Genomic DNA, 57,098 nt, shown 5'->3' with positions numbered 1-57,098 from the left:
GCGCCCGCGCCGAAGCCGGATCGCAACGAAGCGGGGTGCGGCGCCGATGAAGCTCGATGACCGGCTCACTCCGAACTTGAACAGGGCATTTCACCGGCACCGCACCCGACGAAGCATATCGGCCTGCTGTCGCGACGCCTATCGGACGAGGATGATTTTTGCGCGCGATATTACCGGACGCCGGCCTGATATACCTGACAGGCGATCAATTTTGAGATTAGCGGTATCGTGCAAGACGCGCGTGCGCTCGCTATTCGGCGGCATTATTCATTCAATCGGCCCGTTACCGGGCCCTCACGAGGACAGTGCGATGACGAAACCCGATAGTCTGAAAGGCGAGATCAAGGGACAGGCACAGGACGCAGACCGTCACAACCTGGCGCGGCCCGCCGTGAACGGCGCGTTGTGGGCGCGCGGCCTGACGACGCAGCGCGTGGCCGACCTGTTCAGGACCCTGCCCGGCCTCCCGGGGCACTGGATGCAGTTGCAGAACGAAGTCAACGCAGGGAACCGCTATTTCTATGGTGTCCAGAACGGTCACCAGACGACCGACGAAGGAAAGGAACTGATTCGCTGGATCGCCGATGCGGTGGTCAGCGCCGCGCAGAAGGCGGGATTCGATTTCCCGTTGCAGCAGCTCAGGTTTACCGCCGACACGGGGTGGCTGAAGCTTCAGCGCGTGTCGGGGCGGGTGATGGTGTTGTCGAGGCCGTGAGCGTCGCCGATGGTAGTCGAAGTGCCGGCGTGTCGGCGGTCGAGTCGGTCGCGGCTGCGGGAACGCGCGCTGCCATCGACGATCGATCGTGGCGTCGAGCAGGCTGCCGACGACATCACTGACCGAAACGCTGCGCCACCGCATCCTTCAAGCGCGCGGCGGTGAGCTCGCCCATGTGCGATTCGACGAGCTCGCCTTTCGCATCGAAGAACAGCGTCGTGGGCAGCCCGCGCGATCCGTACGCATGCATCGCATGCAACGACGGATCGAGCAGCACGTTGTCGAAGCGCAGCCCCTGCTGTTCGAGGAACGCGCGCACGGCCTGCGCGTTTTCCCCCTGGTTGAGCATCAGCACCGTAATGCCCGGATGATCGCGTTGCGCCTGTTCGAGGAGCGGCATCTCGCGCCGGCACGGCGCGCACCACGTCGCCCACAGGTTCACCACGACCGGCTTGCCTGCAAAGCGTTGCGGCATGACGGGCGTCGCATCGAGCGCTTCGAGCCGCAGCGCGGCGAACGGCGGCGCGGTGCGCTGCAGTGTCGCCAGCGTGCCTTGCGCGATGCCCCACGCGGCGAGGCCCGCGACGATGCCGGCCGCCACGGGTTTGCGCAGCGCGGGCAGGCGACGCAGCCGCCAGACGGCGAACGCCAGTGCGGCGGCGATGCCGATGCGCCAGTCGAAGCCGCCGTCACCGAGCGCGACGATGGCGCGCGGCGTCGTCGCGTAGTCGCGCCACCATTGCGCGACATAGCCGATACGCGCGGCGACCAGCCCGAGCAGCAGCACGTCGAGGATCAGGCTCGACGCGCTCTTGTGATGTCCGTCGGGCGGGCGGCGCTGAATGAAGCGGGCTACGAGCCACGCCAGCAGCGCGGCGGCGGCTACCGCGACGACGCGGATCGAGAAGGGACCGATGCTCAACATGGGGAGAAGAGGGTGCGGGGATCGTGGATCGACCGGCGAACGCGATGCCGTCGACGGTCATGTGACGTTTCGACCCTACGGGACGCACACGGGTTCCCTTGGCGACCGCGCGCCATGCACCGCCCGACGCGTGCGAATCGCATGCCGGGCGCCGGCATTCAGGACGACGTCGTTTTCGTCGAAGTCTTGCGACGCATCAGGCCGCCGACGTTCGCGCAGGCCAGGTAATTACTGCCTGCTTCCGCTCGAGCCGGAAGGCGCACCGCCAAGCCGGTACGCGGTAAAGAATTCGTACCACGGCGAACCCTGTCCGGCCGGCACGCCGAGTGCCGACGTCCGCTGCTTCAAGGCCGCGAACACATCGTTGATGCGCGCAGCCTGTTCGGCATCACTGAACGGACGCGGCTTCGCCCTGCCGGCCGCGAATGCGCCGTAGGCGATGGCGAGCAGGCGCGCGCCGTCGTCGATCGAGGTGACGGACCCGTTGATCGCCTCGACGAAGCGCGGCCGGTCCGCTTCTCGCGATGCGGCGATGCACTGAAACACGATCGCCGACACTTCGTGCAGGTCGCTCGCGCGCAGCAATGCCGGCAGGCGCGCAGCGATCCGGTCGGCCGGTTCCTCATGCAGCGCGGCGGCGAAGTCGAGCACGGCGGCCATCGGATTGCCGTCCTGCTGCACGCGATCGAGCGCCGATGCGGGCGCCGCCGCCGCTTGCGCGACGTCGCCGGGCGCGGCGCGCAGCACGTCCGCGACCTGCTGTTGCCACGCCGGAAAGATCATCCGCACGTTGCCGAACTGCTCGCCGCCTTGCGCGGCCGGATTCCACCGATAGACGATCGTGCCGCCGCGAATGAACGGCGAATACAGATGCTCGGGCGTTTGCGGCAGCGGCCGCCCGTTGATCGGCAGCCATGCGAGCGTGAGCCAGTCGTAGCGGCCGGTGGCGGGCACCGACGGGCTGGAACTCGCGACGACCTGCCAGGTGCCGCGGTTCGCGTAACGCCGACGCGCGTCGGGCACTGCGACGGTTTGCCGCTTCGCGGTATCGAAGTAGGTATTGCCGGTCACGTTTTCGCCGCTGTCCGGGGCCGGCGTGAGGGTGGCGATGACCCACGACGACCCGTCGGCCGAACGATAGTCCGACGGCTGCAGCGTGGCGACGTCGTGCACCATCCGCGTTTCGGCGGCGACGGGGCTCGGCGGCAGATCGGCGGGGCCGGCGACGATACTCGGCATGGACGTTCCTCGGAATCGGGGGTGTATCGGCACGCGCGCCGAACGCGAACGATGTCCGGCGGCGCATGTCGTCCGTCGTAACAACTGTAGAACGCCGCCGCCGGAAACGGAAACCGGCCGCGGCGGCCTCGTGCCGCGCGACGCGCTCACGCGCACCGCCGCTTCGGCTTACCATGCGCATCCTGAACCAGCACGACGAACACCGATCGGGAGCCAACATGACCGACAGCAAAGCCATCACGGAACACTGGACGCACGTCGCCGACCAATGGATCGACTGGGCCGGCAGGCCGGGCCACGATGCGTTCTGGAAGTATCGTGACGGGCTGGCGGCCTACCTCGGCCGCGGCACCGGCCGCGCACTGGAGATCGGCTGCGGCGAGGGACGCGTGAGCCGCGAACTGAAGGCGCTCGGCTACGACGTGACCGCGAGCGACGCGGTGCCCGCGATGCTCGACGCCGCGCGTCGCGCGGCATCGGCGCACCGCTACGCGCTCGCCGATGCCGCCTCGCTGCCGTTCGATCCGGCCAGCTTCGACATCGTGATGGCATACAACGTGCTGATGGACCTCGACGACATGGCGGCCGCGTTGCGCGAGGCACGTCGCGTGCTGAAGCCGGGCGGGCTGCTGTTCGTGTCGCTCGTGCATCCGTTCCGCGATCGCGGCCGTTTCGCGGGGCCGCAGCCCGACGCGCCGTTCGTGCTCGAAGGCACGTATTTCGGCAGCGAGCATTTCGAGGGCGTGGAAACGCGCGACGGGCTGTCGATGCACTTCGCGGGCTGGTCGCTGCCGCTCCAGGCCTACATGGATGCGCTGGAGGCGGCCGGCTTCGCGATCGTGTCGCTGCGCGAGCCGCTGCCCGATCGCGCCGACACGGACACGCTGAAGCAGTGGTCGCGCGTGCCGCTGTTCCTGTGGATCAAGGCGCGGCCGCTGGATTGAAACCGTCGCGGCCGCGCGGCGTGCGGCGTGCGGCCTGCGGCCTGCGGCACGCCGCATGATCAGCGCGGCAAGACCTTCCGGTAGATCACGAATCCGGTTTTTTCCGCGACGGTGTCGTAGAGCCGCATCGCCGTGCGATTCGTCTCGTGCGTCTGCCAGTACACGCGTTCGGCGCGCTGCGCCTGCGCGGCGTCGTACACGGCTTCGATCAATGCGCGGCCCACGCCCTTGCCGCGTTCGCGCTCGAGCGTGAAGAGATCCTGCAGATAGCAGGTCGGCCCGGCCAGCGTCGTGCTCCGGTGATACAGGAAATGCACGAGCCCGACGAGCTGGCCGTCGCGTTCCGCGACACGCGCATGCACGGGCTCGTAGCCGTCGAAGAAGCGCGACCACGTGAGCTGCGTGATCTCGCGCGGCAGCGCGGTATCGCCGAAGCGGCCGTAGAAGCGGTTGTAGCCGTCCCACAGCGGCAGCCAGTCGTCGAAATCGTCTTCGCGCACGGGGCGCACGGTCAGGCCGGTGTCGGTAGCGTTCATGGTCGCGAACCTCTCGAGGATGGATGGAATGAAGCGTTGCCGGCACGGCCGGAAACGCGCGCAGACATCTACGATAGAAAGTTCGTGGCACCATGTGTAGACCCATGACATCCACACAATCTGGAGCCACGATGGATTACGCGTTGCTGCTGTCGACCTTCGAGCGCGAAGCGGGGCCGCACGCGGCCACGCGGATGTCGCAGCAGCAGCGGCTGTACGCGTGCCTGCGCGACGCGATCCTGAGCGGCCGGATCGCCGAGGGAACGCGGCTTGCCGCATCGCGCACGCTGGCCGACGAGCTCGGCATCGCACGCAATTCGGTGCTGTACGCGTACGAGCGGCTCGCATCGGAAGGGTTCGTGACCGGCACGCGGCAGGGCACGGTGGTCGCCCGGATGGGGTTGCGCGGGTCGCAGGTCGCCGCCGCGGCGTCCGCCGGCGCTACGGCGGCGCTGTCGCGGCGCGTCGCGCAGGCCGAGCGCGCGACGAGCGGCCTCGACGAATCGCTGCCGTTCATGCCGGGCGTGCCGGCCGTCGACGCCTTCCCGCTCGCGCAGTGGCGGCGCTGCGTCGAGCGCGCATGGCGCTCGGCGGGGCCGGCGCAGCTCGGCTATCAGTCCGCGGAAGGCGACGCGGTGCTGCGCGACGCGATCGCCGGCTATCTGCGCGCGTCGCGCGGTGTGCGCTGCGACGCCGCGCAGGTGATCGTCACCGACGGCACGCAGGGCGCGCTCGACCTGTGCGCCCGCGCGCTGGCCGACGTGGGCGATGTCGCATGGATCGAGAACCCCGGCTACCACGGCGCGCGCAACGCGTTTCTCGCGGCCGACCTGCGCGTTGAGCCGATCGGCGTCGATGCGCAGGGGCTCGCGCCGCATCCGGACGACTGGCGCGATCGTCCGCCGAAGCTCGTCTACATCACGCCGTCGCACCAATATCCGCTCGGCGCGGTGATGAGCCTCGAACGGCGGCTCGCGCTCGTCGCGCAGGCGCGCGCGGCCGGCGCATGGATCGTCGAGGACGACTACGACAGCGAGTTCCGCCACCACGGCACGCCGCACGCGGCCGTGCAGGGGCTCGCCGACGACGCGCCGGTGATCTACCTCGGTACCTTCAGCAAGGTGATGTTTCCGGCGTTGCGGCTCGGCTTCATGGTCGTGCCGCCCGCGCTTGCGCAGCCGCTGCGCGACGCGGCGGGCGCGCTGATGCTGCAGGGCCGCGCCGTCGAGCAGCGCGCGCTCGCGGATTTCATCGACGCCGGGCATTTCACGCGCCATCTGCGGCGCATGCGCCGTGTGTATGCCGAGCGGCGCGACGCACTGCACGACGCACTGGCGCGGCGGCTGAATACGCGGCTGACGGTGTCGGGCGGCGCGGGCGGCATGCATCTGTCCGCGCGGCTCGACGTGCCGGTGGCCGACACGGAACTGAGCCGCGTCGCGCAGGCGCACGGGCTGATCCTGCGGCCGCTGTCGTCGTTCTGCCTGCCGGGCACCGCGGCGGGTTACAACGGGCTCGTGCTCGGCTACGGCGGCGTGCCGGCCGAGCGGATGGACGGGCTCGCGCGGCAGATCGGCGAGATGATCGACCGCGTGCTGGCCGCGCGGTGACGGCCGTCGCGCCGTGTCGTCGCTACGTCGCTACGCCGTTACGCCGCTACGCCTCTACGCCTCTATGCCTCTATGCCTCTACGCCGTTACGCCGTTACGACACTGTGTCTCCACGCCGCCACGTCGCCACGTCGCCACGTCGTTGCATCATTGCATCGGAGCGCGACGGTCCGCTGCTCCACTTACCCGCGCATCGGCGGATTGAGCCGCGCGAACGCGTCCTGCCGGCGATACGGGAAGTGCGGATACGGCGCTTCGATCGCACTCGCCGCATCGAGCTTCGCGACTTGCGCATCGGTCAGCGACCAGCCGAGCGCACCGAGGTTCTGGCGCAACTGTTCCTCGTTGCGCGCGCCGATGATCACCGACGACACGGTCGGGCGCTGCAGCAGCCAGTTCAGCGCGATCTGCGGCACGGTCCTGCCGGTTTCCTCGGCGATCGCGTCGAGCGCGTCGACCACGTCGTACAGCCGTTCGTCGTCGACCGGCGGCCCGAAGCCGGCTGTATCGTGCAGGCGGCTGCGTTCGGGCAGCGGCGCGTGGCGGCGGATCTTGCCGGTGAGCCGGCCCCAGCCGAGCGGGCTCCACACCAGCGCGCCGAGGCCCTGGTCCGCGCCGAGCGGCATCAGGTCCCACTCGTAGTCGCGGCCGACGAGCGAGTAGTAGACCTGGTTCGCGACGTAGCGCGACCAGCCGTGCCGGTCGGCTAGCGCGAGCGATTTCATGATCTGCCAGCCCGCGAAATTCGACACGCCGATGTAGCGCAGCTTGCCCGCGCGCACGAGGTCGTCCAGCGTCGACATCACTTCCTCGACCGGCGTGGCCGCGTCGAACGCATGGAGCTGCAGCAGATCGATGTAGTCGGTATCGAGGCGGCGCAGCGCGTCGTCGACCGCGCGGATCAGCCGTGCGCGCGACGTGCCGGCGTCGTTCGGGCCATTGCCGGTCGGCAGGCCCGTCTTGGTCGAGATCAGCACCTGGTCGCGCCGGCCGTGGATCGCGGCGCCGAGCACGCGCTCGGATGCGCCGTCCGAGTACACGTCGGCGGTGTCGAACAGGTTGACGCCGGCTTCGAGGCAGATGTCGACCAGGCGGCGCGCTTCGTCGACGTCCGTGTTGCCCCAGGCGCCGAACAACGGGCCGGTGCCGCCGAACGTGCCTGCGCCGAAGCTCAGCGCGGGAACCTTGAGGCCGGAGCGGCCGAGCGTGCGGTATTCCATGGCGGGTGTCCTTTCGTCGTCGAGGCCGGCGCGAGCGGGCGTCGGCAAGGTGAGCGTTCACTCTAGCGCTTGCGGTTCATCCGGATAATTGGGCAGACTTCGAAAATATCCTTCGGAGGAAGCGAAGAATGCTGCTCGACAACCTCGCGCTGTTCCTGCGCATCGTGGAGAAGGGCGGGCTGGCCGCGGCCGGCCGCGAGGTCGGCCTGTCGCCTGCCACGGTTTCCGAGCGGCTGACGGCGCTCGAGCGCCACTACGGCGCGGCGCTGCTCACGCGCACGACCCGCGCGATCAGCCTGACCGACGAGGGCCGCACGCTGGTCGCGGGCGCGCGGCGCCTGCTCGCCGAGGCCGACGAACTCGAAAGCCGCGTGCGGCTCGGCGCGCAGACGCTGTCGGGGCCCGTGCGGCTGAGCGCGCCGGCCGATCTCGGGCAGGCGCGCGTCGTGCCGGTGGTCGACGCGTTCCTCGCCGAGCACCCGGGCGTCACGGTCGACCTGCATCTCGGCGACGGCTACGTCGATCTCGTCGGGCAGGGGCTCGACTTCGCGATCCGTCGCGGCCAGCTCGCGGACAGCGCGCTGCGCAGCCGCTCGCTCGGCCGCTCGCGCCGCGTGGTGTGCGCCGCGCCTGCGTATCTCGCCGCGCACGGCACGCCGCGGCATCCGGCCGAGCTTGCCGCGCACGACTGCATCGTGATGCGCTTCGGCCAGGAGCTGTATGCCGAGTGGCCGTTCCGTATCGACGACGAACCGAAGCGCGTGACGGTGCGTGGCCGGCGCGTCGCCAACGACGGCGCGCTCGTGCGCGCGTGGTGCGTCGCGGGGCACGGGATTGCGCTGAAGTCGCTGCTCGACGTCGAGCAGGATCTGGCGTCCGGCGCGCTGGTCGAGATCCTTCGCGAATTCTCGCCGGGCGAGGTCGACCTGCAGATCGTCTACCCGGGCGGTGCGGTGCAGCCGCGGCGCGTGCGGGCGCTGATCGAACGGCTGGCGCAGGCGTTGGCGGCGGGGTGAGCGCAACCGGATCGCGCCGCGGCCGATGCGTTCGCGCGTCAGCGTCCGACGCGATGACGCCAAATGCGGCGCAGTAGCGGAACGGGGCCGCTTCCCCCGCGACAGTGAACGCAAGATCGCCCGCGAAGCGGGTTGTCCACGTTTCGTCATTTAGCTAATATTCAAAACGTCAAACGAGACCGGAACCATGGACGACGTCACCCGCATCAGCGCACTGGCCAATGAAAGCCGTCTGGCCGTGATGCGCTGGCTCAAGCAGCCGCGCAAGCATTTCCCGCCGCAGCCTCACGGCGACTTCGACGAGCTCGGCGTGTGCTGCACGTACATCACCGAGAAGCTCGGCATCGCGCCGGCGACGACCACGCGCCACATGCGGATCCTCGCGGATGCCGGGCTCGTGCGGGCGACGCGCGTCGGCAAGTTCACGTACTACAAGCGGATCGACGATGCGCTGCATCGGTTGGGCCGCGACCTCCTGCAACTCTGATCTTCACAGAGGCAATCGACATGGATGAACTCGCCCTGCTGGCCGATGCCGACCGGCGCGCGCAAGCGTATCTCGCCGCGACCGACGAACGGCGCGCCTATCCCGACGCGGCGGCGCTCGCGGGTCTTGCGGCCTTCGACGAGCCGCTGCCCGATGCGGGCCGCCCGGCCGACGACGTGCTGCGCCTGCTCGACGACAAGGGCACGCCCGCGACCGTCGCGTCGAACGGCCCGAACTACTTCGGCTTCGTGATCGGCGCGACGCTGCCGGCCGCAGCAGCCGCCGAGCGGCTGATGCTCGCGTGGGACCAGTGCGCGTCGTCGTTCGCGAATTCGCCGGTGGCCGCGACGATCGAGCGGCAGGCCGCGCGCTGGGTCGTCGACGTGCTCGGGCTGCCGGAAGGCAGCGCGGTCGGCTTCGGCACGAGCGCGACGGCCTGCACGCTGGTCGCGCTGGTGGCCGCGCGGCGTGCGCTGCTCGCGCGCAAGGGCTGGGACGTCGACGCGGACGGCCTGATCGGCGCACCCGAGGTGAAGGTCGTGCTCTCGGAGCTCGCGCATATCACGGTGAAGAAGGCGCTGCGCGTGCTCGGCTTCGGGATGAAGCGCCTGATCGTCGCGCCGGTCGACGCGCATGGCCGCATCGACCCCGCGCAATTGCCGCCGCTCGACGACATGACGATCCTCTGCGTGCAGGCCGGCGAAGTGAACACCGGCGAATTCGATCCGTTCGCGGCGCTGATTCCGCGCGCGAAGGCCGCCGGCGCGTGGGTGCACGTGGACGGCGCGTTCGGGCTGTGGGCGCGCGCGTCGTCGAAGCGCGCGCTGACCGACGGCATCGACGGCGCGGACAGCTGGACCACCGACGGCCACAAGTGGCTCAACACGCCGTACGACGGCGCGATGGTGATCTGCCGCGACGCGGCCGCGCTCGCGACCGCGATGAACAGCGATGCCGTCTACCTGAGCGGCGCGCAGGATGCGCAGAAGAACCTGAACCTCGAATTCTCGCGGCGTGCGCGCGGCATTCCGGTGTGGGCCGCGCTGCGTGCGCTCGGCCGCGCCGGCGTGGCGACGATGGTCGAGCGGCATTGCGCACAGGCCCAGCGCGTCGCGGACGGCCTGCGCGCGGCCGGCTACGACGTGCTGAACCGTGTCGTGCTGAACCAGGTGCTCGTGCGCGCCGGCACCGACGACGAGACGATCGCGATCCTTCAGGCCGCGCAGGATTCGGGCGACGTATGGTTCGGGCAGACCGTATGGCAGGGGCGGCCGGCGTTCCGGATCAGCGTGTCGTCGTGGCGCACGGAGGACGAGCACGTCGACCGTCTCGTCGCGTTGCTGACGACGCTGCGCGGCGTGCATGTGGGTTGAGCGGCGGCGGCGAATGCGTCGCGCGCGTGCCGCCGCCGCCGGCTATCCGTATCTGGAGATGTGCAGCTCGTCTGCGTGAAAATGTCGGACAATAACGCGGCATGCGCGCCGTGCCGGCCCGGGCGGCGCGCTCAACCGCAGTATTCACGCCGACGAGATCCCCATGTCCACGACACCTCCCCGGGAGCTGCTGAAAGCCGCCGACATCGCGAAGATGGAACCGACGCGCGCGGTGCATTCGCTCAATCCCAATGCCGTTCGCCTCAAACGACAGCTCAGCGACCTGACCGGCCTCACGCAGATCGGCGCGCACCTGCTCACCCTGATGCCCGGGCACGAATCGGCCGAGTATCACCGCCACCTGTACGAGGAAGAATGCGTGTACGTGCTGTCCGGCACCGGCTCGGTCACGATCGGCGAACGCACGTGCGAAATCGGCCCGGGCGATTTCCTCGGTTTTCCGCGCGGCGGCGACGCACACACGTTGCAGAACACCGGCGAGGTGCCGCTGGAACTGTTCATCCTCGGCCAGCGCCTCGAACACGACGTCTGCGAATACCCGAGAATCGGCAAGCGGCTTTACATCGCCGGCGAGCTCGAGGATTTCGTCGACCTGCCGAAACGGCCGTAGACGGCACGCATCCGCATCGGCCGTCGTCATGCTTATGATGCGGAAACGCCACTGACAGGATTCCACGCCATGGACGCGCCGCATCCGCCGATGAATGCCCCGATTTCCGAAACGGAACCTGAAACCGAAACCGTCGCCGAGCCGCGCGCGTCGCGCGTGCATCGGCCTGTCGCGCTCGTCACCGGATCGACGTCGGGAATCGGCGCGGCCATCGCGCGACGCCTGGCGGCGGACGGCTACGCGGTGATCCTCCATTCGCGCAGTTCCGCCGACACCGGCCGCGCGATGGCGCGCGAACTCGGCGCGACCTACGTGCAGGCCGATCTCGCCGACGATGCGGAGCGCGTGCGGTTGATTCGCGACGCGCTGGCGGTGCACGGCCGCCTCGACGTGCTGGTCAACAATGCGGGCGTCAGCCGCGTGATTCCGCACGACGATCTCGCCGCCGCGACGCCCGACGTGTGGCGCGAGATGCACGAGATCAACGTGATCGCGCCGTTTCGGCTCGTCGCCGAAGCGCAGCCCGCGCTGCTCGAGGCGGCGTCGAGCGGGCGTGCCGGGTGCGTCGTCAACGTCAGCTCGCACGCCGGCGTGCGGCCGAAGGGGGCGTCGATTCCCTATGCGGCGGCGAAGGCCGCGCTGAATCACACGACTCGCTTGCTGGCGCGTACGCTCGCGCCGGCGATTCGCGTCAATGCGGTGGCGCCGGGGCTCGTCGATACGCCGCTGACCGCGGACTGGACCGACGCGCAGCAGCTCTGGCGCGAGCGCGCGCCGATGCGCCGTGCGGCGACGCCGGACGACGTCGCGCAGACGGTTGCGATGCTCGTCGCGTCCGATTATGTGACGGGCGAGATCGTGATGCTCGACGGGGGAATGAACCTGACGTGACCGGTAAAGGCTCTCCAGGTCAGCCGAGGTTCGACCGCAGCCGCGCGAGCGCCTGATCGTGCGTGCGTTCGAACTTCAGCGGCGTGACCGCGATATAGCCTTCGCCGAGCGCGGCCGTTTCCGAATCCGCATCGTCGTCGCGCGGTGCGCGCGCCAGTTTCAGCCAGTGGTATTCGATGTCGCGCGGATCGCGCCCCGACACGATGTCGACGCCTTGCAGCGTGCCGGCGCCCTGGTTCGTCACCTTCAGGCCGCGCACGTCGTCGGCCGGCCGCGCCGGGAAATTCACGTTGAGGCAGGCGTCGCTGTCCCAGCCGGCCGCGACGAGCCGGCGAATCACGTCCGGTGCGTGCGTGAGCGCCGTATGCCACGGCACCGCGTTGCGGTCGACGAACGCCTGGCTCAGCGCGATCGCCGGTACGCCGACCAGCATGCTCGTCATCGCGGCGCCGACCGTGCCGGAGAACACCGTTTCGGTGCCGAGGTTCGCGCCGCGATTGACGCCGGACAGCACGAAGTCGGGCCGCGCGTCCTTCATCAGGTGGCTGACCGCGATCGCGACGCAATCGCCCGGCGTGCCGCGCACCGCAAAACGGCGCTCGCCCTTGCGATGCACGCGCAGCGGTTCGTGCAGGCTCAGCGAATGCGACGTGCCGCTCTGGTCCTCCGCCGGCGCGACGATCCAGACTTCGCGCGCCAGTTGCGTGGCGACCTGTTCGAGCACTTCAAGGCCGGGGGCGTCGAATCCGTCGTCGTTGGTGAGCAGGACGCGGTCGAACAGCGGGCGGGTTTCTTGCATCGGGACGATCCTCGCAGGTAGGCAATGAGAGGGGAAAGGCATCGCGGGTACACCCGCAAGGCTAGCATCCCGTTGCGGCGCATGTTGTGTCGTGTCATGCCGCACCTCAGCGCACCGCACCCCGCACGCGGATACGAAAACGGGCGCATCGCGCGCCCGTCTTCCGGTTCGATGTGCCGCCCGCGTGATCCGATTACCCGAGCAGATGCCGTAGCAGGCCGGCCGACACGACGCCGACGATCACGGTCGGCAGGATCGACAGGCGGGTCGCCGCGATCAGCGTGACGGCGAGCGCGAGCAGGTCGGCCGGGCGCGTCGACACGAAGGCCGGCGCGATTACCGAGATCAGCACGCAACCCGGCACGTTTTCCATCACCGATGCCATTCGCGGGCTCAGCGTGCGGTTGCGCAGCAGCACGTAGCCGAGCACGCGCGACAGGTAGGTGGTCGACGCCATCAGCACGATGGTCGCGACCGTCGCGAAATCAGGCAGCATCGCGCGGCTCCCACAGCAGCGCGGCGATCAGCCCCGCGCACGCCCCGGCCGCGACGTACCACGCGCCGGGCACGGCCAGGTGCGTGCCGGCTGCGACGACAAGGCTCACGAACCACGGGCGGCCCGCTCGCATGCCCTTCCACATTCCGCGCAGCAGCACCAGAAACACGGCCGTAAATGCCATGTCGAAGCCGTACTGCTCGACGTTGCCGATCGTCGGGCCGACCGCAGCGCCGAGCGTCGTCATCGAGATCCACGTCAGGTACAGCCCGGAGCAGATGCCCGCGTAATAGGGGACACTGATGTGCGAGGCCGAGCGCGAGCGCGCGTCGGCGAGCGACATCGCCCAGCTTTCGTCGCACATGAAGAACAGCGCCGCGAACGCGCGGCGGCGCGGCAGGCGCCGGATGTATGGCGCGAACGCGGCACCCATCAGGATGTGGCGCGAATTCACGAGGAACGACATCGCGACGATCAGCGCGATATGCGGTGGCGACGTCCACAGATGGATCGCCGCGAATTCGGAGCCGCCGCCGAAGTTCAGGCCCGTCATCATCGGGACCTCGAGCAGGCTCAGCCCTTTTTGCGCGGCCTGTGCGCCGAGCACCAGCGCGAACGGCACGAAACCCAGCATGACGGGCAGCGCCGCGCGCAATCCGCGGCCCATCTCGGCGACATAGGCGGGCTTGTCGCGAAGCCCGGACGACGTTGAAACGCTACTGCTCATTACTCCTCCTTCGGGGGAGTAGGATTGTCTGCTTTTTTGACTCGAATCGGGTTGCGTTGCGGACCAATATTCCTGAGAATTTGGCATTGAACGAGTGATTTGCGATTTTTTTGGAATTTGATGCCAATGAAGCTGGATGCTATCGACCGGCGGATCCTGAGCGCGCTGCAGCGTGACGGCCGCATGCAGAACGTGGAACTCGCGCACGAGGTCGGGCTGTCGCCGTCGCCGTGCCTGCGGCGCGTGCGGCTGCTCGAGGAAGCGGGCGTGATCGAGAAGTACGTGGCCGTGCTGAACCCGGCGAAGGTCGGCAAGGGGCTGACGATCTTCACTCGCGTGTGGCTGAAGGGGCAGGACGCGGAATCCGTGAACCGCTTCGCCGAGGCTGTCCAGCAGATGCCGGAAGTGGTCGAATGCCACCTGATGGCCGGCGACTGCGATTTCCTGCTGCGCGTGGTGGCCGCCGACATCGACGACTACCGGCGCTTCCAGATGGAATACCTGACGCGCATCCCGGGCGTGCTGAGCGTCAAGACCGACATTCCGATGCAGAAGGTCAAGCTCACGTCGGCGCTGCCGACGTAACGCGGGCGGTTGCATGACGACGATTCGGCAAATCGTCACCGGTCGGTGACATTCGGCCGATACACTGGCGGGACGAGCCGCATCGCCGCGCACCGGCTGCATCACGGTGCGGCTTCGATGCGCAAGCAACTAACGGTCAACCGCGAGGCAATCGACGAACACGCGCGCCGTGCGCGATGCGATCCGCCGGGCGGTGCGTCTTTCTTGTCGAGCCATTCATGCAGCCATTCAACAATCCGTGGAATTCGCTGGAAATCGTCAAGCTCGTGCTCGGCGTGCTGACGCCGTTGTCGGTCGCGTGCCTGGGCTGGCTCGTCGCGCGCCGGCTGAAGCGGCTCGAGCTCGTGCAGTGGACCAACCAGCGGCTGATCGAGAAGCGGCTCACGCTGTACGACACGGTCGCGCCGCAGCTCAATGCGCTGCTGTGCTTCTACACGTGGATCGGGTACTGGAAGGACATTTCGCCGGACGACGTGATCCGCGCGAAGCGCGAACTCGACCGCACGTTTCACATCTACCGCTACCTGTTCGACGACGACGTGTACGACGCGTATCACACGTTCATCCACGCATTGTTCGAGATGCATACGGGGCCGGGCCGCGACGCTCGGATCCGTTCGCTGATCCACGCGCCGGACGGCGACCGCAGCGTGCACGGCACGTATGAATGGAAGGCGGCGTGGTCCGAGCGGTTCTCGACCGCGAACGTGGCGGACAAGGCCGATGTGGTGCGGCACTACACACGGCTGATGGAGCGGCTGCGCGTGGCGCTGGGCGCGAATCGCTGACGATTGCGCGCGCGCCGCGCGCCAGTACCGGAATTCGCTCCCGCGGGGCGCGGAGCGATTCCCCGATGCGCGATGTGGCCGCGGCTGACATGCTCGCGGTCATCCCGCTCGAGTGAGGTTCGCATGTCGATCGACACGGGTTCTCAGCTGCTCATGGTGCGCCGGCAGGGCATACGCTGGCGCCATCTTTTCGCTGTCGGTACGGTCGAGCCGGACACGATGCCGTTGCCGGTCGAACCCGAGATCGGCGACATCGTCTTCATCCGCGTGACGGTGCGGCCGTTTCTCGAAGTCGCGAGCGCGGCGGCGAGCCGCTCGTCGCGGAAAGCACGTTTCCGCTGTCGCGCGTGACGACGATGTCGCGGTTTCTCGCACGCTCGGATCGCGGCGCGTGCGTGATCGCGCGATTGAAGCCGCCGCCCGACGCCGCGCGGCGGCGCGGCCTCGTCGACGTGGCAATGCGCCGGATCGGCGTGCTCTATGACACGGGGTTTCAATCTCGCGTCACGCCGGCAGTTCTGCTCGCGTTTCGTGCGGGAAGTCGTGCGTGACGCGACCCGGATCACGCATCGTGCAGTTGCACCCGCAATTAACAATTCGGTCACGAATTTTCGTACGTGATCTAAATACATGCGAAATGTCTGTCTGTAGCATTCGGCGCTTGAGTTAAAGCTGGCGAGTGCCTCGCCGGCGAGGTCCGAATGTGTTCCATGCGAGTAGATCCTATGCAAGTCGTCGACCGTCGTCGCGTCGAAATCGGTAACGTTGAGGCGACGCGGTCACCCGGCGCCTGTTTGTATGTCGTGTCGCGTGGAGCAAGCGTGGCGCCGAGGGCCCGTCACGCATTGTGCGTTGCCCTGATCTGCGGCGGTGCTGCGGGCCTGTTCGGGTCGGCACACGCGCAAGTCCCGGACGCGGGTCGCGCGATGCGCGACATCGAGGCGCCGCGTCCGGATCTGCCGGCGGAAACCACGCCCGAGCTGACGGTACCGCCGTCTCAAGAGGCCGCCGAGAGCGCGCCGGAGTCCGGGCCGCGCGTGTTCGTTCGCGCGTTCGCGCTCGACGGCAATACCGTGTTCGCCAGCGACAAACTGCTGCCGCTCGTCGCCGATCTGGCTGGCGGCACGTTGAGTTTCGCGGAACTGCAACGCGCTGCGGGGCGCATCACCGCGTACTATCGCCGCCATGGCTACGTGCTTGCACGTGCATACCTGCCTCGCCAGGACATCGACGACGGCGTCGTGCGTATCGAGATCGCCGAAGGGCGCTACGGCGAAATCAAGATCCAGAACCATTCGCGCGTGTTCGGCGTCGCGCTGCGCCAGCCGCTCTCGGCGCTGCGTCCGGGCGATGTCGTACGCGGGCCCGATCTCGAGCGCCGCCTGTTGCTGCTCGACGACCTGGCCGGCGTCAGTGCGCGCGGCACGTTGCGTCCGGGCGAAATGCCCGGCACCACCGATCTCGTCGTCGACGCCGACAAAGGGCCGCTCGCGTCCGGATCGCTCGAATTCGACAACTTCGGCGACGTAGCGCTCGGGCGCTACCGTCTCGGCGCCAGTGTCGACGTCAATTCACCGCTGCGGCTCGGGGATCGCCTGAGCGTGCGTGGGCTCCTCAGCAACGGGTTGCAGCGCTACTACCGTGCCGCTTACCAGGTACCGGTCGGGCCCGCGTCGACGCGGGTCGGCGTCGCGTATTCGTCGCTGCGCTACCGGCTCGGCGGCGCTTTTTCCGATCTCGAATCTCAAGGCCGCGCGAGCGTACAAACCGCGTACGTGACGCAGCCGCTCGTGCGCGCGCGCAACCTGAGCGTCACCGCGCAGATCCAGTACGAAAACAAGAACCTGCGCGACGACTACGGCATATTCGACGTCCGGCGCGACAAGAACGTCGGCCTGTGGACCTTCGGCGTCAGCGGCAATAGTCAGGACGGCTTGCTGGGCGGCGGCCGCAACGGGTTCTCGGTGATGTTCGGCATCGGACGGCTGCGCAACAACGATCCGTTCGGGGCGGATACGTGGAAGAAGTCGATCGGAAGTTTTGCCAAGCTGAATGTGAGCGCGCTGCGTGTGCAGGCGCTGGGGCGCCGGTTCGAGTTGTACACGCAATTCAGCGCGCAGCTTGCATCGCGCAACCTCGATGAATCGGAGAAGTTCAGTCTTGGCGGCCCGTACGGCGTGCGCGCGTATGCGCTCGGTGCCGGCAGCGGCGACCAGGGCTGGCAGGCCAGCGCGGAGTTGCGTTATCTCGTCGCGCCGGGGTGGCAGGTCAGCACATTCGTCGATGCCGGGCGCGTGCAGGACAACAAGCACCCGTGGACGCACGAACGAAACATGCAGAACATGCAGGCCGGTGGCATTGGCGCGAGCTGGTACGGCGCGAAGCGCCAGGTGACGCTGACGGCCGCGTGGCCGCTCGGCGCGGCGTTCGGTTCGCCGACCCCCGCGCCGAGCGTATGGGTTCAGGCCGCTCAGTATTTCTGAGCAGGCGTGATCGGTCCGTCTGGCAAGGCGGGGCTTCCACAACAAATTAAAGAGGATACCAAAATGAACAGGGCCTATTCATTGGTATGGAACGAAGCGCAGGGTGGCTGGTGCGCGGTCGGGGAAACGGCGCGCCGTCGCGGCAAGTCGAGCGGCGGCAAGCGTCTGCTCGCGGCGGGCGTGTCGCTGCTGGGGCTGGTGGCGTCGGGTGCGTACGCGTTGCCGACGGGCGCCGACATCAAGTCCGGCCAGGCGGACATCGCGACGTCGGCGGACAACAAGACGATGTCGATCAACCAGCACACGGACAAGCTGATCACGAACTGGCAGGACTTCAGCGTGGACAGCGGCGAGCGTGTGTCGTTCAAGCAGCCGACGAACCAGTCGATCGCGCTGAACCGGGTGATCGGTGCGAACGGCAGCCAGATTCACGGCCAGCTGGACGCGAACGGTCGCGTGTTCCTGGTGAACCCGAACGGGGTGCTGTTCGGCGCGGGCGCGCAGGTGAACGTGGGCGGGCTGGTGGCGTCGACGCAGAACCTGTCGGACGCGGATTTCCTGGCGGGCCGCTACCGGTTCGCGGGCACGTCTGGCCAGTCGGTGCAGAACGCGGGGACGATCACGGCGGCGGATGGCGGCAGCGTTGCGCTGCTGGGCGCGCGAGTGTCGAACACGGGCGTGATCCGCGCGCAGATGGGTCGCGTGGCGCTGGGCGCGGGCAATGCGTTCAACGTGAACTTCGACGGTAACGGGCTGCTGAACCTGCAGGTGGAAAGCGGTGCGGTGGACGCGCAGGCCGAGAACGGCGGGCTGCTGAAGGCGGACGGCGGTGAAGTGTTGATGACGGCGCGCGCGGCAGGCGATCTGCTGGGCTCGGTGGTGAAGAACAGCGGGACGATCGAGGCGAAGGGGTTGAGCAATCACGCCGGGAAGATCACGCTGGACGGCGGTCAGGTGCAAGTGGCGGGCAAGCTGGATGCAAGCGCGCAGGACGCATCGACGGCGGGCGGCACGGTGACGACGCGCGGCGAGCGGGTGACGGTGTCGCGCGACGTGCAGGTGGATACGCGCGCGGCGTCGGGCAAGGCGGGCCTGTGGACGATCGAGGCGGCCAACGCGGGAGTCGGCTCGGCCACCAAGCGCGGTCTCGTCATTGGAGGCGGGATCAATGGCAATAGCGGCAACGGCAACGCCGACGCCGCGATCGACGGCGAAACGCTGTCGCGCAACCTGGGCACGACGAACGTGGCGCTGACCAACACGTCGGGGGACCTGACGGTGGGCGACGCGGTGACGTGGGCGAGCGACAACACGCTGGCGCTGACGTCGCGCCAGGGCAACGTCAACCTGAACCGCGCACTGAACGCGAGCGGCGCGAACGCGGGCGTGACGTTGAACGCGGCGCGTGAGATTCGACTCGCGGACAAGCTGACATTGACGGGCGAAAACGCGCACCTCGAGCTGAACTCGGGCAGCGGCCACACGCTGACGAACGACGACGCGGTGGTCACGCTGTCGGGGCGCAATGCGTCGTTCTCGGCGAACGGCGAAGCGTATCGGGTGATTCACGATCTCGCGGGGCTGCGCGATGTCGAAAGCAACATGGACGGCCGCTACGTGCTGGGCAATCTGATCGACGGCAAGGGTGCGCAGTTCCGCAGCCTCGGCGGCGACAAGTACGGGTTCAGCGGTGTGTTCGACGGTCTGGGCAATACCGTTCGCGACCTGTCGGTCTCGAACCCGGGCGCGGCGCTCGTCGGGTTGTTCGCGGGCAATTCGGGCCGTATCGCCAACCTCACGCTCGACAAATTCAAGGTGCGGGCATCCGCACCGGTCGACGGCAGGCCTGCCATCGTCGGCGCATTGACCGGCTACAACATGGGGGGCGTCATCACGAACGTGAAGGCGAAGGACGTCCTGGTCAGCGGCAGCGGCCGCGCGATTGTCGGCGGTCTGGTCGGCAGCAACCTGAGCGGAAAGATCGATCGTGCATTCGTTTCCGGCCGTGTCCAGGGTGACAAGGATGCGCTGGCCGTCGGCGGTCTGGCTGGCGAAAACCTCACCGTCATCTGGCCGTATATCGGGGAGGCGAGCATCAGCAACAGCCAGGTCGACGTACAGGTCAGCAGCGAGTCGGCAGGCGTGACGGGCGGCCTGGTCGGTATCAACCGGGGCAACATCTCGGCGGTGAAGGTAGCAGGCACCGTTACCGCCCTGGCCCGCGGCGCACGCGTCGGCGGCGTCGCCGGCTACAACGACAGCGGGGCAATCAGGGCTGCTTCGTCGTCTGCGAGCGTGCGTGCCGGCCATGATGCGACGGCGGGCGGCCTCGTCGGCTACAACCGCGCGTCGATCGAGGCATCCGACGCGACCGGCGACGTCACCGTGGGTGACAACGCCAAGGCGGGTGGCCTGGTCGGGGAAAACGACGGCAAGATCGATTCGTCGACGGCGGGCGGCAAGGTCGTTGCCGGTGCGTCGAGCGTGGTTGGCGGTCTCGTCGGCGTCAACCGTGCGACGATACTGGCTTCGAGGGCCAGCGGCAGCGTTCAGGCCGGCAATGGCGCGGTGGCGGGCGGTCTCGTCGGGGATAACGCGGGCTCGATCAAGTCGTCCACCGCGAACAGCGACGTCTCGACCGGCGACGACAGCCAACTGGGCGGCCTCGTCGGCCGCAACCGCAGCACGGGCACGGTGGTCGCATCGAATGCGCACGGTACGGTGAAAGGTCGCAACAACGTGAAGGCCGGTGGTCTCGTCGGCTGGAACGACGGCAAGATCGACGGTTCGTCGGCCGATGGCAAGGTCAAGGTCGGCAAGCTGAGCTTGGCGGGTGGCCTGGTCGGCGCCAACATCGGCAGCGTGAATGCTTCGTCGGCGGCCGGCAGCGTATCGACCGGCGAGAACGGCGTCGCAGGCGGGCTCGTCGGCTGGAATACCGGCCGGGTGATGAGTTCCAGCGCGCGCGGGGACGTCGACATTGCCGGGTCGGGCATCGCAGGCGGCCTGATCGGGCGCAACGAAGGCGAGGTGCAGGCGTCGAGCGCGTCGGGTGACGTCGTCGCGGGCGACGACAGCTACGTCGGCGGCCTGGTCGGCCATAACTACATGGGCGCGTCGATCAATGCATCCAGCGCATCCGGTTCGGCGAAGGGCGGCGATCGCAGTGTGGTCGGCGGTCTCGTCGGGAAAAACGACGGCAAGATCGCGTCGGGGTCGTCCACGGGGCGGGTGTCCGGCGGGCAGAATGCGTGGCTGGGCGGCCTGACAGGCGCAAACTTCGGCTCCGTCGATAATTCGAACTCGGGAAGCAGTGTTGACTACAAGGCCGGCTACACCCAGTTCTACGGCGGGCTGGCCGGTGTCAACGGCGGCCAGATGCGCGGCAATGGCGTGAACGGAGGCGCAGCCAAGGTGCCGCTCGCGGGTATCAATTTCGGCACCATCCGGAACTGATCGGTCTCGCGTAGGGAGGCGGCGGTCGTTGCAGCGACATCCGCTTCCCGGGCACGTCGTGTTGTCGCGACGTCGATCCGAGGCCCGTTCGGCATGTGTGCCGGATGGGCCGGCCGAACGGCGATGGTGTCTCGTGCACCATCGCCGGCTCGGCCTTCGTCGAAGCGAAGCTTTTCATGAGGCTTCACGCCGATCCGCGAAACCTCCCCTCTTCTGCCGACTCGGCCGGACAATCGTCGGAACGGTTCGTATTCGCTCTGTCAACGCGCAGCAGGACGGCGGCACGAACGGGACCCTCTCCCCAAGCCAACGTCCTGAAAATGCATCGTCCGAACCGTCGATCCGCCGAACGCATCGATCGATGCCATTCAAAAACGACTCGGATTTGTCGCATCAAATTTCGGTCAAGTCCGAAAATGTGATGTCGGGCGACCCAACATGTACGAAATGGTTCACGCGATGAGGACGCCCCTGCGAGCCTTTGGCATGATCGGAAATCCCTTCTTTTCAGGTGTTTTCCGAGACGATCACGGGTGCCGGCGCGACCTCGTTCCGGCCGCGTTCGCGATCGTCGCCGTGCGTCATGTCGCCGAGCCCCCTTCAATCCCTTCGTCGCTATCAGAGCATTTCGGTGTTCGGCGGCGGAATCGTCGTTACCATCCTTGTCCTGATCGCCTGCGGTCTCGGGATGGTGTCGATCGTCTCGGGCTATGTCGAAGGGGCGCGGCGCAACTACCTGAACGGCCTGGAGCAGACGCTCAACGAAATCCAGGTAAGCGAAACGTCGTTCCGTAACGGCGTCGCGAACGCGCAACTGATCTGGCAGGAGGCCAGCGATGCGCCGGCGGCGATCGTCGACGGATTCTTCATCGATGACCAACGCATCGAGACCCGGCCGTATCCGTCGCTCATCGTCGGTGTGCCGGCGCAAACCGGCAACCGGGCCGAAGTCGCGCGCTATCTGTCGCTGTCGATGCTGCTGTCGCGCATCTGCGCAGCCAGTTCGATCAATCGCGGGCGCACGCTCGAGGGCTACCACTACAGTACGCGCACGGGTGTGTTCGCGCTGATTCCCCACCGGGACCGCGACGATCCGGCGCTGGTTTCGCCGGAAAGCCGCGCAAGTGTGCTGGATGCGCTGCGCGTCGATTTCGAGCATCCGTATTCGGACATCGCCGACAAGCGTCCGCATGTGCGCTGGCTGGAGCCGTTTATCGATCCCGTGTCGGGCCAGTCACGCATCCGGATTGCTGCCGAGGCGCGCGACAACGGCACGCCGTTCGCCGTGCTCGTCACCGAATATCCGCCCGAGTACCTGCTTTCATGGCTGGCCGACTATCGCCCGGAAGGCACGTTCTATGTCAAGACGGCCGATGGCCGGCTTGTCACGATCGATCCGTCGGTGCGCGATACCGGTCGCATGGAAAGCCTGTCGAAGCTGAATCCGCGGTGGAGCGATGCGTCGTCGCCGGGCGCGCCCGTGTTCCGCGACGGTTTCCTGTTGTTTCACGGCAAGCTGGAATCGACGGGCTGGACACTTGCCTATGCGCTGTCGTGGACCGACATCGCGGCCGGCGTCGCGCGTCCGGCCGGCACGCTCGGCGTCGCGACGCTGCTCGCACTGGTGGTCATGTGGGGCCTGCTGCTGCGCTTTCATCGGCGCGAATTCGTACCGCTCTACGCGCGCTCGCAGCGCGTGTTCGACAGCGAAGCACTGTGCCGCAGCGTGATCGAGATGGCGCCGATCGGGCTCGGGCTGATCGCGCGCGACGACGGGCGCTTCATGCTCGTGAGCCCTGCGCTGACCGACATGGTCGCGCGCATCGGCGGTGACTATCACGCGCTGTCGAGCCAAGTGGCAGATGCATGGCAGGCGCACGGCGATGCAGGCGGCGTGCTGCACGACGACCTGATGCTGGGCGGCGTGGAAGCCGCGCATCTGCACCTCGAATTCATTGCGTGCGGCGCACGCTATCAGGACACGGACGTGCTGATTGCCGCGGTCGCGGACATGACCGCCAAGCGGCAACTCGTGCAGCAACTGGAAGAGGCCGTGCGCGCGGCCGATTCCGCCAACGCGGCGAAATCGTCGTTTCTCGCGGCGATGAGCCACGAGATCCGTACGCCGCTGAACGTGATTCTCGGCAACCTCGAACTGCTCGAGCGCTCGGCGCTCGACGCGACCCAGCATGATCGCGTTCATACGTTGCGCACCTCGGCGACGAGCCTGCTTGCGCTCGTCAGCGACATTCTCGATTTCTCGAAGATCGAGGCCGGTGCGATGTCGGTCGAATCGATCGAGTTCGACGTGATCGCGACGGTCGAGCGCGAGTTGAACGCGTTCGCGACGATCGCGAAGGCGAAACGGGTGCAGTTGTTCTGCGAGATCCACGCGAGCAGCACGCAACGGATGCGCGGCGATCCGACCCGGTTCGCGCAAGTGCTCCGCAACCTGCTGAGCAACGCGCTCAAGTTTACCGATGCAGGCCGCGTAACCGTGCGCGTCGCGGTCGTTGCCGAAGGGCACGATACGCCGGAACTGTCGGTCGAGGTCGAGGATACCGGTATCGGCATCGCCGCTGAACATCGCCGCAAGCTGTTCAACGCATTCTCGCAGGTCGACACGTCGATCACGCGGCGTTACGGCGGCACGGGGCTCGGGCTTGCGTTGTGCGACAGGCTTGTCGCCGCGATGGGCGGCCGCATCGAAGTGGCGAGCGAACCGGGCGTCGGCAGCCGTTTCACGGTGCATCTGCCGCTCGGCGTTGGCGTCGTCGCACTCGATCGGCCGCGCACGGCTCACCGACAAGAGCTGACGCTGATCGCCGCCCATCCCGGATGGCGTGATTTCGCGTTGCCGCATCTGCGCGCATGGGGGTTCGACGTCAGCGTGTACGACAGCCCGTCGAGTCTGCCGGCCGGCATTGCACGACACGGCGCGGTCGTGCTGTTCGGCGATTCCGACGCCTGGTCGTACGAGGATCTGGCCAGCCTGGGCGATTGCGCGCCGCTGATACTGGCGATACCCGACGGCCCGCTCGAACCTTATCGCGCCGGCGGCACGGTACGCATATCGAGCTATTCGCTCCGCGGCTTGCGCGCCGCGTTGGCGCTCGGCGCCGCAACGGGCGACAAAGGCACGATCGATACCGGATCGGGCGACGACCCTTGGCATGATGATTCTCCCGTTGCCGTTCGCGCCCTTGCGCAACTGGCGGAACAGCACGGGGCCGGGCGAAGACAGCCGGACGGCCAGCGCGATCGCGAGCAGCAGCGGCGCCGTGCCGACCAGCACCGCCGCCGCAAACAACCGATCGAAAATCGCTTTCTGAAGCAGCGCGCGGGGCGACAGCGGAGAGGCGACCAGGTTGATCGCCGGCGCACCCACCAGATCGACCATCGCGCCGTCGAACATCGCGAGCTGGCTGACGTCGGGTACGAGGCGGACGTCGACGAGGTCGTGCCGGAATGTATCGAGCACGCGAACGATGGCGCTGGTTTCAGTGATCGGCAGCGCGATCCAGACTTCCGGAATCGCATGCGCCCGCACGTGCGCGGCGAACGCGTCGAGCGTGGAAAAGGCTTCGATGCCGTTCGCGCCGGGTTGTGCGGAGCGGTCCGGATCGAGCACGGCTGCCGCGCGATAGCGCGCCGACGGCGATTGCGCGATCCGTTCGAGCACGGCGACGCAATGTGCACCGCCGCCGACGATCGCGACTGGCCTGATGCGTTCGCCCACGTGGACGATCCGTTCGAGTGTCGCGCATACGGCGAGCCGAAACGCGACGAGTGCGATGCCGCTTGCCGCCGCCCAGAGCAGGAATCCGCTCGGCGGCACCGGCAACGCGCCGCGCATCGCGAACATGACGATTGCCGAGCCGGCGAGCGCGAGCAGCCATGCCGAGACGGTAAGGAATACGATGCGACCGGTCGCGCGATCGCGCGGTATGCGCGCCACGCCGAACGCCGGGAACAGGATCATCGCGAACACCGCCGTGCTCGCGACGATCGCCACGTTGTCGGACGGATCGATGCCGTCGCGGGGAGAAAACCAGGCTGCCGCCGCGGCGCCGAGCGCGATCAGCGTGATGTCGACGATGCGCGTGAGGAACCCATGGATCGCCGACGGAGCGGCGGCGCGTTGCTGTTCGAGTGCCGTATGCATATACCTTCGCTACCGATGTATTCGATGCGGCGTCCGTCGCCTCGCGCAGGACGCAACGAGCCGTACCGCGCCGGGATAAATCCGGGCGGTGCCGTTGCTTCCGTTTCACGGGAGTGGTTGACGAGGGGAAGGGACGCTGCCTGCCTTAGAGGTCGATCGCGTGCATCGCATTGGCCGGATTCTTGATACGGACGGGTCCGTGCCGGGGAGGGCGATGCGTTGGATTCGACTCAACCCATGGCAATTTTGGGTAACCTGGGATGCGATTTAAATGGGACGAGTATTAAACGCGGTCGTCATCAATTGATACACGTACTAATGCGATGCGAGGGAGTTTTCGCGATGCGTGTGTTGCGAACGACCGGGCATCGATCGCAGGGGTTGTCGATGCCATGTTTGCTCGAGCACGACGGCATGGTCGATGCATGGACGATATGCGGTGCCGCGATGGGCCTACATGCTTGACGGGCGGGGGGATGTGTCGCGAGCGCTTCGGCGTCTTCGAATGACGGACGACGTGATTTGCCGTCGAGATGGCCGGCGATTTTCGCGGAGGAGGGTTTGAATCAGGACAGCAAATCGTGAAAATGACGGGGGGCGAGGCCGTCATCGATCGCGTTGAACGCGGGCACGGGTGTCCCGGCCGGTGCGGGCGGGACGGCGATCCTGCATACACCCGCGCTCATTGGCGAGATGCATGTGCGTGCCGCGCATCGAGGCGCGGCATCATTGCCCCGTCTGTCGCTCAGCCCTTCGCGACGACGTCGATGCGCAGCGCGTCGCCGCCGGCGGCGATCCCGAGCAGGCGATCGACGTTCGGGTGTGCGCCGGGGCGGTTGCGCGCATCGGCGGTGTGCTCGGCGAACACGGCCAGGCCATGCTCGGCAGCCTTCGCGTCAAGCGTGCCGAACGCCTGCTTCAGGTAGTGGTACACAGCGAGCGAACCCTGTTTGCCGGGCTGGTTCTCGATGGTGGCGACCACGTCGCCGTTCGCGCCGACGAGATCGATGCGTGCGATGCCGTCGATGGCCGGCAATTGCGCGAGGTTGTCCTTGAATACTGGGGTAGCTTGAATCACTGAAAACACTCCGTCGGTTCGGTCATGGGCCAATGAGGGTGGCCGGCCGTATCTTATCCGATCGGCTGTGGCGTACCGGCCGGCGCGGCCGGCGCGGCCGCGTCGCGCGAGCGCTCGATGTCGGGGCTGCGATACGCGCGCTCGGGAATCTCGGCGAGCCGCGACGCGTGTACCTGATGCGGCGCGAGTCCATAGAACTTCTGGAAGCTCATGATCAGCGGCGACCATTTGTCGGGATCGATGCGGTCCGGATGGCCGTCCATCAGCAGGTCGGGATGCACGTGCACGCGCTGGATGCGCAGCTCGAACAGCGTGATCTTGCCGCGCAGGTCGGGTGTTTCGTCTGCGAGGCCGTGCGCGGCCGCGACGACCGCTTCCAGGTGAACCGGGCATTCGAGCGCGCGCGGCGGCGACACGGTTTGCGATGCCGCCTCGGTAAGCCCGGCCGTGCCGAACTTGTCGGGTTCGTAAACATAACCCTTGGCCCGTTTCCCGTCGGGCACCGGACAGGTGCCTGTCGTGCGCGCGATCCGGTCGACCGCGTGCGCCTGCGCCGGCGACGGCAGGTTCAGCACGCATTCGCCGGTGTGCAGCAGGTTGCGGGTGGTCTGCGAGCTGGCGGCGATGCCGATCACGCCGCGCCAGCCGAGCCAGAACGCGGACGAGATCGGCGCAAGATTTGCTGTGCCGTCCTCGTTCAGCGTGCTGATCAGCACGACGGGCGTGCCGAAATAGAGGATGTTCGGTTCGGTGACGCGATGCGGAGCGTTCATGGTCGAGGCCTTCGTTTCGTTGAGGGGTCAGTCCGCATGCTGATCCCGTCGCGGCCGCGCGGCGCTCCGATTCTTGTCGTGTCATCAGCAGGGGCGGCGGCGCGATGGAGGAACGGGAATTGCGCGTCATGCGCAGGCGGCGGGCGGAAGGCTTCGGCCGTTGCGACGGCCGGTTTCAGCATCCGCGCGCCGGCATCCCGCCGGCTTTTCCGCTACAGTAGGACATCGCCGATCGCACCCGCCGACCCGGCGCGATCACGTTTCAGAATTGCACATGAGGGCGCCGATGCACACCCCGCAACGCTATTCCGAAGAAGCGCCCACGCGCGCGGAAGTCGACGCACTCGCCGGCGCGACCGTCATCGAATTCGGCGCGAACTGGTGCGGGATCTGCGCGGGCGCGCAACCTGCGATCGTGGCGTCGTTCGCGGCGCACCCCGCCGTGCGCCACCTGAAGATCGAGGACGGCCCGGGCCGCCCGCTCGGCCGTTCGTTCCGCGTGAAGCTGTGGCCGACCCTGGTGTTCCTGCGCGACGGCGTCGAGGTCGCACGCGTCGTGCGCCCCGCCGATGCACGGCAGATCGAAGCCGACGGCTTCGCCGCGCTGGCCTGAAGGCATCGCCATGCAACAGGCCATCACGCACATCGCCGTCGACACGCGCGGCAGCGGCCTCGTCGAATTCACGCCGCAGGTGCGCGCGTTCGTCGACCAGCAGTCGATCCGCACGGGCCTGCTCACCGTGTTCTGCCGCCATACGTCCGCCTCGCTGCTGATCCAGGAGAACGCGGATCCGTCCGTGCAGCGCGATCTCGAACGCTACTTCGCGACGCTCGCGCCCGAGGACGACACGCGTTACGAGCACGACACCGAAGGCGCCGACGACATGCCCGCCCATTTGCGTACGGCACTCACGCAGGTGCAGCTGTCGATTCCGGTCGAGCACGGTCGCATGGTGCTCGGCACCTGGCAGGGCATCTATCTGTTCGAGCATCGTCGCGCCCCGCATCGTCGCGATATCGTGCTGCATCTGATCAGCGAGTAGGCGCGGAACCGCGCCACGGGCGGTCAGAGGGTCCGCCCGTCACGCGTCGCGGCCACGCTCAGCCGAGCAGCTTCTCGACGAGCGCGCCAAGTTCGCGCAGGTGAACAGGCTTCGGCAGGAATTCGTCGAACACCCGCTGGTTCTCGCGCAGCGCGGCCGATTCATATGCGCTGACACCGACAATGGACGGAAACTTTCCGTCGTCGTCCGGTTGCGCGACCATCCGGATGCGGTGCGCGACTTCGAAGCCGCTCAGGTCGGGCAACTCGAGATCGAGCACGACGAGGTCGTAATGCGTGTCGCCGAAACGGGCGACGCCTTCCTGGCCGGTGCCGCACAGATCGGCGTCGAGGCCGAGCGCCGACAGCATCGCGCCGAGCGTTTCGCGCGCGTTGTCGTTGTCGTCGACCACGAGCGCGCGGCGGTTGCGGTGCGCGGCGGCGGCCGGCCACGCCGGCGCGTCGCCGGCCGTTTCGCCGGCATCCGGCACCTCGGCAGGCAGCGTCACGACGAACTCGCTGCCCTCGCCGACGACGCTGCGCACGTCCACGTGGCCGCGCAGCGTCGTCACGATCTCGCGCACGACGGCGAGCCCCATCCCGATGCCGTCCACATGCAGGCCGACCGCGTCGTTCGCGCGGTAGAACGGCTCGAAGATCTTCGACAGGTGCTGCTTCGCGATGCCGGCGCCCGTGTCCCGCACGACGAGTTTCAGTTGCCGCCCGGCCGGCGCGTCGACGAGCGCGATCGACACGTCGATCGATCCGTCGACCGTGTACTTCACCGAATTCTCGATCAGGTTCGACAACACCTGACGCAACAGCTTGCGATCGGAGCGGATCGCGAGGTCGCGAGGCTCGACGCGCTGTGCGACGGCGATCCGCTTGGCCGCGATCTTCTCGCGCAGCGGATCGAGCACCTCGGCGAGCAGCGACGCCATGTCGACCGTTTCGGTTTCGGCGAGGCGCTTGGTCGAGCGCAGCTTGATGTAGTCGGTCAGATCCTTGACCAGCGCTTCGAGCGACGACGCGGAATTTTGCAGCCGCCGGATCGTCTTCAGGTTCGCGTCGGATTGCGGCCGCGCGAGCAGGATCTCGATCGATCCGCAGATCGCCTGCAGCGGGGTGCGCAGTTCATGGCTGACCATCCCGAGGAACGCGTTCTTCGCCTCGATCATCTCGAAGGCGCGATCCGATGCCTTGCGCTCCGCATCGAGCGCCGCGTCCTGTCGTTCGAGCAGGTCTTCGCGCGTGCGCATCGTATAGAACAGCAGCAGGAACAGCGCGCACAGGATCACGCCGAGGATGATGCCGAGCGACAGGATCGCCCGCTGCTTTTCCTTCAGCTGATGGAACGTGAAGTCGCGCTGCGCCATCTCGATCGCGCGGAAGTAGTTCGCGAGGCCGTTGACCTTCGGCCAGTACGCGTTGACGTCGTCGATCACGTGTGGCGCATCGTTCCGCGCATCGCGCAGCAGCGGCACGTCGTGCTTCAGGCGCGCCATGAATGCGCCGAGCACCGCAATTTCGGCACGCGCGCGCGGGATGCGCAGCCAGTATTCGGACACTTCGGACGGCCGCTGCAGGAACCCGAACGACACCGACAGGCTGTCGAGCTGCATCTGAACGTGGTCGAAGTCGTCGTCCACGTGCGTCGAGTAGAGGATCAGTTGCCGGTCGAAGCGCGCATACGCGTTCCGGTATTGCGCGGCGGTCCAGAACACGCCTTCGCGCGGCCCCTCGAGCACACCCTCGTTGACCGACGTCGCGAGCAGGTCCCACAGCAGGAATGCCCACGCGGCGAATCCCAGGATCCACAGCGATCCCAGGACCAGGATGATTTTTCTGTTCTTCCACCGCCCGCGCATCATGCCGCGCGCTTACTTCACGGTCAGGCCGATGATCTGCCACGCGAACTTGGCTTCGCCGAGCGGCGTCTTCAGCTCGTCGGGGTACTGGTCGCGCGGATACATGATCCACAGCGGGCCGTAGTTGTCGTTGCCGAGCACCTTGCCGTTCATCGTGCGCGCGAGGATCACGCCGTACTTGTCGGCATCGGACACGGGGATCGTGAACGTGTATTCGTCGATGCAGCGGAACTCGATCTGCGTGCCGTGCGCGTCGACGGTCTTCAGCACGTCGGACAGGCGCGGGCCGGTGAAGGTCGCCTTCGGCGTCCAGCTCGTCGACGTGACGATCGTGTGCTGCGGCAGCGCCATCAGCGCCTGCTCGGTAAAGACGAACACCGTCTTGCCGGGCTGGTTGCTGCGGCCGATCTTGCCGTCGACGGTGAACGTGAACGACGTGGCCCAGCTCGCGGCGGCGATGCCGAGCAGGCCGGCGGTGAGCAGGCTCTTGATCCAGATGGTTGAAATTCGCATGTCGGTCCCTTCGTTCGTGTGCGCGTGGTGATGGGTTTTCGGGGGGGCTCTCAATTCGCGGCGGCGACCGCGGCCGGCGCCGGCTGCGTGAGCTTCAGTTCGCGGGCGACTTCGGCGAACAGGATCGGCAGGCGCACCGGCTTCTCCTCGCAGCGCGCGTTGTAGTGCGACACGATGTGCGCGATTTCGTCCTCGCTCGCCTCGCCGGTGGAGATCTTGCCGGTCAGCAGGAAGATCGGCGCGCCGCCGTTTTCGCTCGACCGGATGCCGCGCACGAGCTCGGCCGCGGTCTCGTCGCCGAGCATCCAGTCGAGGATGTAGGCGTCGAAATCCTCGAGCTCCAGCGCCTTGCGGAACGACGCGCCGTCGTAATACGGAATCGCGTTCACGCCTTTTTCGAGGAAGTATTCGCATACGGTTTCGGCGACGTCCTGCGAATCGTCGACCACCGCGATCCGCGCCGCGTAGACGGTCGGCTGGCTCGAGCGCAGTTCGATCACGTCGACCGGATAGAGGCGGCCTTCGCGCGCGTGCTGGCGTTCGGTGACGATCCATTCTCCCTGCCACTGCAGCGCGACGAAATCCGTGTCGATCTGGCTGCTGGCCTTCGCCGAGATCGCCGCACGGCAGCGAAAGCGGCGCGACTCGATCACGAGCGTCGCATCGATCATCTCGGCGGCGGCCGGTTGCGTGCCCTTGTCGTCGAGCAGGATCGCGGGCGGCACGCCGAAGTGCGTCGCGATGTCCTGCAACTGCGACAGGTTCCACGGGATCAGGCCTTTCATCTTGCGCGTGACGACCGAGAAACTGAGGCCGAGCACGTTCGCGATCGTGGTGTTGTGACTGCGCGGCGGAATGCCGTTGCGCGTCAGCAGATCGTGCACCTTGGTGGCGGTGATGAGATCGACGTTGGCCTGCTCGCTATTGGGCATCTCGATGGGGTCTCCTGGGTTTGAGCGACGAAGAGCATATTCAAAAGTGACGCAATACGCAAACTTTGAAAATGCGAATCACCTTGACATGCCATTTTTCTCCATTATTATTGCTCACCGCGTCACTATTGTTTGTCGCGTCAGGTTTGGGGGCCAGTGTCGACACATTCGGCCCGGCGAAACGCGGCAGCCAGCGCGTGACTGAACGATTCGAAGAGAGCCACAGAGAGCCTGAGAGAGCCTTGGACTGCGTGTCGGCGTGGGTGAATTGTATTCGCCTCGCCGCGCGCAAGCCGGGTACGCGCCCGCGCGGGCGGGATAGCGCGAAGCAGTGCGGCGCAAATAAAACATGAGGAAAGTGGAAACGGTTCGCCGTTTGCCGGCGCCGCGGCTGCTGCTGTCGGCCGCGTGCGCGCAGGGGCCGTCCGTCATTGGCAGCACGATGTCGTGGATCCACGTGAAGGACCAGACGCAGTCGTCGACCTTCACGTACCGGTCGGTCGCGATTCAGCTCGGATCGAGGCGGCTTTCCAGTGGGAATCGACAGGAGGCGGCCCACCCGCGAGGCAGTGCCGACCTCACGCAGCCTCGCCGGTCTGCTGCGTCGCCAGATCAGCCTTCCCGAAAAATCCCGCTATACGCGCTCAATGCCGGTACCCCGCCAAGGTGCGCATACAGCACCTTCGACCCTGGCTCGAATTCCCCGCGCCGCACCTTGTCGATCATTCCGTGCATCGATTTCCCTTCATAGACGGGATCGGTCAGCACGCCTTCCAGTCGCGCACACAGACGAATCGCGTCCAGCGTGCCATCGTTCGGCAGTCCGTATTCCGGCCCGGCATAGCGCGTGTCGAGCACGATGTCCTTCTCTTCGATATCGTGCCCCAGGCCGACCAGTTCGGCCGTATGCCGCGCGATGCGCGTGATCTGTTCGCGCGTCTGCTCCGGCTTCGCCGACGCATCGATGCCGATCACGCGATCCGCGCGCCCGTCGGCCGCGAAGCCGACGACCATCCCCGCCTGCGTGCTGCCCGTGACCGAGCAGACCACGATGTAATCGAACTTGAAGCCAAGCTGTGCTTCCTGCTCGCGCACTTCTTCCGCGAAGCCGACGAACCCGAGTCCGCCGAGCGGATGCTCGGAACACCCGGCCGGAATCGGATACGGCTTGCCGCCCGCCTGCCGCACGCTCTCCATCGCTTCTTCCCAGCTGCGGCGAATGCCGATGTCGAAACCGTCGGCGACGAGCCGCACATCGGCGCCCATCATTCGTGACAGCTGGATGTTTCCGACGCGGTCGTACACCGGATCCTCGTAGTTGACCCAGTGCTCCTGCACGAGCACGCACTTCATCCCGAGATGCGCGGCGACGGCCGCGACCTGGCGTGTCTGGTTCGACTGCACGCCGCCGATCGACACGAGCGTGTCGGCGCCTTGCGCAAGCGCGTCGGGGATCAGGTATTCGAGCTTGCGCGTCTTGTTGCCGCCGAACGCGAGGCCGCTGTTGCAGTCCTCGCGCTTCGCGTACAGCTCGACCTTGCCGCCGAGATGCGCGCTCAGGCGCTTGAGCGGCTGGATCGGCGTCGGGCCGAACGTGAGCGGATAACGGGGGAAACGTTGCAGGTTCATCGACAGTCTCCGAAAGACGGTGGGCAGGAAATCGGATCGGTCGCGTGCGGCCGGTGCGCCGTGTCCCGATGCAAAGATGATAGGCAGGACGCCGAGAAATGAGCTTGCGAAATAAATGATGAACGCCTACGTTATCGATGTATAAAAGCAGAGGCAGATAATTTTGGTTCGCAGAATCAATCGGAGACGCAATGAAATTAGATCGCAGCAGCGCCGCCCCCGCCGATGCCGCGCCGGCGCTCGATCGCATCGACCGCGCGATCCTGCGGCAGCTGCAGCAGGACGCGTCGATCTCGAACGTGAGCCTCGCCGCGAAGGTGAAGCTGAGCGCGCCGGCATGCCTGCGGCGCGTCGAGCGGCTGAAGGAGATGGGGTTGATCCGCGGCATCGTCGCGTTGCTCGATCCGAAGCCGCTCGGTGCCGGGATGCTGGTCGTGATCGGCTTCGTGCTCGATCGTTCGACGCCGGAGGCGTTCGCCGAATTCGAGAAGGCCGCGCAGAAGGTGTCAGGGTGCGTCGAGTGCCACGTGGTGACCGGCGAATTCGACTACTTCATGCTGGTCCGCACGCGCGACAACGAGAGCTTCAATCGCTTGCACGCCGAACAGCTGCTGTACCTGCCCGGCGTGCGGCAGGTGCGCTCGTTCATGGTGCTCAAGGAGATTCTGTCGACGCATGCGCTGCCGGTTTAGTGCAGCGGGATGTGGATGGCGTACTCACTTCGCTTCGACTCCTATCGCTTGCGCTGTCTGGGGTCGATGCCGTTTTGCTCGAGTAGCTTTCGCAGTCGTGCGTTATCGCCCCACAACGTTGCGAACGCGATCACTATCATCAGGGTGGGAAACCATTCGCCGGTCGCGGCGATGATGGTCCATCCTACGGCGGTGCAAATCAGCGCCGTGACGATGAGGAGCAAATGATCCACAATCCACTTCATCGTGTACTCCGGATTGCAGTGTTTGCCTTCAACCCGAGATAGCTATGCGGCCGGGCGCGAGAACTTCAGGATGCCGCAGGATTTGCGCCATGATCAATGGATGAACCGCAAGGCGATGGCGCGCGCCCCATTGCGCAACCGCCAAGGACAGGTCGGTTCCCCGTTTGCCGATGCCGCATGCCGATGCAGCATCTGTCGCGACCATCAGGCTACCAATGACCGCGCCCAGATAGACGCTGCCGAGGATCGCCCCAACGACGGTTGCTACTTCGAGTTTCGTGGTCGCGCCAAACAATTCCGCGACCGTCGCATCCGGACCCAGTGTCTTGAGCGCGCCCATCATCGTGCTGACACTCGCCACCGCGGTTTGCAGGGTCGCAAACGGCGTTGTGGGAACGGGCATATGCAGCGCGGTCATGTTTGCTTGAAACGCTTCGGAAAAGCTCGAACATCTCGGTGTTGGCACGGGCTATTCTCCTGACGAATGGACTTATTCTACCTATTCGTCTTCGCCCGCCATCTCGAAAATGGGCGCTACATGGCGCGCTCAGCGTTGCCACGGCGCCGCGCCCGGCTGCTGCCGCACCGTCTTGCCGAGCCGTTCGCGCGCAGTATCCAGCGCCGCCGCATCGAGTTCCCCGTCATCAGCCAGCGCCTTCAGCGCGGCGAGCACGATGCTCGCGCGATCGACTTCGAAGAACGCGCGCAGCGCGTCGCGCGTGTCGCTGCGGCCGAACCCGTCGGTGCCGAGCGTCACGTAGCGGCGCGGCACGTACGCGCGGATCAGTTCGGGCACCGCACGCACGTAATCGGTCGCGGCGATTACCGGGCCCTGCGTTCCATCAAGCATCCGCGTGACATACGACGATGCCGATCCGTCGCCGAGCCGAGACAGCCGTTCGGCTTCCATCCCGTCGCGCTGCAACTCGCTGAAACTCGTGACGCTCCACACGGCTGCATCGATATTCCAGTCGTCCTTCAGCATCCGCTGCGCGGCGAGCACCTCGCCGAGAATCGCGCCCGCGCCGAACAACTGCACGCGCGCGGTCGCGTTCACTGCGGACGGCAGCCGATGCATGCCCTTCAGGATGCCTTCGCGTCGTGCGGCCGGATCGTCGTCGGGCATCGACGGCTGCGCATAGTTCTCGTTCATGACGGTCACGTAATAGAACACGTCACGCTGCTGTTCGACCATCTCGCGCATGCCGGCATCGATGATCGTTGCGACTTCGTACGCGAACGCCGGGTCGTACGCGCGGCAGTTCGGAATCGTCGACGCCGTGAGATGGCTGCTGCCGTCCTGATGCTGCAACCCTTCGCCGCCGAGCGTCGTGCGCCCGGACGTCGCGCCGACGAGGAAGCCGCGCGAGCGCTGGTCGGCGGCGGCCCAGATCAGGTCGCCGATGCGCTGGAAACCGAACATCGAGTAGTAGATGTAGAACGGCAGCATCGGCAGGTCGTGCACGCTGTACGCGGTCGCGGCGGCGATCCACGACGACACCGCGCCGGCTTCCGAAATCCCTTCCTCGAGGATCTGGCCGCGCGTGTCCTCGCGGTAGTAGAGCATCGAGCCGAGATCCTCCGGTTCGTAGCGCTGTCCGAGCGGCGAGTAGATGCCGACCTGCCGGAACAGGCTCGCCATGCCGAACGTGCGCGCCTCGTCGGCCACGATCGGCACGACGCGCGGACCGATGTCGCGATCCTTGATCAACGCGGCGAGCATCCGCACGAGCGCCATCGTCGTCGACATCTCGCGGCCGGCCGCCTCCAGCGCGAACGCACCCCAGGCCGGCATCGAAGGGACGGTCAGCCCCTTCGATGCCGCCATCCGCCTTCTGGGCAGATAGCCTCCCAGGGCAGCCCGGCGGGCGTGCAGGTAACGCATTTCCGGGCTGTCTTCCGCTGGTTTGTAAAACTTCAACTGCTCGACGTCGTGGTCCGACAGCGGCAACCGGAAACGGTCGCGGAACGCCTTCAGGTCATCGACGTCGAGCTTCTTCTGCTGGTGAGTGGTCATCCGCCCCTGGCCGGCCGCGCCCATTCCATAACCCTTCATCGTTTTCGCGAGGATCACGGTCGGCTGGCCGCGATGGGCGAGCGCGCGCGCATACGCGGCGTGCAGCTTGCGCGCATCGTGGCCGCCGCGGCGCAGGCGGTCGATTTCCGCGTCGGTGAGCTGGGCGGCGAGCGCTTCGAGCGCCGGGTCGCCGCTGAAGAAGCGCGCACGGTTGTACGCGCCGTCGTTCGCGGAGAAGGTCTGGAACTGGCCGTCGACGGTGTCGGCGAACGCGCGCGCGAGGGCGCCCGCGTGATCGCGCGCGAACAGCGGATCCCAGTCGGAGCCCCACAGCACCTTGATCGTGTTCCAGCCGGCGCCGGCGAACAGCGCTTCGAGCTCGTCGATCACGCGGCCGTTGCCGCGCACCGGGCCGTCGAGCCGCTGCAGGTTGCAGTTGATCACGAACACGAGGTTGTCGAGCCCTTCGCGCGCGGCGAGCGACAGCGCGCCGAGCGATTCGGGCTCGTCCATCTCGCCGTCGCCGAAGAAGCCCCACACGGTGCGGCCGGCGGTGTTCGCGAGCCCGCGATGCTGCAGGTAGCGCATGAAGCGCGCCTGGTAGATCGCGTTGATCGGGCCGATGCCCATCGAGCCGGTCGGGAACTGCCAGAAATCCGGCATCAGCCACGGATGCGGATACGAACACAGCCCGGGCCCGGCGATTTCACGGCGGTAGTGCTTCAGGTGATCTTCGGTGAGGAAGCCTTCGAGATAGGCGCGCGCATACACGCCCGGCGACGAATGCGGCTGGAAGTACACGAGGTCGCCGCCCGGGCCGCTTTCATGGCCTGCGTCGGCCGGCGCCGCGCGGAAGAAGTGGTTGAAGCCGACCTCGAACAGGTCCGACGCCGACGCGTAGCTCGCGATGTGGCCGCCGAGTTCGCCGTATGCCCGGTTCGCGCGCACGACCATCGCGAGCGCGTTCCAGCGCAGCGCGGCGGACAGCCGTTCCTCGAGCTCGGCGTCGCCCGGATACGGCGTCTGCTCGTGCGCGGCGATCGTGTTCAGGTACGGCGTGACGGGGCCGCGCGGCGCCGCGAGCCCGCGGGTGTGCGCATGCGCGGCGAGCCGGCCGAGCAGGTACTGCGCGCGTTCCTTGCCGACGTGCGCGACGACGGCGTCGAGCGCTTCCAGCCATTCGGCGGTTTCTTCCGGGTCGGCGTCGGCGTGAGCCGCGCCCGCGCGCCGTGTGGCGTCGATTCCGTTCGACAGGTCCGTCATCGCAGGTCTCCCCGCGCGCCGGTTCGGAGCGGCGCGCAATCAGTGGCAATCGGTCGGATCATGCTACCCGCCGATCCGCAAAATATGCGTCTGATTTCATTGGGATTTCGCTCACGGATAGTGTAAATATTCCGATTGTGGCCACTCTTCCGGAATATTTCGACCATGAGCGCAAACCCGCGTCGGCTCGACCGCATCGACATCGGCATCCTGAACCAGCTGCAGCAGAACGCGCGCATCACGAACGCGGAGCTCGCGCGCGCGGTGAACCTGTCCGCCACGCCGTGCTTCAACCGCGTGCGCGCGCTGGAGAAGCTCGGGTTGTTCCGCCAGCAGGTCACGCTGCTCGATCCCGAGCCGCTCGGGCTGCGGATCAACGTGTTCATCCAGGTCAGCCTCGAGAAGCAGGTCGAGGATGCGCTGCAGCGTTTCGAGGAGGCGATCTCGCAGCGGCCCGAGGTGATGGAGTGTTACCTGATGTCGGGCGACGCCGACTATCTGCTGCGCGTCGTGATGCCCGACATGCGCACGCTGGAGCGCTTCATCATCGAGCGGCTGACGACGATTCCCGGCGTGTCGAACATCCGGTCGAGCTTCGCGCTGAAGCAGGTGCGCTACAAGACCGCGCTGCCGCTGCCGGCGGCCGGGCTGACGCTCGTCGATCAGGACGAGTCGGCGTCCGACTGGGGCTGAGCGCGGGGCCGCCGGTGCCCCGTCCGGTTTCAGGTTTCAGACGAAACGGCGACAACGCGCCGACGATTGCCCGACGCCGTCGAAAGGGGCGGACTGCCGCAGATCCGGTCGCTGCGCCTTGCCGCGCGGGGCGCCCGCGTCTTCACGACGCCGCGCGACACGATCGCGTATGCTCGTTCGGTCAGCGGCGAAGGCGGCTGCCGGAGCCGATTCAATCGTGTGACGACCGATCAACGAGCGAGGGCATGATGGCTAGACAGACGATGGCGGAATACCTGGCGAAGACGCTGGCGGCAGCGGGCGTCGAGCGCATCTGGGGCGTGACGGGAGACAGCCTGAACGGCTTGTCGTTCAGCCTGGGCCAGATCGGCTCGATCCGCTGGATGCATACGCGGCACGAGGAAAGCGCGGCGTTCGCCGCGGGCGCGGATGCCGCGTCGACCGGACGGCTCGCGGTGTGCGCGGGCAGCTGCGGCCCCGGCAACCTGCACCTGATCAACGGGCTGTACGACTGCCACCGCAATCACCAGCCGGTGCTCGCGATCGCAGCGCACATTCCGTCGACCGAGATCGGCCTCGGCTACTTCCAGGAAACCCATCCGCAGGACCTGTTCCGCGAATGCAGCCATTTCGCGGAACTCGTGACGAACGCGTCGCAGTTCCCGCGCGTGCTCGCGCGCGCGATGCGCACCGCGATCGAGGAGCGCGGCGTCGCGGTGATCGTGCTGCCGGGCGACATCGCGCTCGGCGACGGCCCGGAAGAAGCGCCCGCGTGGAGCGACTCGGCGCCGCCGTCGATCCTGCCGGCGGACGCCGATCTCGACCGGCTCGCGGCGCTGCTCAATGGGTCGGACGCGGTCACGCTGCTGTGCGGCAGCGGCACGCAGGGCGCGCACGACGAAGTGGTCGCGCTGGCCGACACGCTCGGCGCGCCGGTCGTGCATGCGCTGCGCGGCAAGCCGTTCGTCGAATGGGACAACCCGTTCGACGTCGGGATGACCGGGCTGATCGGCTTCAGCTCCGGCTATCACGCGATGGAATCGTGCGACACGCTGCTGATGCTCGGCACGGACTTCCCGTACCGGCCGTTCTATCCGACGAATGCGAAGGTCGCGCAGATCGACTGGAAGGGCTCGCAGCTCGGCCATCGCGCGCCGCTCGCGCTCGGGCTCGTCGGCACCGTGAAGGAAACGATCGCCGCGCTGCTGCCGCGCCTCACGCGCAAGACGCAGCGGCGCTTCCTCGAGAACGCGCTGAAGCACTACGCGGCCGCGCGCAAGGGCCTCGACGATCTCGCGGTGGCCGAGCCGCCGGGCCGCGCGATCCATCCGCAATACCTGACGAAGATCGTCGACGAAGTCGCGGCCGACGACGCGATCTTCACGGCCGACGTCGGCACGCCGACGCTGTGGGCCGCGCGCTACCTGACGATGAACGGCAAGCGCCAGCTGCACGGTTCGTTCAATCACGGCTCGATGGCGAACGCGATGCCGCAGGCGCTCGGCGCGCAGGGCGCGCACCCTGGGCGGCAGGTCGTGTCGCTGTCGGGCGACGGCGGGCTGTCGATGCTGCTCGGCGATCTTCTGACCGCGCGCCAGCTCGACCTGCCGATCAAGATCGTCGTCTACAACAACAGCTTGCTCGGCTTCGTGTCGATGGAGCTGAAGGCGGCCGGCTATCTCGACACGAACGTCGACCTGAGCCCGACCGACTTCGCGGCGATCGCGAAGGGCGCGGGGATCTTCAGCGTGCGCGTCGAGCATTCGGAGAACGTCGAGCACGCGCTGCGCACCGCATTCGCGCACGACGGGCCGGCGGTCGTCGACGTCGTGACGTCGAAGTACGAACTGGCGATGCCGCCGAAGATCGAGTTCGCGCATGCGAAGGGCTTCAGCCTGTTCATGCTGCGCGCGATCCTCAGCGGGCGCGGCGACGAGATCGTCGAGCTGGCGCGGACCAATCTGCGGTGAGGCGGTGAGGCGGCGCGAACCGTCGAGCGGCGAACCGTCGGCGATCGAGACGGCCCTGCGGCAGGTCACGATCGTCGGCGCGCGGTATCCCGCGCGGCTTCGGCGGCGCGTCGACCGCCGAGCGGGAAGCCGTCGACTGCACGGCCGGCAATGGTGGCGCAATCAGGGACAATCTTCACGTCGCCTTAAGTTTGCATTTCCTAGAATCGATGGAGCGCCGCGCGTGCGTGGCGGACCGATTTGTTCAGGAGGATGCACGTGAATGAGCCCCGTGGCGTCGTAGCCCTGTTACAGGCAGTCATTGGCACGCCGAAGCTGATAGCGCAACCGCGCAAGGTTGGCCGATGATCTGGCCGAATGCGTTGCGTGTCTCGGCACTGTTCGTGCGAGAGTGGGTCGGCCGCCCGGCCGCGGTGGGCGCGTTGTGCCCGAGTTCGCGGCATCTGGCGCGCGAGATGGCCGATGCGGTGCCGGACGGCGACGGGCTCGTCGTCGAGCTCGGCGGCGGCACCGGTGCGATCACCGCCGCGTTGCTCGAACGCGGCGTCGCGCCGGGGCGCCTCGTCGTGGTCGAGCGGGCGCCGGCGTTCGTGCAGCACCTGCGGCGGCGCTTTCCCGGGATTTCGATCGTATCGGGCGACGCGCGGCAGCTCGAGCGGCTGCTGCCGCCCGATGCGCGTGTCGACGCGATCGTGTCCTGCCTGCCGCTGCGCACGTTGCCGCGCGAGGCCGTGACGGCGATCGTCGGGCAGTGCGAGCGTGTGCTGTCGGTCGACGGCGTGATGATCCAGTTCACCTACGACCTGCGCGTGCCCGAGCGTCACCCGCTGCGCGATCCGGCATTCGTTGCCGATGCCAGCCGGATCGTGTGGGCAAATATTCCGCCCGCGCGCATCGTCACGATGCGCAGGGCCGCCATCGGACAGGTGGCGTGATGCCCGCATCCTGACACGCTTCCTTTCATCGACCCTGCGGAGGCCGTCGGTCGCGGCTCATGTTGCGGCGTCCGGCACGCGCGCCGCAGGCCGCGACGCGACCCGCCTGACGAAGCGGTCGAGCGGCGTCGCGTAGCCGCTTCATCACGCACGATCTCGACGACGCATCGCGGATCGGCGACCGGATCGCGATCCTGCGCGACGGCACGCCGGACGACATCCTGTCGCGTCCCGCGGACGATGATGTGCGGCGGTTCGTCGAGAAGCAGAGGAATGCGAATCGATCTGGCGGGAGCGGGCCAGCGAAGCACGGGGGCGTTTCGCCTGCGTTTTGAGCGGCAGCCTGCCGGTACCCGCACGCGGTTGCACCGCAGGCAGCCCGTGGGTCACGTGCGGCACACCTCGGCGGGATGTGCGTCGCCATTCCGCGGCGCTTGCCGTCAGGAATCCTCGTTCCGGCCGATAACCGGACTCGCGCGCGCCCGCGCTCGCCGCGGACAGGATCCGAGGAAAAAGCGCCGAATCATAGTCGAAACATTTCTAAATGGCGCTCCATGCGGGATTTTGATGCCTCATCGGAATGAATTCGGCGGGCGTCCTTGCCGGGCCTGCGTTTGCGATTGGGATTGAATATCCGGTGCTACGGGCATACCCGTATGGGCCGGCCGCGGCCGTTCAAAAGTGAAACATTCCGCGCTTGCAAGGTCCTTCTTCGGAAGATCGGACAAGCGTTTGAATACAGAGAGAAATCCATCCGCGGGTCGAGGGTGTCCCGGCCCCGTGCCGATCGACACGTTTCAGACCTGAAACATAAATCGCATGCCGTAATCGGGCGAGGCGGGTTATGTCGTGCAAAGCATCCAACCGGCTCCCTGTCGTCAGGCAGCTGGCTGGGATTGGCATCGCCGATGCGTGTTGTCCTCCGGATTGGTGCAGTTGGCCAAGCCGTTCCTCGTTACTTCAGGAGGATTTCATGCGCAAAACTCTATTGGCGTCTGCTGCGCTTCTCGCCTTGGGATGCAGCGGCTACGCAATGGCGAATCCATGCAGCAGCGATACCAGTTCGACATGCAGTCAGAAAGCCGATGACGGATCGAACACTCTCAGCAACGCAGTCAGCTCAACCCAGACCAGCTCCACCGGGTCCAATGCGAATGAAGTTTCGCCTGGCGCGAGTGTCTACCAGGATTCGTACAACAGCACCAAGATCGTCGCGATCAGCAAACTCGACGGGTACGTGAGCAATGTCCAGGTCTGGGGCATCGGCAACAACGCGACCAACTCGGGCAGCGCGGCCGGCGGAAGCGGCGGCAAGGGCGGCAACGGGTATGGCTACGGCGGCATCGGAGGTAATGGCGGAAGCGGCGGTGCAGGCGGCGCCGGCGGCAAAGGCGGCAGCGCGCATAACGGCAGCGCCACGGCGGGTAACGCCAGCAATGGCAGCGCGACGGCCGGCACCGGCAACGGCGGCGGCGGCGGAGCCGGCGGCTCGCCTGACGCCAGCGGCGGGGGCGGCGGCAATGCCACTGCGAGCGGCGGCTCCGGCTCCGGCACGGGCGGCGGCGCGATCGCGGCCTCGGTCGGCGTAGGCGGTTCCGGCAAGGGCAGCGGCACAGGCTGGGGCGGCGGCACCGGCACAGCCAATCCCGGCTCCGCGTGGGCCAGGAATCATGGCAGCGGAAGCGCGTCGGCATCGGCCGGCAGCGGCACCGGCACCGGCACGGGTACCGGCACCGGCTCGGGCAGTGGCTCAGGCGGCGCAGGGTCGGCGGGTACGTCGACCGCTTCGGGCGGATCGGGCGCAGGCATCGGCGGCGCGGGTGCGGCCGCGGGCGGCACCGGCGGCGCGGCGGCGGCCACGGCGGGCAACGGCGGTGCCGGTGGCGCGGGCACGGGCGGCGGCGCGACGAACGGCGGCGCGACGACGACGGCCAGCAATGGCGGCGCAACCGCGGGTAGCGGCGCGGTGGGCGCGATGGGCGGCGCGGGCGGTGCAGGCGGCACCGGCAACGGCGGTGTCGGTAACGGCGCGGTCGGCGGCGCGGGTGGCGCAGGCGGAGCCAATGCGGTCAACGCGGGGACGTTCAACATGTCCAACGCGATGGCGAGCGTCGGCCAGACCGCCGCGGGCATCATGGTCGCCAACCAGAACAGCGGCATGGCGTCGTTGGTTCAGCAGGCTGTGACCGTGCAGGCGAACCTGTCCGTAGGACGTTAGCCGGCCGGCCGGTCCTGGCGAGCCGGATGCATTGACGCGGGCGCAGGCGAGCCCGCGACTTGCGTTCCATCGCCGATGGACGGGACCGCCGGCGAGGGCGGGATGGCCGAACGGCCGTCTCGCTCTCGTTGGCGCAGGCCGGGCTGATTTCCGTCGATCGACGGTCACGCGGATTCCGCTCCCTGTGCGCCGGTTTCGGGCCGGCTCGCGCAGGGACCAAGGAGACAGCCATGCGAATCCGAACGGCACTTTTGCTGGTGATATTGCCTGCGGCGCTGCTGCCGGGCCTGACGGCCCATGCCACGGCTGACGGGTCGCGAACCGTTGCGGCGGAGGCCACCGCCGATGTTGCGCCGGCAGCCGCAGCTTCCCCACCCGCCGCGCGCGCGGATCACGCCGATCCGGCCGCGGCCGTCGCGCCCCCTGCGGCAGCCATACCCGCTGCGACCGACACCGCGACCGCTCAAGCGGGCAGCTTCGGTGTCGCGATGACGCCTGACCAGCTCGACGAGCATCGGGGCGGCGATGCGCTGATCGGCCAAAACTATCTGACCGGCGCGGTGACCGACAACGTGGCGAACCGCGTGTCGACCGGCTCGAATTCGATCGCCGACGGCTCGTTCGCCAATGCGAGCGGCCTGCCTACGGTCATCCAGAATACCGGCGCCAACGTGCTGATTCAGAACGCGACGGTGCTCAACGTGCGCTTCGGGAACTGAGCGATGAGACCGGTTGCCGCAGCATGCATCGCGGCGCTCGCTTACGCGCTGTCCGTCCCGGTTGCATGGGCGGACGAGATGACGGTCGTCGATCCGGCGGGCGCAGGCTATGCGATGCACGTCACGAGTCTCAAGGAGGCCCGCTTCAAGCGCACCGTCAAGCAGCAATTCGATTTCAGTTGCGGGTCGGCTGCCGTCGCGACGCTGCTGACTTATCAGTACGACTATCCGATGACCGAGCAGACCGCCTTCGCCCAGATGTGGGAGAACGGCAATCAGGAGAAGATTCGCCAGCAGGGCTTCTCGCTGCTCGACATCCGGCGGTTTCTCGACGCGCACGGCTTCGTCGCGGACGGCTTCGAGCTGCCGTTGCAGACGCTCGCCAGGACGCACACGCCGGCGATCGTGTTGATCACCGAGCACGGCTATCACCATTTCGTGGTCGTGAAGGGGCTGCGTGACGGGCGTGTGCTCGTCGGCGATCCTGCCACCGGCACGCGCCCGATGTCGCTGGCGAGCTTCGAGCAGAAGTGGGAAGACCATGTGATTTTCGTGATTCACAACCGGCCCGAGCTGGCGGTGTTCAACGACCCGCGTGACTGGCGCGTCGCGCCCAGCGCGCCGCTCTACACCGGTATCGCGCGCGACGGCCTGTACAACGTCGTAATGCCGAAGCACGGCCCGAACGACTTTTGAGGACCGTCATGAGATCCCAGACCAGGAACATCGCCGGCATCGCCGTGATGGTGTGCGGCGGGGTGACGTCCGTGAGTGCGGCGGCGATGCAGGACGACGCGCTGGCCGCGGCCGACGTGCCGGTCGCGCAGACGAGCGTCGTCGTCGAGGCATCCGCCGCGAACGCGGGCGCGGATGCGGCGCCTGCGGAGTCGCGGGCCGGCGAGGTGCCGATCCTGCGTGCCGCGCCGCTCGCGATGGCGGAGTGCGCGGCAGGGCCGCCGGTCGTGGAGCCGGGCGGCGCGCAGGAACGGAACTGGCCGGCAGCCGGCGCGATCGCGCTCAGCGACGCGCGCCTCGATGCGATGCGCGGCGGCTTCGATATGCCGAGCGGTCTGAAGGTTTCGTTCGGCGTGTCGCGTGTCGCGTTCGTGAACGGCAATCTGGTCACGACAACCAGCTTCAACATCCCGGACATCAGTCATATCACCGCGCAACAGGCGCAGGCGCTGGCGGCCGCGAACGCGGGCGCGCTGATCCAGGTCGGCGCCGGCAACGCCGCGCAGCCCGCCGCGCTGCCGGCGCTGACCGGCGCGGTAATCCAGAACACGTTGAACAACCAGCAGATCCAGGCGGTGACGACGATCAACACGACCGTCAACACACTGTCGACGTTCAAGAACCTGAACGTGATGTCGACGCTGAACAATGCGTTGATCGGCGTGTTGCCGGGGCGATGAAGGCTCGGTGAGCGACCGATGAATGGCAGATGAGCGCGCACTGGCGCGCCGGGGCCCGCGTGCGGCGCGCGGCCCGCCGCACGCGCACGCTTGCGATCAGAATGCAATCGGCACGCGCAGCGTCATGACCACGTCCGGCGTGTCGCGTGTGAGGCCGGCGCCGATCGAGAGATTCAGCGTGGTCTTCGGCGACAACCGGTACGAGTAACCGAGGAGCAGTGAGCCGAGGATCACGCGCACCGAACTGGGCACCGTCTGGCCGTTCTGTTTCGTCGGCAGTACGATGCTCTGGTCGTAGCCGAGGCTCACCGACGCTTTCTCGTTCAGCGCGAGGCCCATGCCGATATTGAAACCCCAGATGTCGCCGGGCTGTACCTTGCCGATGAAGTCCTTCTGTCCATCGCGAATCGTGAGGCTGAGATTGTCGCGGCTGAAGCTGTGCAGATAGCTCAGGTTGCCGAAGAACACCACCGGGTCGGACGGAAAGAGCCACGTGAGGCCAGGCTGGATCGCGTAGAAGCCGGAGCCCGTCGGCTGCTCGAGCGGCAGGCCCGTGCCGGTGGCATTGCCGACGCAGCGCGTGACGCAGTCGGTGACGACGTCGAACGGGCTCTTGCCGGTGGCGCTCTTGAAGCGCAGCCAGCCGATGTAATAGAACTTGTCGGGGCCGCCGGTATTGAACTGGTAGCGCAGCGTCATTTCGACGTCGCCGAGGCCCTTCCCGTGGCTGTTGAACGCGTTGTCCTGGGCGGTGCCGGTGAAGATCTCGCGGCTGATCGTGTCGTTCGTCGAGTACACATAGGGGACGCGGACTTCGACTTCCATCCGGTTGGTGATCCCGTAGCGCACCGCGACCGCGCCCGTCAGCGTGGTCGTCTTGACTTCCCGCACGTCGACCAGGCCGATCAGCAGCGCCGGGATGATCGTGTAGCCGACGAGGGCGACGCGGTTCGACGACGAATAGCTGAACTGGAACGACGGCTCGACGACGAACTTGTTCTTCGGCGTCAGCACGCCGGGCTGATCGAAGATCGGCGCAACAGGCGGCGGTGCGGTTTCCGCCACCGGCGCCTGGCCGACCGGCCGGCTCGGCGGCGCGGCGGACCCGGCCGACGATTGCACGTTGCCGGGGGCGTTGCCGGCCGCGCCGGGCGCGCCGCCCGGGGAGCCGGTATCGGCCTGCGTCGCCGCGTCGCCGGAGCCGCCGGCATCGCCGGTGCCCGCGCCGCGCCGGGCCGCGAGTTCGCGGTTGTCCAGCGCCCGGCTCAGGCGGGAGAGATTGGCTTCCGCGTCGGCCAGTTTGCGCTTGAGCGCACTCAGTTCCTGCAGATGGCGATCGACTTCCTGGCGCAGCGCGGAAATGTTCTCCTGCGTCGACTGGGCGTCCAGCGACTGCGCTTGCGCCTGGGCCTGAAAGAGCAGCACGCTTGCATAGCTGATGGCATGGATGCAGCGAAATGGCATGCGCTTCACGGTGCGTCTCCACGATCGGGCCTGCGGTTCCCCGGTGCACACCGACGGCTGGCCGGCGCGCGTGTTGCCCCGGATCGCCTCGCGTCACATCGCACGCGAGCCAGAGGATGTTTCTCCGGCGGCAACGACATGCGTGATCGAACGCAATGAAACTTCGGCAGCGAGGCCGCGCGCCGACACTCGATTGTCAATGTGCACGACGTCATGTCCCGCCGGCCGAACGACGCGGGGGCAGACCTCACGAGGCTAGTGCAGGCGGGCATCGAAAGCCAACCAGACAAACCCTTGCCCGCGTACGGTGGACGACGGACGTCACGGTTCTCCCTGTTTCACGGGGGCTTGCGTCAAAACCGAATGCACGTTTCGAGCCCGTGCGCGCAGGCTGCGCGGCGGATTCATGGCAGTGTTTTCCCGTGTTCCGGCGGGCGTTGTTCCGATCAGGCGATGCAGGGGGGCGACCGCCGTTGCCGGAGAGGCGATCGCGCGGAAGTCGCGCGTTCCCTTCCATCCGTGCGGCGCGTCGGTTGCGCGGGAAACGATTCGACGCGAGCGCGATCGTGCCGCGGCTCGTCGGCCGGCACGGGTTGAACGCGATCAGGTATCGGGAATACGGCTCGGGCTTGATGCCCGCGCGATACGTCGCGCTCGTCGTGCGGCATGGGCGGTGCCTGACGTCGAGGTGGCACGCAGCGTACCGGCGAATCGTGGGCGGTTGTCCTGTCAGCGTTGACCGGGCACACGCACGACCTGCGCCGAATCACGTTGCCTCGCGTCGTCGCGGCGCGAAACAAAAAACCCGCCGGCAGGCTGGTGCTTGCGGGCGGGCGAAGACACCTCGGGCCGAGCGGCGCGGGTGTCGCGTGAAGAACGGAGAACCGGGTTGCGTCAGAACTTGTGGCGCAGCGCGAGACGCACGGCCACCTGGTTCGACGTCGACGACGGCGCGTCGGTGCCGGGGATGAACGCGTTGTCGAGGATCGAGTTCGTCTTGTCGCCGGCGATGTGCTGGTACGCGGCCTGCACGTACACGTCGGTGCGCTTCGACAGGTTGTAGTCGGCCATCAGTCCGACCGAGTGGATCTTCGGCTTCGCGTCGCCGGTCGATGCGTCGTACTTCTCGAGCGACAACACGTACTGCGCGCCGACCATGAACGCCGGCGTGATCTGGTACGAACCGTTCACCTCGAAGTTCTGGTACTTGATCGCGCTGACGGTCGCACCCGGTGCGATGATCGCGCCCGGCGTGCCGAGGTAGCCATTGCCGGTCGGGTTCTTGTAGTTCGAGTTCGTGTACGCGAAGCCGACCGTCGCGGGTCCGAACGTGTAGTTGATGCCCGCGCCGAACACGCGCATGCGCTCGGCGATGTAGCTCGCGTCGTTCGCGGTGATCGCACCGGCCGAGCCGTCGCCCGGACGGTTCGCCTGCAGGTAGGCGGCGCCGATCAGCAGGCCGTTGTTCTGGTATTGCGCGCCGAAGCTGTACGCGCGGTTGTCCGAGAAGTTCGTGCTGTTGCTGAAGCTGTATGCACCGCCGAACTGGAAGCCGCCGAAGTTCGGGCTCGCGTACTTCACCGTGTTGTCGAGGCGGAACGAGTTGTCGGTGTTGTCGTTGTCGAACGGGTGCGCGAGCAGGTAGCCGCCCCAGTTGCCGTTGGCTGTGGTCGGCGCGAGATAGTCGACGACGGAGTCGTACTGGCGGCCGAACGTCAGCGTGCCGTACTGCGTCTGGCTCAGGCCGACGTATGCCTGGCGGCCGAACATGCGGCCGCCCTGGTTGAGCCGGCCGGTGTTCACGTCGAAGCCGTTCTCGAGCTGGAAGATCGCCTTCATGCCGCCGCCGAGATCCTCGCTGCCCTTCAGGCCCCAGCGGCTGCCTTGCGCGTAGCCGCTCGCCATCTCGTAGACGTGGCCGGTGCCGACGTTGTTCGTGTAGTTCAGGCCTTCGTCGATCACGCCGTACAGCGTGACGCTGCTTTGCGCGAACGCGGGGGCTGCGAAGGTTGCCGTTACGGCGAGCGCCGTCAGGGTCTTTTTCATTGAGAGATCTCCGGGATATCCAGCTTCTTGTATCGGTTGTCGTGAGCGCGTCCGGCGAGGCGCGCCCCGTCATCCGGGGCGACCCGGCGCAGCGCGCGCGGCGCCGGAAGCGCGCGATGCGCGGCGGCGCGGCGATCGGCTGGGTCGGGTCGTGTCTCCTCCGATGACACCGCGCATTCTTCCCAAGCCGAAACGGATTCGAAAGCGAGTAATTTCGATGGATGGGATCGGGTTCGCCAATGGGGCGCGGCGGGTCGCTTCGACGGTCGAAACGGTGTGTGCGGCGCCGCGCTTCAATGTGGGGCGAGCGGTGCCCGAACAAGGCTCGACGCAGCCCGTTCCGGGCCGTGCGCGGGCCCGGTGAATCGGCTGAGAGGCCCGTCCGGCGGGCCACGCGAGGCACTCGACGATCGATTGGCGCTGCCGATTGCAATGATCGGAATTACTCGTTTCCCTAAACATATTGGTGGCTCGACCATGCAGCCTGACCGGACGTGGCTGGCTTCGCGATTTGCCGGTCGCCGCGCATGCCGCGACGCACAAACAACAGATTCGATTTGGAGACGACCCACCATGCAGATTCGACGACTGAAAACGGTCCTTCTCGCCGCCGCGGCGATCCTGTCCGCGCCCGCGGCCCATGCGGCCGGCGGCGCGTGCGCCGACGGCAAGACGGTCCATTTCGCGGGCATCACGTGGGAGAGCGGGTCGTTCGCGACCGAAGTGCTGCGGCAGATCATGGAGAAGGGCTACGGCTGCAAGACGGACGTCGTGCCGGGCAGCACGGCCGCCACCGAAACGGCGCTCGCGCGCAACGACCTGCAGATCTGGGCCGAGCAGTGGACGGGCCGCAGCGAGATCACCGCGAAGGCCGTTTCGTCGGGCGCCGTGAAGCTGATCGGCGACACGCTGCCGGGCGGCACGACCGAAGGCTGGTTCGTGCCCGACTACGTGGTGAAGGGCGATCCGGCGCGCAACATCAAGCCGGTCGCGCCCGGGCTCGTGTCGGTCGACGATCTGCCGAAGTTCAAGCAAGTGTTCGCCGACGAGGAGGAACCGGACAAGGGCCGCTTCCTGAACTGCCCGACGGGCTGGGACTGCGAGCGCGTGAACACGCGCCTGCTGAAGGTGCTCAAGCTCGACCAGTCGTACACGAACTTCCACCCGGGCACCGGTGCGGCGCTCGACGCGGCGATCGCGTCCGCGTACCAGCGCGGCGCGCCGATCGTGTTCTATTACTGGGGCCCGGCCGCGCTGATGGCGAAATACAAGTTCACGGCGCTGAAGATGCCGGCCTATAACGAAGCATGCTGGAAGACGTTGCGCGACGAGAGCAGCACGCACCAGTGCGCGTCGTCGTACATGGTGTCGCGGCTGACGGTCGGCGTGTCGAAGCCGTTCGCCGATGCGAATCCCGATCTCGTCGGCGTATTCGGCAAGGTGCGTTTCCCGATGGACTTCCTGAACCAGACGATCCTCGAGATGACGACGAGGAAGATCGACGGCGCGGCGATGGCCACGCAGTTCCTGAAGACCCGCCAGGACATGTGGAAGCAGTGGGTGCCGGCCGACGTCGCGCAGAAGATCGCCGGCAGCCTGAAGGGCGCGTAACCTGCGCGCGGCGGCGGGCCCGCGCCCGCCGCCGCCGTCACGCGCCTTCGCGGCGCGACGGAGAATCAACATGAACGGCTTCTTTCTGCACCTGTCGATCGCCGACTGGGTGAACAGCGCGCTCGAGACGTTCGTAGCGCAATACGGCGACAGCTTCCATCACTTCAGCGCGCTCGTGTTGCGCTACCTGCTCGTACCGCTCGAAGGCGCGCTGCGCGTCGCGCCGCCGTGGCTCGTGCTGCTGGTCGTCGGCGCGATCGCGTGGAACGCGACGCGCCGCATCGGCCTCGGCGCGCTCTTCATGCTGCTGCTCTACGCGATCGGCTGCTTCGGCCTGTGGGACAAGCTGATGCAGACGCTCGCGCTGATGCTCGTCGCGACGGTGCTGTCGGTTGCGATCGGCGTGCCGGCCGGGATCCTCGCGTCGCGCAGCGCATGGCTGCGCCGGATGCTGCTGCCCGTGCTCGACGTGATGCAGACGCTGCCGAGCTTCGTGTACCTGATCCCGGTGCTGATGCTGTTCGGCCTCGGCAAGGTGCCCGCGATCCTCGCGACGATCATCTACGCGCTGCCGCCGCTGATCCGCCTGACCGATCTCGGCATCCGCCAGGTCGATCCGGACGTGACGGAAGCCGCGCGTGCGTTCGGCACGACGCGCTGGCAATTGCTCGTCAACGTGCAGCTGCCGCTCGCGCGGCCGAGCATCATGGCCGGCATCAACCAGACGACGATGATGGCGCTGTCGATGGTCGTGATCGCGTCGATGATCGGCTCGCGCGGGCTCGGCGAGGACGTGCTCGCGGGCATCCAGACGCTCGACGTCGGCAAGGGCACGCAGGCCGGCCTCGCGATCGTGATCCTCGCGATCGTGATCGACCGGATCAGCCAGGGCTTCGGCCAGGAGCGGCGCGCGCGCCGCCGGCTCGCACAGCAGCGCCGGCAGAAGGGCGCGTCGCGCGTGCCGTACCGGCTGCCGCGCAAGGCGGAGTCGGCGGGCGTCGATTCGAATCAGGCGACGCAATCGTCGCGCGCATAGGAACGGAGGCAGACATGGCGACCATCGACGTCAAACACGTGTACAAGCTGTTCGGGCCGCAGGCCACGCATGCGCGCGTGCTCGACCTGCTGCGCTCGGGCAAGCGCAAGGCCGACGTGCTGGCCGAAACGGGCTGCAACGTCGGGCTCAACGACGTGAGCCTCGGCATCGAGTCGGGCGAGATTTTCGTGATCATGGGGCTGTCGGGTTCCGGGAAATCGACGCTCGTGCGGCACTTCAACCGGCTGATCGAGCCGACGGCCGGCGAGATCGTGATCGACGGCAGCGACGTGATCAAGCTCGACGCGCACGGCCTGCGCGAGCTGCGCCGCTTCAAGGTCAGCATGGTGTTCCAGAACTTCGGGCTGCTGCCGCACCAGACCGTGCTCGACAACGCCGCGTATGCGCTGCGCACGCGCGGCGAGAAGCGCCACGACGCGGCCGAGGCCGCGCGCAACTGGCTGACGAAGGTCGGGCTCGACGGCTACGGCGATCATTATCCGGACGAGCTGTCGGGCGGGATGCGGCAGCGTGTCGGGCTGGCGCGCGCGCTGGCGGCCGATACCGACGTGCTGCTGATGGACGAGGCGTTCTCCGCGCTCGATCCGCTGATCCGCACCGAGATGCAGGATCAGCTGCTCGAACTGCAGGCGACGCTGTCGAAGACGATCGTGTTCATCACGCACGATCTCGACGAGGCGCTGCGCATCGGCGACCGGATCGCGATCCTGCGCGACGGCACGCTCGTGCAGGTCGGCACGCCGGACGACATCCTGTCGCGTCCGGCGGACGATTACGTGAAGCGGTTCGTCGAGAAGCGCACGAGCGTGAACTGACGTGCCGTGCCCGGTCAGGCCGCGCGGTGCGCGGCCGTCGTCAGCACGATCTTGCCGACGTGCACACCGGAGTCGATCAGCACGTGCGCGCCGCGCGCGTCGTCGAGCGGGAAGGTGCGGAACACCTGCGGCCTGACCGTGCCGGCTGCGACGTGCGGCCACAGGTGCCGTTCGAGTTCGGCGATGAGCGCGCCCTTCTCCTCCGGCGTGCGCGAGCGCAGCGTCGAACCGATGTGCGTGAGGCGCTTGGTCATCATCGGCCACACGTCGAGTTCCTTCGCCGGCCCGTTCAGCGCGCTGACCTGCAGGATCCGCCCGTTCATCGCCGCGGCCCGGTAATTGCGCGCGACGTAGTCGCCCGCGATGATGTCGAGGATCACGTCCACGCCCTTGCCGGCGGTGATCCTGTCGACTTCGGCGACGAAATCTTCTTCCCGGTAATGCACCGCGTGATCCGCGCCGAGCCGCAGGCTCGCGGTGCGATGCGCTTCCGAGCCGACCGTCGTGATGATGGTCGACGCGCCCATCGCCTTCGCGATCATCGTCGCGGTGGTGCCGATGCCCGACGCGCCGCCGTGGATCAGCACCGATTCGCCCGCCTGCAGCCGCCCGCGCTGGATCAGGTTCAGCCAGACCGTCAGGAACGTTTCCGGCAGCGCCGCGGCTTCGATCATGTCGAGGCCGGGCGGCAGCTTCATCGTCGTGAGGCGATGGGCGACCGCGTATTCCGCATAACCACCGCCCGTCACCAGCGCGCTGACCCGGTCGCCCGGCGCGAAGCCGTGCACGGCTGCGCCGGTCGCGACGACTTCGCCCGCGATTTCCAGGCCCGGGATGTCGGATGCGCCGGGCGGCGGGTTGTAGTGCCCCTTGCGTTGCAGCACGTCCGGGCCGTTCACGCCGGCGGCGTGAACCCGGATCAGCACTTCGTCGGCCTTCGGCCGCGGCACGGGGCGACGTGCGCTCGCCAGGACTTCGGGGCCGCCGGGGCGGGTGATTTCGACTGCCGCCATGTCGGCGGGAACGGGGGAGAGCGTATCGGACATGTTTGCCTCGAAAAGACTGGTGAGTGGTCGGTGAAAAAAGTATAGGCTTGGGCCTTGATGAATTCGCGCAGCGATTTTCACGACCACAGATGCAAATTTGCATCACACCGGAGAAACCGCTTGAACTGGGACGACGCACGCATTTTTCTCGCGATCCACCGCGAACGCAGCCTGCGCGGCGCCGCGCGGGCGGTCGGGCTCGACCAGGCGACGGTCGGCAGGCGGCTCGCGGCGCTCGAGCGCGCGCTCGGCGCGACGCTGTTCCTGCGCACGTCGGCCGGGTACGTGCCGACCGCGGTGGGCGAGGTCGCGCTGCGCAACGTGGAGAAGATGGAGCAATCGGCGATCGACCTGGTGCGGCAGACCCAGGGCGTCGACCGGCGTCTTGCCGGCGACGTGCGCGTGACGACGACCGATACGATCGGGCTCGAATTCGTGATGCGCGCGATGCGCGACCTGCACGACGAGCATCCGGACGTGCGCGTGCTGCTCAACACGTCGACGCAGGTGGAGAACCTGGCCAAGCGCGAGGCGGACATCGCGATCCGCACGATCAAGCCCGACAATCCCGATCTGCTCACGCGCCGGCTCGCCGCGTGGCCGACGGGGTTGTACGCGTCGGAGGAATACCTGGAGCGGCATGGCGAACCGGTGCCCGGCACCGGCTTCGAAGGGCATGAGCTCGTGTGCTTCCTGCCGCACCTGAATGCACGCGGCCCGCTCACGGTGGTCGGCGAGCCGGTGCGCGCGGGGCGGATCGTGTCGGGGCTGAATTCGAATCTGATGTTGCGCGCGGCGGCGCGCGCCGGGCTCGGGCTCGCCGAGCTCCCGGTGCCGATCGCGGAGCGCGACGCGCTGGTGCGCGTGTGGCCGGCGCGTACGTCCGCGCGTCCTTACGAAGTCTGGATGGTGACGCACAAGGACTTGCGGCATACCGCACGGATGAGCGCGATGATCGATCACATCGTGCGGGTGTTCGACGAGGTGGGCGTGCGGAGCGGGGCGCGGGACTGGAGGTGAATTGAAGTACGAGATGCGGTTCACTGCAGTGTGTCGACGATCTGCGGGATCGGCCCGGGCGGGTGTGACCTGTTCGATGCCGGCGAACCGGCCTTCGGGGCGTGAAAAACGAACGGCGGTAGTGATTTTCCGATGAACGAGAGGGCTCGATGAACCGATTCAGCGTGGACGGAAAAGCGCTTGGCGATTGGGCGAAGTTTCACGACTACTTCGCGAGCGAATTCGGATTTCCGGGTTACTACGGCCGGAACATGGATGCATGGAACGATTGCATGAGCGACTATTGCTACGAGCACGGCATAGTGTCGCTGCGGATCGACGATGCGGGAGCGTTGAAGGATCGCAATCCGGAGATATTCGCCGCGCTCGTCGAGTGCAGCGCGTTCATCAACTGGCGAGCAACGAAGGAAGGGGGCGACCCGTTGATCGTGTTGTCCTATTGGGCGTAGTCGTGGCGTTGACGTTGCGTTGAGTTGAGTCGCATCGTGAAGCCGATCGCCGGGCCGGCACGCAACCGCATCGCGCGCGCCTGCCCGCATCGTCGAGAACGCAGCCGCCTTAATGCGTGACCGTTTCCCGTTCGCTTGCTCTCACGGCAGCCGCGTCTCCACGCCCCGCATCCGCCAGAACCAGATCCGCGCCTTTCTCCGCGACCATCATCGTCGGCGCGTTGATGTTGCCCGACGTGATGTTCGGGAACACCGATGCATCGACGATCCGCAGCGCCTGCAGCCCGTGCACGCGCAACGACGCATCGACCACCGACGTCGCGGCGTCCGGCCCCATCGCGCACGAGCCGCACAGGTGGTAGATCGAACCCGACTGCTCGCGGAAATACTGCAGCATTGCTTCGTCGGAATCGACCTGCGGCCCCGGCGAGATTTCCTCGACGGTCATCGACTTCAGCGCCGGCGCGCGCATCAGCGCACGAATCACCTTGCTGCCCTGCACGGCCTCGTCGAGATCCTTCTGCGTGGTCAGCGCATTGATGTGGATCTTGGCGGCATCTTCCGCGCGGTTCGAGGCGATCTCGATCGTGCCGCGGCTCGTCGGCCGGCACGGGTTGAACGCGATCAGGAATCCGGAGTAAGGCTCGGGCTTGATGCTCGCGCGGTCGCTCTTGGGGATCCGGTACGACAGCGGGTTGAAGTAAAGCTGGATGTTCGGCTCCTGCGCATCGGCCGTGCCGCGGAAGAAGCCGCCCGCCTGGTTCACGCTCATCGCGAGCGGGCCGCGCTTCGTCAGCAGGTAGCGCAAGCCGATCTTCATCTTGCCGAGCATGGTACCCATCTCGTCGTTCAGCGTCGGCCGGTTCGCCTTGAAGTAGAAGCTCACGCACAGGTGGTCCTGCAGGTTGCGGCCGACGGCCGGCAGCGCATGCACGAGCGGCACGCGCCGGCGCGCGAGCAGCGCCGGATCGCCGACGCCCGACAGTTGCAGCAGCTTCGGCGTATCGACCGCGCCGGCCGCGAGGATCACCTCGCGCGCGGCGACGAGCGTTTCGTCGCCGTGCCCGCCCGCGATGACCACGCCGGTCGCGCGCGTGCCGTCGAACGTCACGCGCCGCACGAGCACGCCCGAGCGCAGCGTGAGGTTCGCGCGGCCCAGCGCGGGACGCAGGTACGCGAAGCTGCTTGAACAGCGTTCGCCGTGCTTCGTGTTCAGGTCGTAGATGCCCGCGCCCTCGAACTGCGCGCCGTTGAAATCGTCGGTGCGCGGCAGGTTCAGTTCGCCGCAGCCCTTCAGGAACTCGTGGACGATCGGATGCACGTCGGCCTTCATCGACGTGATGTGGATCGGCCCCGTCGCGCCGTGATGCTGCGGATCGGTCGCGCCGGCCGCGTGGGTTTCGAGCTTGCGGAAGTACGGCAGCACGTCGTCGTACGCCCAGCCCGGATTGCCGGCGGCCGCCCAGTCGTCGTAGTCGCTGCGCTGGCCGCGCACGTAGACCATCGCGTTGATCGAGCCCGACCCGCCGACCACCTTGCCGCGCGGGCAGTACAGCTTGCGATCGGCGAGCTGCGCCTCGGGCTCGCTGTAGTACATCCAGTTGTAGCGGCGGTTGTAGTAGGTCTTCGTGAAGCCGACGGGCACCTTGAACCAGAACGACGCGTCGCGCTCGCCCGCTTCGAGCAGCAGCACCGAGTGCCGGCCCGATTCGCTCAGGCGGTTCGCGAGGATGCAGCCGGCCGAGCCCGCGCCGACGATGATGTAGTCGTAGCTCATGTCTGTCCTTTGCGCTCAGCCCTTCGCGGGAGCGAGATCCTTCACGTCGACGGGGTGTTCGCCCATCTGCAGGTGCAGCCGTTCGCCGGTGTACGGCGTGTGGCGCCTCACGACGTCCATGTCGAGCTCGATGCCGAGGCCCGGCTCGTTCGACGGGACGATGTAGCCGTCTTCCCAGCGGATCGGCGTCTTCACGACTTCGGCGTGGAAACCGCCCCACGTCATGATGCTTTCCTGGATCAGGAAGTTCGGCGTGCAGGTCGCGAGCTGGATGCTCGCGGCCGCGCCCACCGGCCCGTTGTACAGGTGCGGTGCGATCTGCGCGTAGTGCACTTCGGCGAGCGTCGCGATCTTCTTCGCTTCGAGCAGGCCGCCCACACGCGCGACGTTCAACTGCAGGATCGATGCGCCGCCCGCCTGCAGCAGCTTGTGGAATTCGTACTTGGTGGTCAGGCGCTCGCCGGTCGCGATCGGAATCGACGTGTGCTTCGCGACCTGCGCGATCGCCTCTTCCTGGCCGGGGGGCACCGGCTCCTCGAACCACAGCGGGTCGTATTTCTCGAGCCGCTTCGCGAGCCGGATCGCCGACGACGGCACCATCTGCCCGTGCGTGCCGAACAGCAGGTCGGCCTTGCTGCCGACGGCTTCGCGCACCTTGCGGCAGAACGTCTCGCAGCGGTCGAGCACTTCGAGCGACAGCTGGTGGCCCGAGTAGGCCGTGTACG

Annotated in this window: 48 protein-coding genes and 4 pseudogenes (1 of these 52 only partly in view); 30 read left to right on the top strand and 22 right to left on the bottom strand. The window is 67.3% G+C overall.

Translation table 11 applies throughout. The features are described from left to right. Positions 1-310: 310 nt before the first annotated feature. Positions 311-715 (top strand): hypothetical protein, encoded by a 405-nt coding sequence (locus tag DIE02_RS15200; protein ID WP_044845438.1) that lies wholly within the window; start codon positions 311-313, stop codon positions 713-715. Between the two features lie 115 nt (positions 716-830). On the opposite strand, the gene DIE02_RS15195 is transcribed toward DIE02_RS15200, so the two are convergent. After that, on the bottom strand, positions 831-1,640 hold the full coding sequence (locus DIE02_RS15195; protein WP_124529314.1) for a TlpA disulfide reductase family protein: 810 nt from the start codon (positions 1,638-1,640) through the stop codon (positions 831-833). A 228-nt stretch (positions 1,641-1,868) separates the two neighbouring features. Next, positions 1,869-2,879, bottom strand: a complete 1,011-nt coding sequence (locus DIE02_RS15190; RefSeq protein ID WP_124529312.1) for a hypothetical protein — start codon at positions 2,877-2,879, stop codon at positions 1,869-1,871. Between the two features lie 218 nt (positions 2,880-3,097). On the opposite strand from DIE02_RS15190, the gene DIE02_RS15185 reads away from it, so the two are divergent. Beyond that, positions 3,098-3,823: a class I SAM-dependent methyltransferase gene (locus tag DIE02_RS15185; RefSeq protein ID WP_124529310.1), complete on the top strand. Its 726-nt coding sequence runs from the start codon at positions 3,098-3,100 to the stop codon at positions 3,821-3,823. Between the two features lie 59 nt (positions 3,824-3,882). Here the strand turns inward: DIE02_RS15185 and DIE02_RS15180 are convergent, their stop codons facing one another. After that, positions 3,883-4,359: a GNAT family N-acetyltransferase gene (locus DIE02_RS15180; protein WP_124529308.1), complete on the bottom strand. Its 477-nt coding sequence runs from the start codon at positions 4,357-4,359 to the stop codon at positions 3,883-3,885. 131 nt (positions 4,360-4,490) lie between these two features. Here DIE02_RS15180 and DIE02_RS15175 point away from each other — a divergent pair, with 131 nt between their 5' ends. After that, entirely contained in the window at positions 4,491-5,969 is a 1,479-nt protein-coding gene (locus DIE02_RS15175) for a PLP-dependent aminotransferase family protein (protein ID WP_124529306.1), read from the top strand. Positions 5,970-6,151: 182 nt separating this feature from the next. Here the strand turns inward: DIE02_RS15175 and DIE02_RS15170 are convergent, their stop codons facing one another. Beyond that, positions 6,152-7,189, bottom strand: a complete 1,038-nt coding sequence (locus DIE02_RS15170) for an aldo/keto reductase (RefSeq protein ID WP_124529304.1) — start codon at positions 7,187-7,189, stop codon at positions 6,152-6,154. Between the two features lie 128 nt (positions 7,190-7,317). Here DIE02_RS15170 and DIE02_RS15165 point away from each other — a divergent pair, with 128 nt between their 5' ends. The 5 genes from DIE02_RS15165 (at position 7,318) to DIE02_RS15145 (ending at position 11,587) form a co-directional block, all read left to right on the top strand. After that, positions 7,318-8,205, top strand: coding sequence for a LysR family transcriptional regulator (locus DIE02_RS15165; protein ID WP_124487070.1), 888 nt, complete (start codon positions 7,318-7,320; stop codon positions 8,203-8,205). Between the two features lie 187 nt (positions 8,206-8,392). After that, positions 8,393-8,692, top strand: a complete 300-nt coding sequence (locus tag DIE02_RS15160; protein WP_040139054.1) for a helix-turn-helix transcriptional regulator — start codon at positions 8,393-8,395, stop codon at positions 8,690-8,692. A 20-nt stretch (positions 8,693-8,712) separates the two neighbouring features. Further along, positions 8,713-10,065 carry a pyridoxal-dependent decarboxylase gene (locus DIE02_RS15155; protein WP_124529302.1) on the top strand — a complete coding sequence of 451 codons (1,353 nt, stop codon included), beginning with the start codon at positions 8,713-8,715 and terminating at the stop codon, positions 10,063-10,065. Positions 10,066-10,228: 163 nt separating this feature from the next. After that, positions 10,229-10,696 (top strand): cupin domain-containing protein, encoded by a 468-nt coding sequence (locus DIE02_RS15150; protein WP_044845430.1) that lies wholly within the window; start codon positions 10,229-10,231, stop codon positions 10,694-10,696. A 69-nt stretch (positions 10,697-10,765) separates the two neighbouring features. After that, positions 10,766-11,587, top strand: a complete 822-nt coding sequence (locus tag DIE02_RS15145; protein ID WP_124529300.1) for an SDR family NAD(P)-dependent oxidoreductase — start codon at positions 10,766-10,768, stop codon at positions 11,585-11,587. A 19-nt stretch (positions 11,588-11,606) separates the two neighbouring features. Here the strand turns inward: DIE02_RS15145 and surE are convergent, their stop codons facing one another. The 3 genes from surE to DIE02_RS15130 form a co-directional block, all read right to left on the bottom strand. Further along, positions 11,607-12,386 carry a 5'/3'-nucleotidase SurE gene (gene surE, locus DIE02_RS15140; protein ID WP_124487067.1) on the bottom strand — a complete coding sequence of 260 codons (780 nt, stop codon included), beginning with the start codon at positions 12,384-12,386 and terminating at the stop codon, positions 11,607-11,609. Between the two features lie 193 nt (positions 12,387-12,579). Continuing rightward, positions 12,580-12,882 carry an AzlD family protein gene (locus DIE02_RS15135; protein WP_162999222.1) on the bottom strand — a complete coding sequence of 101 codons (303 nt, stop codon included), beginning with the start codon at positions 12,880-12,882 and terminating at the stop codon, positions 12,580-12,582. Next, positions 12,872-13,609 (bottom strand): AzlC family ABC transporter permease, encoded by a 738-nt coding sequence (locus DIE02_RS15130; protein ID WP_124487066.1) that lies wholly within the window; start codon positions 13,607-13,609, stop codon positions 12,872-12,874. Before DIE02_RS15130 ends, DIE02_RS15135 begins: the two co-directional genes overlap by 11 nt. A gap of 126 nt (positions 13,610-13,735) precedes the next feature. Between DIE02_RS15130 and DIE02_RS15125 the strand changes: the two genes are divergently transcribed. The 6 genes and pseudogenes from DIE02_RS15125 to DIE02_RS15100 all read left to right on the top strand — a co-directional run. Next, positions 13,736-14,194, top strand: coding sequence for an Lrp/AsnC family transcriptional regulator (locus DIE02_RS15125; RefSeq protein ID WP_006486309.1), 459 nt, complete (start codon positions 13,736-13,738; stop codon positions 14,192-14,194). Positions 14,195-14,412: 218 nt separating this feature from the next. After that, a complete protein-coding gene (locus tag DIE02_RS15120) occupies positions 14,413-14,982 on the top strand; it encodes a hypothetical protein (protein WP_124520883.1) in 570 nt (189 codons plus the stop codon). Between the two features lie 123 nt (positions 14,983-15,105). Beyond that, positions 15,106-15,546, top strand: a pseudogene (locus DIE02_RS36330) (YiiX/YebB-like N1pC/P60 family cysteine hydrolase); the annotation flags it as partial. 362 nt (positions 15,547-15,908) lie between these two features. Continuing rightward, positions 15,909-17,465, top strand: coding sequence for a ShlB/FhaC/HecB family hemolysin secretion/activation protein (locus tag DIE02_RS15110; protein ID WP_260434406.1), 1,557 nt, complete (start codon positions 15,909-15,911; stop codon positions 17,463-17,465). 63 nt (positions 17,466-17,528) lie between these two features. Beyond that, entirely contained in the window at positions 17,529-20,921 is a 3,393-nt protein-coding gene (locus DIE02_RS15105; RefSeq protein WP_124529406.1) for a filamentous hemagglutinin N-terminal domain-containing protein, read from the top strand. 583 nt (positions 20,922-21,504) lie between these two features. Beyond that, a pseudogene (locus DIE02_RS15100) lies at positions 21,505-24,105 on the top strand (sensor histidine kinase); the annotation flags it as partial. Between the two features lie 63 nt (positions 24,106-24,168). Here DIE02_RS15100 and DIE02_RS35990 read toward each other — a convergent pair. The 3 genes and pseudogenes from DIE02_RS35990 to DIE02_RS15085 all read right to left on the bottom strand — a co-directional run. Beyond that, a pseudogene (locus DIE02_RS35990) lies at positions 24,169-24,903 on the bottom strand (undecaprenyl-phosphate glucose phosphotransferase); the annotation flags it as partial. Positions 24,904-25,831: 928 nt separating this feature from the next. Next, positions 25,832-26,164 (bottom strand): DUF2322 family protein, encoded by a 333-nt coding sequence (locus DIE02_RS15090; RefSeq protein ID WP_124529298.1) that lies wholly within the window; start codon positions 26,162-26,164, stop codon positions 25,832-25,834. Positions 26,165-26,217: 53 nt separating this feature from the next. Then, on the bottom strand, positions 26,218-26,937 hold the full coding sequence (locus DIE02_RS15085; protein WP_124529296.1) for a flavin reductase family protein: 720 nt from the start codon (positions 26,935-26,937) through the stop codon (positions 26,218-26,220). Positions 26,938-27,223: 286 nt separating this feature from the next. Between DIE02_RS15085 and DIE02_RS15080 the strand changes: the two genes are divergently transcribed. Both DIE02_RS15080 and DIE02_RS15075 read left to right on the top strand, forming a co-directional pair. After that, positions 27,224-27,550 carry a thioredoxin family protein gene (locus DIE02_RS15080; RefSeq protein WP_124487063.1) on the top strand — a complete coding sequence of 109 codons (327 nt, stop codon included), beginning with the start codon at positions 27,224-27,226 and terminating at the stop codon, positions 27,548-27,550. A 10-nt stretch (positions 27,551-27,560) separates the two neighbouring features. Further along, on the top strand, positions 27,561-27,980 hold the full coding sequence (locus DIE02_RS15075) for a secondary thiamine-phosphate synthase enzyme YjbQ (protein WP_124529294.1): 420 nt from the start codon (positions 27,561-27,563) through the stop codon (positions 27,978-27,980). A 58-nt stretch (positions 27,981-28,038) separates the two neighbouring features. Here DIE02_RS15075 and atsR read toward each other — a convergent pair whose 3' ends face one another. From atsR to DIE02_RS15055, 4 genes are all read right to left on the bottom strand, one after another. After that, entirely contained in the window at positions 28,039-29,850 is a 1,812-nt protein-coding gene (gene atsR, locus DIE02_RS15070) for a hybrid sensor histidine kinase/response regulator AtsR (RefSeq protein WP_124529292.1), read from the bottom strand. A 9-nt stretch (positions 29,851-29,859) separates the two neighbouring features. Continuing rightward, on the bottom strand, positions 29,860-30,360 hold the full coding sequence (locus DIE02_RS15065; protein ID WP_124529289.1) for a molybdopterin-dependent oxidoreductase: 501 nt from the start codon (positions 30,358-30,360) through the stop codon (positions 29,860-29,862). Between the two features lie 50 nt (positions 30,361-30,410). Further along, positions 30,411-31,292 carry a helix-turn-helix domain-containing protein gene (locus DIE02_RS15060; protein WP_124487059.1) on the bottom strand — a complete coding sequence of 294 codons (882 nt, stop codon included), beginning with the start codon at positions 31,290-31,292 and terminating at the stop codon, positions 30,411-30,413. Between the two features lie 612 nt (positions 31,293-31,904). Further along, positions 31,905-32,921, bottom strand: a complete 1,017-nt coding sequence (locus DIE02_RS15055) for a 1-aminocyclopropane-1-carboxylate deaminase (RefSeq protein WP_124529287.1) — start codon at positions 32,919-32,921, stop codon at positions 31,905-31,907. Positions 32,922-33,112: 191 nt separating this feature from the next. Here DIE02_RS15055 and DIE02_RS15050 point away from each other — a divergent pair, with 191 nt between their 5' ends. Further along, on the top strand, positions 33,113-33,613 hold the full coding sequence (locus DIE02_RS15050) for an Lrp/AsnC family transcriptional regulator (RefSeq protein ID WP_124487057.1): 501 nt from the start codon (positions 33,113-33,115) through the stop codon (positions 33,611-33,613). Between the two features lie 41 nt (positions 33,614-33,654). Here the strand turns inward: DIE02_RS15050 and DIE02_RS15045 are convergent, their stop codons facing one another. The 3 genes from DIE02_RS15045 to mdeB form a co-directional block, all read right to left on the bottom strand. After that, positions 33,655-33,858 carry a hypothetical protein gene (locus tag DIE02_RS15045; protein ID WP_124487056.1) on the bottom strand — a complete coding sequence of 68 codons (204 nt, stop codon included), beginning with the start codon at positions 33,856-33,858 and terminating at the stop codon, positions 33,655-33,657. A gap of 28 nt (positions 33,859-33,886) precedes the next feature. Then, positions 33,887-34,276, bottom strand: a complete 390-nt coding sequence (locus DIE02_RS15040; protein ID WP_124529286.1) for a hypothetical protein — start codon at positions 34,274-34,276, stop codon at positions 33,887-33,889. A gap of 129 nt (positions 34,277-34,405) precedes the next feature. After that, on the bottom strand, positions 34,406-37,138 hold the full coding sequence (gene mdeB / locus DIE02_RS15035) for an alpha-ketoglutarate dehydrogenase (protein WP_124529284.1): 2,733 nt from the start codon (positions 37,136-37,138) through the stop codon (positions 34,406-34,408). Positions 37,139-37,303: 165 nt separating this feature from the next. Between mdeB and DIE02_RS15030 the strand changes: the two genes are divergently transcribed. From DIE02_RS15030 to DIE02_RS14995, 8 genes and pseudogenes are all read left to right on the top strand, one after another. Then, entirely contained in the window at positions 37,304-37,831 is a 528-nt protein-coding gene (locus tag DIE02_RS15030; protein WP_124529282.1) for an Lrp/AsnC family transcriptional regulator, read from the top strand. A 248-nt stretch (positions 37,832-38,079) separates the two neighbouring features. Next, positions 38,080-39,801, top strand: coding sequence for a ubiquinone-dependent pyruvate dehydrogenase (gene poxB, locus DIE02_RS15025; protein WP_124529404.1), 1,722 nt, complete (start codon positions 38,080-38,082; stop codon positions 39,799-39,801). A 344-nt stretch (positions 39,802-40,145) separates the two neighbouring features. Continuing rightward, positions 40,146-40,736 carry a class I SAM-dependent methyltransferase gene (locus DIE02_RS15020; RefSeq protein WP_124529280.1) on the top strand — a complete coding sequence of 197 codons (591 nt, stop codon included), beginning with the start codon at positions 40,146-40,148 and terminating at the stop codon, positions 40,734-40,736. Between the two features lie 140 nt (positions 40,737-40,876). Continuing rightward, positions 40,877-40,996, top strand: a pseudogene (locus DIE02_RS35985) (glycine betaine/L-proline ABC transporter ATP-binding protein); the annotation flags it as partial. Positions 40,997-41,709: 713 nt separating this feature from the next. Further along, positions 41,710-42,954 carry a hypothetical protein gene (locus DIE02_RS15010; RefSeq protein ID WP_124487052.1) on the top strand — a complete coding sequence of 415 codons (1,245 nt, stop codon included), beginning with the start codon at positions 41,710-41,712 and terminating at the stop codon, positions 42,952-42,954. 230 nt (positions 42,955-43,184) lie between these two features. Continuing rightward, positions 43,185-43,673: a hypothetical protein gene (locus DIE02_RS35980; protein WP_124520865.1), complete on the top strand. Its 489-nt coding sequence runs from the start codon at positions 43,185-43,187 to the stop codon at positions 43,671-43,673. A gap of 3 nt (positions 43,674-43,676) precedes the next feature. Then, complete coding sequence (locus tag DIE02_RS15000; protein WP_124487050.1) at positions 43,677-44,369, top strand: C39 family peptidase; 693 nt, start codon at positions 43,677-43,679, stop codon at positions 44,367-44,369. 8 nt (positions 44,370-44,377) lie between these two features. Next, positions 44,378-45,088 carry a hypothetical protein gene (locus tag DIE02_RS14995; protein WP_124529278.1) on the top strand — a complete coding sequence of 237 codons (711 nt, stop codon included), beginning with the start codon at positions 44,378-44,380 and terminating at the stop codon, positions 45,086-45,088. Between the two features lie 96 nt (positions 45,089-45,184). On the opposite strand, the gene DIE02_RS14990 is transcribed toward DIE02_RS14995, so the two are convergent. After that, the gene (locus DIE02_RS14990) at positions 45,185-46,561 is read right to left on the bottom strand and encodes an acetate kinase (protein ID WP_124529276.1); all 1,377 of its coding nucleotides are present in this window, start codon (positions 46,559-46,561) and stop codon (positions 45,185-45,187) included. A gap of 885 nt (positions 46,562-47,446) precedes the next feature. After that, a complete protein-coding gene (locus DIE02_RS14985; RefSeq protein WP_124487047.1) occupies positions 47,447-48,598 on the bottom strand; it encodes a porin in 1,152 nt (383 codons plus the stop codon). A 573-nt stretch (positions 48,599-49,171) separates the two neighbouring features. Here DIE02_RS14985 and DIE02_RS14980 point away from each other — a divergent pair. From DIE02_RS14980 to DIE02_RS14970, 3 genes are all read left to right on the top strand, one after another. Then, positions 49,172-50,209 (top strand): ABC transporter substrate-binding protein, encoded by a 1,038-nt coding sequence (locus DIE02_RS14980; protein ID WP_124487046.1) that lies wholly within the window; start codon positions 49,172-49,174, stop codon positions 50,207-50,209. A 70-nt stretch (positions 50,210-50,279) separates the two neighbouring features. Next, a complete protein-coding gene (locus tag DIE02_RS14975; protein ID WP_044848041.1) occupies positions 50,280-51,245 on the top strand; it encodes a proline/glycine betaine ABC transporter permease in 966 nt (321 codons plus the stop codon). Positions 51,246-51,259: 14 nt separating this feature from the next. Further along, positions 51,260-52,081: a glycine betaine/L-proline ABC transporter ATP-binding protein gene (locus DIE02_RS14970; protein WP_124529274.1), complete on the top strand. Its 822-nt coding sequence runs from the start codon at positions 51,260-51,262 to the stop codon at positions 52,079-52,081. 14 nt (positions 52,082-52,095) lie between these two features. Here the strand turns inward: DIE02_RS14970 and DIE02_RS14965 are convergent, their stop codons facing one another. Next, positions 52,096-53,127: an NAD(P)H-quinone oxidoreductase gene (locus DIE02_RS14965; protein ID WP_124529272.1), complete on the bottom strand. Its 1,032-nt coding sequence runs from the start codon at positions 53,125-53,127 to the stop codon at positions 52,096-52,098. 120 nt (positions 53,128-53,247) lie between these two features. On the opposite strand from DIE02_RS14965, the gene DIE02_RS14960 reads away from it, so the two are divergent. Together DIE02_RS14960 and DIE02_RS14955 are read left to right on the top strand one after the other, a co-directional pair. Then, positions 53,248-54,147 (top strand): LysR family transcriptional regulator, encoded by a 900-nt coding sequence (locus DIE02_RS14960; protein WP_124520853.1) that lies wholly within the window; start codon positions 53,248-53,250, stop codon positions 54,145-54,147. 149 nt (positions 54,148-54,296) lie between these two features. Continuing rightward, complete coding sequence (locus tag DIE02_RS14955) at positions 54,297-54,596, top strand: barstar family protein (RefSeq protein WP_124487042.1); 300 nt, start codon at positions 54,297-54,299, stop codon at positions 54,594-54,596. A gap of 109 nt (positions 54,597-54,705) precedes the next feature. Here the strand turns inward: DIE02_RS14955 and DIE02_RS14950 are convergent, their stop codons facing one another. Beyond that, positions 54,706-56,373, bottom strand: coding sequence for a GMC family oxidoreductase (locus tag DIE02_RS14950; protein WP_124529270.1), 1,668 nt, complete (start codon positions 56,371-56,373; stop codon positions 54,706-54,708). 15 nt (positions 56,374-56,388) lie between these two features. Then, positions 56,389-57,098: the 3' portion of a mandelate racemase/muconate lactonizing enzyme family protein gene (locus tag DIE02_RS14945; RefSeq protein WP_124529268.1), read on the bottom strand. The gene runs 508 nt beyond the window's last position; 710 of the gene's 1,218 nt are visible here — the last part of the coding sequence; the start codon falls outside the window, past its right edge; it ends in the stop codon at positions 56,389-56,391.

The sequence above is a fragment of the Burkholderia sp. Bp8991 genome (assembly GCF_003853795.1).
In the GTDB taxonomy this organism is placed as follows: Bacteria; Pseudomonadota; Gammaproteobacteria; order Burkholderiales; family Burkholderiaceae; genus Burkholderia.
This window is presented reverse-complemented; position numbering and strand designations above follow the sequence as displayed.

Coding starts and splice junctions, on each gene's coding strand:
- DIE02_RS15200 (WP_044845438.1), top strand. CDS start 311: ATGACGAAACCCGATAGTCTGAAAGGCGAGATCAAGGGACAGGCACAG.
- DIE02_RS15195 (WP_124529314.1), bottom strand. CDS start 1,640: ATGTTGAGCATCGGTCCCTTCTCGATCCGCGTCGTCGCGGTAGCCGCC.
- DIE02_RS15190 (WP_124529312.1), bottom strand. CDS start 2,879: ATGCCGAGTATCGTCGCCGGCCCCGCCGATCTGCCGCCGAGCCCCGTC.
- DIE02_RS15185 (WP_124529310.1), top strand. CDS start 3,098: ATGACCGACAGCAAAGCCATCACGGAACACTGGACGCACGTCGCCGAC.
- DIE02_RS15180 (WP_124529308.1), bottom strand. CDS start 4,359: ATGAACGCTACCGACACCGGCCTGACCGTGCGCCCCGTGCGCGAAGAC.
- DIE02_RS15175 (WP_124529306.1), top strand. CDS start 4,491: ATGGATTACGCGTTGCTGCTGTCGACCTTCGAGCGCGAAGCGGGGCCG.
- DIE02_RS15170 (WP_124529304.1), bottom strand. CDS start 7,189: ATGGAATACCGCACGCTCGGCCGCTCCGGCCTCAAGGTTCCCGCGCTG.
- DIE02_RS15165 (WP_124487070.1), top strand. CDS start 7,318: ATGCTGCTCGACAACCTCGCGCTGTTCCTGCGCATCGTGGAGAAGGGC.
- DIE02_RS15160 (WP_040139054.1), top strand. CDS start 8,393: ATGGACGACGTCACCCGCATCAGCGCACTGGCCAATGAAAGCCGTCTG.
- DIE02_RS15155 (WP_124529302.1), top strand. CDS start 8,713: ATGGATGAACTCGCCCTGCTGGCCGATGCCGACCGGCGCGCGCAAGCG.
- DIE02_RS15150 (WP_044845430.1), top strand. CDS start 10,229: ATGTCCACGACACCTCCCCGGGAGCTGCTGAAAGCCGCCGACATCGCG.
- DIE02_RS15145 (WP_124529300.1), top strand. CDS start 10,766: ATGGACGCGCCGCATCCGCCGATGAATGCCCCGATTTCCGAAACGGAA.
- surE (WP_124487067.1), bottom strand. CDS start 12,386: ATGCAAGAAACCCGCCCGCTGTTCGACCGCGTCCTGCTCACCAACGAC.
- DIE02_RS15135 (WP_162999222.1), bottom strand. CDS start 12,882: ATGCTGCCTGATTTCGCGACGGTCGCGACCATCGTGCTGATGGCGTCG.
- DIE02_RS15130 (WP_124487066.1), bottom strand. CDS start 13,609: ATGAGCAGTAGCGTTTCAACGTCGTCCGGGCTTCGCGACAAGCCCGCC.
- DIE02_RS15125 (WP_006486309.1), top strand. CDS start 13,736: ATGAAGCTGGATGCTATCGACCGGCGGATCCTGAGCGCGCTGCAGCGT.
- DIE02_RS15120 (WP_124520883.1), top strand. CDS start 14,413: ATGCAGCCATTCAACAATCCGTGGAATTCGCTGGAAATCGTCAAGCTC.
- DIE02_RS15110 (WP_260434406.1), top strand. CDS start 15,909: ATGCGCGACATCGAGGCGCCGCGTCCGGATCTGCCGGCGGAAACCACG.
- DIE02_RS15105 (WP_124529406.1), top strand. CDS start 17,529: ATGAACAGGGCCTATTCATTGGTATGGAACGAAGCGCAGGGTGGCTGG.
- DIE02_RS15085 (WP_124529296.1), bottom strand. CDS start 26,937: ATGAACGCTCCGCATCGCGTCACCGAACCGAACATCCTCTATTTCGGC.
- DIE02_RS15080 (WP_124487063.1), top strand. CDS start 27,224: ATGCACACCCCGCAACGCTATTCCGAAGAAGCGCCCACGCGCGCGGAA.
- DIE02_RS15075 (WP_124529294.1), top strand. CDS start 27,561: ATGCAACAGGCCATCACGCACATCGCCGTCGACACGCGCGGCAGCGGC.
- atsR (WP_124529292.1), bottom strand. CDS start 29,850: ATGATGCGCGGGCGGTGGAAGAACAGAAAAATCATCCTGGTCCTGGGA.
- DIE02_RS15065 (WP_124529289.1), bottom strand. CDS start 30,360: ATGCGAATTTCAACCATCTGGATCAAGAGCCTGCTCACCGCCGGCCTG.
- DIE02_RS15060 (WP_124487059.1), bottom strand. CDS start 31,292: ATGCCCAATAGCGAGCAGGCCAACGTCGATCTCATCACCGCCACCAAG.
- DIE02_RS15055 (WP_124529287.1), bottom strand. CDS start 32,921: ATGAACCTGCAACGTTTCCCCCGTTATCCGCTCACGTTCGGCCCGACG.
- DIE02_RS15050 (WP_124487057.1), top strand. CDS start 33,113: ATGAAATTAGATCGCAGCAGCGCCGCCCCCGCCGATGCCGCGCCGGCG.
- DIE02_RS15045 (WP_124487056.1), bottom strand. CDS start 33,858: ATGAAGTGGATTGTGGATCATTTGCTCCTCATCGTCACGGCGCTGATT.
- DIE02_RS15040 (WP_124529286.1), bottom strand. CDS start 34,276: ATGACCGCGCTGCATATGCCCGTTCCCACAACGCCGTTTGCGACCCTG.
- mdeB (WP_124529284.1), bottom strand. CDS start 37,138: ATGACGGACCTGTCGAACGGAATCGACGCCACACGGCGCGCGGGCGCG.
- DIE02_RS15030 (WP_124529282.1), top strand. CDS start 37,304: ATGAGCGCAAACCCGCGTCGGCTCGACCGCATCGACATCGGCATCCTG.
- poxB (WP_124529404.1), top strand. CDS start 38,080: ATGGCTAGACAGACGATGGCGGAATACCTGGCGAAGACGCTGGCGGCA.
- DIE02_RS15020 (WP_124529280.1), top strand. CDS start 40,146: ATGATCTGGCCGAATGCGTTGCGTGTCTCGGCACTGTTCGTGCGAGAG.
- DIE02_RS15010 (WP_124487052.1), top strand. CDS start 41,710: ATGCGCAAAACTCTATTGGCGTCTGCTGCGCTTCTCGCCTTGGGATGC.
- DIE02_RS35980 (WP_124520865.1), top strand. CDS start 43,185: ATGCGAATCCGAACGGCACTTTTGCTGGTGATATTGCCTGCGGCGCTG.
- DIE02_RS15000 (WP_124487050.1), top strand. CDS start 43,677: ATGAGACCGGTTGCCGCAGCATGCATCGCGGCGCTCGCTTACGCGCTG.
- DIE02_RS14995 (WP_124529278.1), top strand. CDS start 44,378: ATGAGATCCCAGACCAGGAACATCGCCGGCATCGCCGTGATGGTGTGC.
- DIE02_RS14985 (WP_124487047.1), bottom strand. CDS start 48,598: ATGAAAAAGACCCTGACGGCGCTCGCCGTAACGGCAACCTTCGCAGCC.
- DIE02_RS14980 (WP_124487046.1), top strand. CDS start 49,172: ATGCAGATTCGACGACTGAAAACGGTCCTTCTCGCCGCCGCGGCGATC.
- DIE02_RS14975 (WP_044848041.1), top strand. CDS start 50,280: ATGAACGGCTTCTTTCTGCACCTGTCGATCGCCGACTGGGTGAACAGC.
- DIE02_RS14970 (WP_124529274.1), top strand. CDS start 51,260: ATGGCGACCATCGACGTCAAACACGTGTACAAGCTGTTCGGGCCGCAG.
- DIE02_RS14965 (WP_124529272.1), bottom strand. CDS start 53,127: ATGTCCGATACGCTCTCCCCCGTTCCCGCCGACATGGCGGCAGTCGAA.
- DIE02_RS14955 (WP_124487042.1), top strand. CDS start 54,297: ATGAACCGATTCAGCGTGGACGGAAAAGCGCTTGGCGATTGGGCGAAG.
- DIE02_RS14950 (WP_124529270.1), bottom strand. CDS start 56,373: ATGAGCTACGACTACATCATCGTCGGCGCGGGCTCGGCCGGCTGCATC.